The organism is Enterococcus sp. LJL99 (assembly GCF_054871725.1).
Genome location: NZ_JBTXLT010000009.1, coordinates 57,672 through 115,342, shown reverse-complemented (window position 1 = coordinate 115,342; position 57,671 = coordinate 57,672). Strand labels below are relative to the sequence as shown.

Genomic DNA, 57,671 nt, shown 5'->3' with positions numbered 1-57,671 from the left:
GACATTTATCATGAGGAACTAGAAGCTTATATTCATAAATTTTCTTTTGACGAGCCCATTGTTTTAGATATGTTTTAGGAACATAATGATTGTTAATTTTCAAACGAATTCCCCCTTTATAGCTATATTATAGTATTTTATTTTGGTAATCAACTAACCTCGAATAATCCGATAGTTCAAGTTAAGAAGTGCATCTTTATTGGAGGTAACATTAATTTTGTCTTGTTCCCGAAAATAAAGTGAGAATTATTAGCAGACTGGCTCTCACATAGAGATCAGTACATCAAGTGGAATATATGGAAAAAGATACTCATTTTTAAGATGAGTCAGTTAGTATTCGTCAGAAAAACAGAATGCCGTTATACCAGGGCTTCTGGTGCATCTTTTTTTGAATAGTACTGGTAGAATATAAAAATAATTGATGGTTGATTTAGACAGAATATATAAGTAATCATAACGAATGAATACTTAACCAATTGGCTATTACATAAAATTATATGTTAACATGAACATATAAAAAATAATTGATGAAAGGATAATTGTATGAAGACGATAATCAACATTAATAACATTCAAGACTATATTTCTAATATAGAAGCTTTAGATGGTAATTATTATTATAGGGGAGAATCGAGTACTAAGTTTCCAGAAATAACGGCTTCTGCTTTTAGAGAGTACAATATTCCTTTTTCTGAAATGAGACAAAGAATCGATTATAGAAAAACGTTAAAAGAATATTATAGTGAAGTTGGACATCAATTAAATGAAATCGAAAGAGAAAATTTTCTTCAATACTCACAACATCATGGGCTACCAACTTCGTTAATAGATATTACCTCTAGTCCTCTGGTGGCACTCTATTTTGCATGCTCTTCTAATTATCAGGAAAGTACATGTAAAGTTCATGTTTTTAATAAAGAAAGATTCATTGATATGTCTGATTTTGAAAATAAAGAAGAAATGACTTTAAATTCTTTCTTTTTAGATAATGACTTCACATATCAAGTTTTAGTAAAAATAAAAAATCAATCCATTGAAACTAAACGTGAACTATTATTTAAATGTATTGAAAATTTAGAATCAATTATGGTAAAAAATAGTGTTTTGTATGAAAGAAAATATATTGGAATTAAAGTTGATGCAACTTTTGCTCAAATATTACGAGAGTTTAAGTCACAAGAATACGAAAATCTAGAGACGTATGCCCAAAATTTTGAGGAAATTTTTTTGAAATATTTCGAAATAGATTTTAAGCATAATAAAGAGCGTAACAAATTTAGGACTGCAATTTCAATGATTGGAAAAGATCCTATATTTGAAGTTCATTATAAACAATATTTGTCAGATACACTTGCAGTGATTATCTTATTGGCTATTAATCAGCAAAGTAGGAATATGGCAGATAGTTTTTCAAATCAATTTTCTATATCTTATGAAGTTGGGTCGCATGTTGTATTTCCGTTAATTTCTATTCAACCATCTGTTAAGTTTGAGCGTATGAAATCACAAGAGGGAACGTTTCTTTATCAACTGCCTCATTATAGAGGAGCAGCTAATGAAACTAGTGATTATATAGGCTTTTCAAAAGTTGATAGTGATATAGAATTTGTTATAACAGATAAAGAAAAAGTGTTTAGGAGTTTAAATAGATTAGGTATTAATCAAAAAACTATTTTCCCGGATCATGACAATATTGCTGAGTATTTAAAGACAAAGGAACTATTGGAATAATTAAGAATATATTCTATTAAATTCTTTAGATATTTTTGAGGAGTATAATGGCAACAAAATACTCAAGATATCTCAGCAAGATTATCTTGAGTACAAGTTTATTCAGAATTCTTTTTGAGTATCTAACCTAGCTCGCAATTTTCTTACTAAAAATTATCCAAAATATCCATATTTATCTGGTTAAAACAGTTTAAAACTAAATCAAAACTAACTACAATTGACAAAAATTACTAGAATTTCGTAGTATTTACTGAAAAAGTAGAATGCAGTTATAGCAACAAGTAGAGCTTGGCAGAAGCTCTGAGAAAAGCTAGCCTTTTGCATGGAAGGCAGTGTTGGATAAACCTGTTATAGGAGCTAGAACCATTGATGTATAAGGATTCTAGCTTTTTTGTTTTGCCCTGATAGTAGAAATGACCAGCTTTGACCAGTTTTCTTAGGAGCGTTGTTTGTAATATGTGCATAGCTGTCTAATGTCACTTTACTGTTTTCATGCCCTAATCGTTGTTGAACCACCTTACCAGCTTCTTTATTAGGATATTTTGAAGCTAGAACTATCTTTGCTAAAACGAAAATAACTTCATTCACCATTAATTGAACTAGAACCATTAAACACAAGCCAATAGCGCTAATCATTCTTTTAGAAGACTTAGGTTGTATATCAAAAAATTTATTTATCTGGAAAAGGAAGTAAAGAGGAAAAAGGGGGACTTTTAGTTTATCTTAACAAACAAGAAAGCGATATAGGTAAGTAACAACTACGTAAAATACTTAGATTCAACATTTTTTGAAGGTATTGTTCGAAAAATTTTGAAAGAATTAAATAAAAAAAGATAAAGTTGATTCAATTAACAAAGTGCGTGATAGTTCACTGATATTTTTATAGTAAAGGATTTTTTGTGAGAAAGAAAAATTGTAAGCAGAAAATAAATTAATAGTAAATTTCTTGAAATATTACTTAGCAATTGATATTAAAGATGAAAAAATCATTAGCTAAAATAGCTCTATTTAGAAAAAAATTTTGTGTTCTCCGATGTCGATTCGGAAGAGATAGACAATATTAAAAGTTAATTTTGTGAGTTGGGTAACACATTACAGCAAATAGAATAGAAACGAATGTATTAGGAATAAAACTATATCTAAATTTATTTAAATAATGGATAGAACTTATTTTTATATGTGATAAAATTATATAGAACCTTTTGTCTGAAAGGATGATTAAATGAAAACTACTGGAAAAATATTGTACGTATTAAAGTTAGAAAAAAATAATTATTATATTGGATATACATCTAATTACAAAAAACAATGGAAAAACAATTTGATGGAAAAGGAGCTATATGGACAAAGAAATACAAACCACTATCTATTGTTGAATCAAAAGATATTTCAAACTTAGAAAGTGCTGAAATAGAAATCTTAGTTAACAGTTTAGTAATTAAATACATGCAACAATATGGATGGGAAAATGTAAGAGGTGGGAAATATGTGGTTTCTGATCAGAAGATTTTAAAAAGAACTTTGATTAAGCATAAAATACTAACCTATGAAGGTTCTATACAACTGCCTACTAAAAAAAACATTGAATTAATTTCGGAAAAAAAGTATCTATATTGTCTATCCTTAGAGGACGGGCGATATTATGTAGGAATTAGTAAAAATCCTGACAAAAGATTTTATCAACACACAAATAGTAAAGCACATTCAGCCCTATATACAAAGAAATATAAACCTAAATGTATTCTATTTGTTCAAGATTTAGGTGTTTCAAGTGAATTTTCATATTTAAAAATGGAGACACAAGCAACAATAAATTTAATGAAGTTAGTAGGCTGTTACAAAGTGCGGGGAGGGGACTTTTTGCATGTAGACGATTATCAAGAATTTGAACTATTCAAAAATACGATACGAAAAAATAAATCAAAGTTTACTTTTCCAACTGAATGGTTAGAGTATACATTTGAGGATTTTATGAAAGGAATTAATTATATTCCAAAGTCAATAAAAGAAATTTTATAAAAAAGATTAAACATTAGATAATTCTAGTATTAGACTGTAGAAAAAAATGAGTTGATAATCCTACATTGTGTCTTCTTAATTTGTTTTATAGTTGATTTTTATTTTGGGAAATATGTATTGTAAATAGAATTTAAAGTAAGACTGAAAGATTATTCAAAAATTGATTTTTTTATGAGTAATACGATTGCATTGTAATTGTTTTTATATGATAAAATATTGTTTAAAATTACTAAAAGGGAGAAAAAATTGAGAAATAATAAATTATCCTCAGAAAATGAGTTTATGAAACAACTTTTATTAGGTGAACTTCAAACTGAAGCTGGAAATTATAATGAGGCAGAAAAAAATCTTAATAAAGCTAAAGAAATGAATCCTAAAAGATATGAACCCTACTATGACCTAGGTAATTTGTATAAAAAGCAAAATCAATATTCTAAAGCTGAACGATATTATAAAAAAGCTATAAAAAAGAATTCAAATATTGCTTCTATACATAATAACTTAGGTAATTTATATAAGGATCAAAATAAGAACTTTGAGGCAGAAAAATCTTATAAAGAAGCACTTAATATAAACTCTAAATTGCCAGAAGCATTGTATAATTATGGGAAAATATGTTTTGAACGAGGTGACTATTCTGAAGCAGAAAGTATGTATATAAAATCTATTGAAAATAAACCTCAATATGTTCTTCCTTATGATGATCTTGCAAGTTTGTATGTAGAGCAAAAACGGTATAGTGATGCAGAGAAAATTTTAAAAAAAGCTATAGTTTTAGATAGTAGTAACGAAATAGCATGTAATAATCTAGGTAATTTGTATGTACTACTAAATAAATTTCAAGAAGCAGAGAAATACTACAAGAAAGCTATTAAAATAAATGCTGCTTCTGAATTAGCATACTATAATCTAGGTAATCTATATTTACTGCAAAACAAATATGAAAAGGCTCAAATGAACTATTTAAAGGCTATTGATGTAGATTCAAATGATACCTCTGCACATAATAACTTAGGATACACATACTATCTCCAACAGAAATATAAAGAAGCTGAAAATAGCTATAATAAGGCTATTGATATAGATCCAAATATTGGTAGCACTTATTACAATTTAGGCAAGTTGTATAGTGAGAAAAAAAAATTTGAACAAGCAATAAAATATTTTGAAAAAAGTATCTTTCTAGATTCAAATGTCGATATTCCTTATGCTGAGTTAGGTGAATTATATATAGATTTGAAGGACTTTGAAAAAGCTGAAAAAATGTATCAAAAAGCTATTTATATTGACCAAAAAAATGTTTTATATAAGAGAAGGTTATCATTTGTCTTAGAAAAAATGAGTGATTTTTGTGAAGCCTTAGTTCTTCTATTATCTAATCTAGGAAATTTTCAAATTGAACTTGAAGATGTTAAAAGATTATTGAAGAAAGTATCTATTGAGGAATTTAATATTGTTTTTCAAAAGTTATATTCTTATAATAGTAATTTATATGAATTAGTACTTAGCACTGAACAATTTTACAATGACAAAAGAAAATTATACTCTAATATAATAAAATTATTAGTAAATATAAATAATTTTAAAGATAGTTTATCTGTTAAACAAGATAAAAAATTAACACTATATCAATATACGTCGTTAAGTACTTTAGGCAGCATACTTAATTTAGGAAGGCAGGTTACTAAAAATAAAGAAGATAACAATATCAAAATTCGATTATATAATACTGACTACATGAATGATCCTGAGGAAGGAAAATATTTATTAAATATAATATCGAAGAGTCATAAAAGTCATAATTTGAATGAAATATTAGAACCTAATCATGTTGTTAGTCGTGCATTTATTGCATCTTTAACATCAAATAGTGATGCAATACCTATGTGGTCAATGTATGGTAAAGATAGCCAAGGCGTATCTTTAGGATTCAGTAATCTACCATTTGAGAAAAGTAAATATTATGAAGAAGAAAATATGAGTTTAAAAACATATAATTATCTAACTGGCAAAGGGAATGATTATACTCTAAATGAGAAAGCTTCTCTGTATAAAATTTATTATATAGAAGATTCTACTACTGTAGATAAATTTGATAATGTTTTTTTAAACAAAGTAGTCAATGACCTTCTAACTCTTAGTGATTTAGTTGAGAAAATAGATGAGCCTGAATTATTAAATTTTATAAGTCAGTTTGTTTCTTCTGAATTAGATAGAATCAAATTTTTAATTAAAAATTCAATATATGAATATGAGGACGAATATAGATTATTGGCTATAGTATCAAAATTTGAAGATGATATTTTTAATATTAAGTATGACTTAAACAGTCCTAAACTCTATTTAGAAATTGACACCGTAGTACTCGAAGAAGTTGTTTTTGGTGTTAATAGCGACGACTGTAGTTATTGGCGCCCAATTGTTGAACTCAAGTCCCCTAAAACAATTATTAAAAATTCTACTATTAAAATTAGATATTAATAAATACTTTACTTAAACAGTTACTTTTTGAAGAGTAATTTAAAAATTGTCTCTTATAGGTGTACACATAAACTCTATAATGTAAAAAATCAATTGAAAAAAATTAATAAGTTAGAATCGATTATGCTATATTTTCTTTATGAAATGGTTTTTTCTAAATGCAATGTTTAGCTTTAATAATTAATAATCTTGATTTTAATCCGTTTCAAAGACGAAAAAAATTTGTACCGATTTTAATTTTCTTAAAAATAATTGAATCCTTTGATACTTTTAATTTTTCAAATGCTTAAGTCAAATGGAAAGGTATTTAGTATAAAATCAATGCACATAAAAAGCTAAAATCATCAAGAGAACAAATTGATTTTAGCTTTTTTATAGATATATCTACTTAACTTTCCCTCTCTGCATTATCCTCGCTACAATCTCCTCACTCTCTTTCAATACCTCCTCAAAATCCCCAGAAAACACCTGATACAACTGCTGACAAGAATAATACCGCATCCGCATATCCTTCTTATTCCTCGTAACCTTCCCATCAAAAAACTCATCCAAATAAATCAACGACTTCTGCCAAGACCGAAGCTTGATCAACTCACTCCGTACATCCAAAATATCCTGATAAGGGACTGCTTTCAAATTCTGTTCTTTACTCATCATTACACATCCATTCCTTTTTTTGTAAAACCAACAGGAAAATAAAAAACGATCAGACCTATCTGTGCCTCATCGTGTGCAATAGTTCGTCAAAGAACGCATGAAATCGCCAGAAAAATGAAAGAATCCACTAATACCCCTAGTCAAATCATTCAAAATTAAGTACAATAAAACATGCGAGTACTTCGGTACGCGCTATCGGCAACTCGGATAAGCAGCGTGTGGCTGTTTATTCGGGGCCTTGCAACGTGATGCCAGTCAGGTTGTAAGGTGCCGTTTTTTATTTTTCTATTTTTTAACTTGTACATCGTTACGTTTCATTATCACCACCATTGCTAAAAATTAGACCTAGAATAGAAACAAAAAAGGCATTGACACAAAGTCCAATACCTGAATAAGTCAATAGTACCTTAAAGAAACCTAGCAATCCTTTCTAGTGGTAGCTCAAAAAGAGACACAACAAAAAAGCTAGTGATTCGTTTACTATCGGCAAACTGATGTGGACAGTTTTTGAAGTTTTCAAGACCATTTCTGTTCGGTGCCAGCCAAACAAAAAGGTGCCAAAGATTAAATTGTCATAAAGTTGAGTGAGGTTCTGAATCAGGACTTACTCAGCTTTTTTATTTCCATTCTATACACTAAGTATAAATAAATCGACAGCGAGAATCAAGGCGAACAGAGAAAAAAGCGAATAAAAATTCGATAGTAAATAGCTGGAGCTGATTTGAAGTATTTAACTAATGAAGAAAGTTTCCTTTTAATTTAAAATTCAGGAATAGACAATATTTTTCATTCAATCTATATTAATTCTTACCAATATGTTATATGATTTAATTGGAAATGAATAATCTAACAAGATGCTAATATTTTTTGATAGGATGAAAATAAAAAATGAAAAGAATTGTCAACTATTATAAAACGAGTTTAGAACAAGCTTCTTTATCAGAAGTAAAACCACTAAAAAATAAATCTCTTCAAATTTCTTTTGAAGATTATATTACAGGAGTTGTCAAAGATCTAAATGAAGAGGTATTAGAGCGTTTATTTGAAGAAAATGAGGAAGAAATTGAAGTTTTTCTGTTTCCAATCCAATTACAATCTGGATATGGTAAATCTGAAAAGCGATTGTATCCTTTAATTATCCCAGCAAGTCTAACCAATAATGGTGAGTTGAAACATATAGATTATGGCGTTCCGTGGATTCCAAGAATGTTGCTTGCGCCAGTGGAGAATTCAAAATTATCTGTTATTGGAGAAAATGAGGATTATCTTCAATTTATAGAAAGTCATTCTTTTCGGGAACTACCTTGGAACGAATATACTCAATTGACAAATAAGTTGTTTGAGTATGTATGTAAACAAAAGATAACTGATTTAACTGAAATTTCTTGGTTTAAGAAAGTAGATGAAAATGTTTTACTATTTAAAGGAGCATCCAATGGCGGAGCTGCTCAACGAATTGTAAAACTGTATGACTCGATAGTAAATCATAACGGAGAGTTACCATTATTAAACAATTTTTTAGGTAATGAGAATAGTTCAACAGCCCCCAATTTTTTATCAGAAACAAAGCAAATAGAAATGGATAAATTTCATTTAGGCCAAATGAAACCAACTTTCGGACTTTCTCCTAGCCAACGAGAAGTAGTTCGACATATGAATACACTGGATAACGGAGAGATCATGGGGGTAACTGGTCCTCCTGGGACAGGGAAAACTACATTATTGCAAAGTATCATCGCTTCAAACTGGATTAAAGCCGCTATTGATCAAAAACAGCCGCCAATTTGTGTTGTTTCCTCAACCAATAATCAAGCGGTAACAAATGTTATTGAAAGCTTTCAAATAGATAACAGCCAAGGAACTAATTTTGATTTAAATCACTTTCCTGATTTTTCAGAATTACATTCATTCAAGAAAAACTTCGACTTATTTGAAGAGCGGTGGATTCCTGAGCTAGACAGTTATGGCTTATATATTGTTAACAAAAAGAAATATTCTGAAGAATCTTTAGCAGCGATGAAAGCAAAAATTAGCAGTGAGAATAGTGATTATTTAGAAAGAATGGAATCAATTGAATTTTTAGAACAAGCAAAAGCGTATTTTTTATCAAATTTTGAACAAACTTTTAATAAAAACGATTGTACTATTACACTAGCTAAAAAAGAAATTCATCGTTGGTTAGTAACGTTATCTAAAGATCTAAATGACCTTATTGAAATGTCTTCAAAAAGGAAAAATTATAAAGAATTGACAGCTGAACTGGATAATCTGTTGAATGAAATTAATAATTCGATAGACGAAAACCAATTAAAAGTTATATCATTAAAAGAAACTTGTTTGGATTGGGAAACATTTAATTCCAAAGCAAGTAATATTTTAGATATAATTCCATATCTAAAACAAAAACGTGAACAAGAAAGAAAACAGAAATTCTGTCAACTTAATGAGCTATCCTCAATTGAGGAATTAGAAAAATTATTAGAAAATGAAAAAAAATTAGCCAATTCTCTATCAGCTAAAAAAGAACAATTAGCAACTAGTTATAAAAATATAAAGAATGAAGAACAACGCTACCAACTACTTTTAAAAAGGTATTATGTAGATCAAGCATTAAGTTACGATCACCTCAATGAACACTTAGATAAAACGATTCGGTATTTATTATTTTTATTTGCAACGCATTATTGGGAAGCTGAGTGGCTCATTTCTATCGATGAAATGAATGAAAAAGAGGAACTAACTAATTCTGTTAAAACAATCAAAGAATATCAACAAAGATGGACCAGAAGTGCTATGTTGACACCATGTATTGTTGGAACACTTTACCAAGTACCAGTGTTTTTCTCTTATGAAAATAAGCCGATGTTTAATTTTATTGATTTATTAATTACGGATGAATCAGGGCAAGTTAGTCCTGAGATAAGCACAGCTAGCCTGTCGCTTGCAAGAAAATATTTAGCAGTTGGTGATACAAAACAAATTGAGCCTATTTGGAGTATGACAACAGAGGTAGATAAAGGCAATATTCTTAAATTGCTTACAACGAATCAAGATGAAATGTCGCTATTCATGAATAATGGACTATCCGCATCTTGCGGTAACTTGATGAAAGTTGCTCAGATTAGAAGTAAATTCCATAAATATTCTCATTTAAGCGGAGGTTTATTTCTGAGTGAACATCGCAGATGCTTGCCGGAAATTATCTCTTATTGTAACACTTTGGCATATGATGGGAAACTAGAAGCAAAACGAAAAGAAGCAGAGAGTTATTATAAAGATAAGCTACCACCTATGGGCTACGGACATATTATCGGGAAAATGATGCGAAAAGATAATAGTTTGGCAAATGTAATAGAAGCTAGAACGATAGCAAATTGGATCAATGACCAAAAAGATATATTATTGAAAATGTATAATAAGAAAACAATTGGAGAGGTTATCGCAGTAGTTACACCTTTTAAAGCACAAAAAATTGTAATAAACAACGAATTGAAAAAATTAGGCTTTAAAGAAAATGACATTGTTGTTGGTACAGTCCATGCATTGCAAGGAGCTGAAAAATCTGTAGTGATTTTTTCAACAGTCTATGATTTTTCTTATAAAGGGATGTACTTTTTTGATAAAAGTGTTCACATGTTAAATGTTGCTGTATCTAGAGCCAAAGATAGTTTTTTAGTTTTTGGAGATACAAATATTTTCAGTTTAGATGAAAATTCGCCTTCAGCTCAGCTAGCAAAAATTATTTTTGCATCAGAATACAATGCCATTCATGGGTTAGAAAAATACAATAGAGTATCAGAGGGAAATGTCCAAAGAATAGAAGGTGTTCCAGATCATGATGACTATTTAAAAAAACTGATTAATCGAACCGAAAAATGTATTCATATTGTTTCACCTTACGTATCCTATTATACTTTACAAAACTATTGTTTGGAATTATTGGATTTGATACAACAAAAAGTGATAGAAGGAAAAGAGATTTTTATCTATACCTCTCCTTCAATCAATCAAAGTAGAAAAGCAAGTTATGAAGGTGGCAGAAAGTTGTTAGAGCAGACAGGGGCCAAGTTAATTGATCTAAATCATGTTCATAGCAAAATGATTCTTGTAGATAAGCTTGCTTTAGTAGATGGATCATTCAATTGGTTTTCAGCTAGTAGAGAAAAAGATTATGTATACTATAATTGGGATACTTCTATCGTTTTTTATGGTAAAGACGCTAGTGAAATGATTGATAGTCGATTGGAATTATTGAATGAAAGAATAATTAAGTAAATTTTTAGGAAAATATCTGTTTATTTATTGTGTTACTCCAAAATCATTTACTGAAAATTTAAAGAGCATGGATTGAAAGGAAATGATGAAGAATTTCGAGAATGTCATATTCCCATAGATTGGTTGTTGATCTATTAAATTGACCATAATAACGTGGTATTAGTTTTAATATGAACTTCCTCTCATAGGGAGCTATTTTAGGTTGTGTTTTAATTGAATAAACGGGAGTAAATTTTAAAATTTATTCTATTAAACATAAAGATACTGTGAACACTAAATGTTTACTATGAAGATGGTTTTAAAGATGAAAGAAATCTATTTTCCAGATTTTGAAATGAAAAGTCGGGTAATGATTTATCAATCAATTATTTTAAGGAAAGAGTAGAATTTATTGTCCCTGATAACTATAGAAATCAATCAGCCATAAAATTACAATAAGCATGAAAAAATATTGAAGAAGAATCAAGATGAACAAAGAAAAAAGCGAACAAAAATTCGCTAATTCCCTGAGGGAGTCAAATAAAGAACCAAACGTTCTTAGAAGGTATAGCATTTGGTTTATTCTTTATCATTTTATTCAAGAAGCTTTTGAAAAAACTTTTGTTTCATTTCTTTTTTTGTTAAGATAAACCAAACATAATTTATCGAAAAATCTAGAAAAGGAGCAAGTGAAATGACTACCTATTTAAAAAATCTTTACCATGTGGCTGTACCTACAGCCTTTTACGAAAATGAAGAATTGAATGTAAACGCAACGTTGGATCATATCGTGTATCTTCAAAATAGTGGACTGAACTCTGTTTTAGTTTGTGGTTCTACAGGAGAGCAGCATAGTCTTACACTTGAAGAAAAAGAACAATTACTAGTTGGAATAGAAAAGGAACCACGAATAAAACCTGAACTTGAAATCATCTTTGGAATCGCTAGTATACGCCAAAAAGAAGCGGTAACCTTAGCTAAGAGAACAAATAGCAGTACGAAAATTTCAAGTATTTTAGTCGGTTTTCCGCCATATATTTTACCGACACAAGAAGAAGTGATTCGATATGTTGAAGCTATTTCGCAAGTCTGTCAAAAACCAATTATTTTATATAATCATCCGAAACGAACAGGCTTTAATTTGGAGCTTTCCTCTTTGCTAACCTTAGTGAAAACATGTCCTATCATTGGTTTAAAAGAAGCGGGCGATGAAAAACGGATACCGGAATTTAAATCAAAACTACCAAACGATTTTTTATTTTATGTTGGTGGCGAGAAAAAGTTAAAAGAGAAATTAGACCTGGGATTTAACCGACTTTCTTCTATTGCTGGAAATTTGTATCCATTAGAAGTTGAAAAGTGGTTTGAAGACTTAAGAAAAGGGAATAATCCAGATCCACAATTAGAGGGTGAGATGGACAAACTTTATGAAAATAGTCCACTTGTCTATTTAAAAGAGCAACTAACAAAAAAAGAACAGATACAGATGGGTTTACCAAGAAGTCCATTAGGCAATAGTGAAGTTGAAACGTATGATTAATTTTTACCGATAATTTTAAGTTGAATACATTCTAGAGTGTTTATTTTTAGAATAAGATTTTGGACATAAATAAGTTGTATACTAATAACTAAACAAAAAAGGGTTCACTCAAATCAGCTCATGAGTGAACCCTTTTTTCCTGTTCATTTTTCATTTCCGGCATCTACTATTTGGCTTTATAAATATATCTATTCTTTTTAAACGAGATGGGAACGGCAATCGCAGCGTACAAAGTGGCTAAAGCAGCAGTAATCATCAGAGTGTGTTTCATAAAAGACCATTCCTTTCAAAAGTAAGTATTTATATAAAGTGCAAAAGCACGACGTGGACGGTAGGATTCGAACCTACACCTCGATGGATAGAGAACAAACATCTGTTTAGTCTCCTGAGAGTTAAACACCACGTTCATCCACAAAATAGAAAGTTGGTAAAAAAGTGATAAGTTTTAATAATTAAGGTAAGAGGCAAATGAGCCTCTTACACTCAAAAGTTTGGTACAGCCTGTCGGCTTTCTTTGAAAACCGAAAAAATGAATGAAATAAATCGAATGGTTTCAAAAGCTGTTATCATCTTCTTTCTTGTAACTGTCTCTATCATAAGCGTAGAAGCTTAAGCCAAACGTAAAAAAGTAAGAAGTTGTTGTGAAGATTGGTAAAGAAAAAATTAAGAGGAAAGTGAGGATAGTCAATGAAATAAAGGTCAATCACCTAATAAATGGTTGACTATTACAGAAAAAAAGAATCTCTAGTGTAAAATAAATAGTCATAAAACTTAAATAAATGGTACACTTATACTAGCAGTTTATTACATTGAAAACGAGAGGAATGTGTAATGATTCATTTAATCATACCGATCGCATTGAATATCATTGCGTTAAATATTAACTTGAGTAGTTATTTTAAAAATGAATGTTCGAGAAAAATGACGTGGCTTATTTTGGGAATGGATGTCATTATATGTATGATATATGTAGTCTTTTCATTTGTTCAAAGTGAAAATATGATGTTTTCTGAGAGCCATTATTTGACGATTATTTCCTTAGTTAATCTCACAATGTATTATATGATTGGCGGGAAAAAGAAAGATTATCTACCGATGACGCTCTTTTTTTTGGTTGAAAATATCTTTGTCATCCATTCTCTAAATTTACTAAGTTTAACTTTTATGAAAATGTTAGATTTAAGTATTGAAGTGGCAGTATTAAATATTCTTATTCAAATTTTCTTATCAAACATATTAGAGAAAAAGTTTCGAATAGATATGTCAAATTTTTTTTCAGAAAAAAGAAGAAGGGTTGTATCAGTCGTATTGTTATTGATTATCTTAGGTGGTCAAATTTTTTCATTGACGCCTAGAACGACAGTTTTTATTGGCAACAGCAATGACTCGTTGGAAAGACAGAGTCGTAATGGAGAAGTAGTGAACATAAAAAATGATGAGTTAATGCTAAATGTTATATTTGCAAGAAAAATCTTTTTTATATTTACTTTATTTATGGGGCTTATGTTATGGTATGTAAGTTATGAGGTCCGCAAATCAAAAAAAACAAAACGATTGATTAGTGATAAGGAAATGATGAGTCAATATATTGATACGTTAGAAATGTTACAATTAGATATACAAAAAGTACAGCATGATTATCGGAATTTATTGTTAGGAATAAACGGTTTTATTATGGAGGATCAAGTAGATGTTGTTGCACTCAAAAAATATCTAATGAAAAATGAGTTAATGGAAAAACAAGGTCAAATAGAGAGTGGAACCTTAGAACGTTTGAAGTATATTAATCGTGTAGAAATAAAAGGCTTGGTATCTACTAAAATAATTAAAGCCATACAAAAAGGAATTAGAGTAGCAGTTGAATGTTCAGAATTTATCGAGATTCAGAAAATAGATTCCATTGATTTAGCTCGAGTATTAGGCATTTTGTTAGATAATGCGATTGAGGAAGCTGGAAAATCGGATTACGGCGAATTGACAATTGCTTTCATCAATGACGTGAATAAACTTGTTTTATTAGTTATGAATAGTACAGAGCAGTCTTCAGCTGAAGTGATGGAACATCTCCAAGGATTTGTTTCTACTAAAGGAGAGAATCGTGGATTTGGTTTGAAAAATGTCAAGGAAATTATTGATAAGTATCCAAATGTTTTCCTTGAAACAATATGTGAAAATAATCGAGTAATTCAAAAAATAGTGATTTTGATATAAAGGAAGTGATTAGATGTATTCTATATTCATTTGCGATGACAATAACACACATTTAAAGCTAGTTGAAGATAGTGTTACAAAAGCAATCATGTTTTCAGAGTTAAAAACACAAATAAAGATTGCCACAACAAACCCAAAAGAATTAGTAGCAAACATAGAAGTTGGTGAAGGAAAAGAAAATATTTACTTTTTAGATATTGATTATGAAGGAACGGATACGAATGGCTTGCAACTAGGCATGAAAATTCGAGAAATTGATCCATTTGGGCTAATGATTTTTATTACGTCTCATGTTGAGTTCGGTTTTCTAACATTTGAATACAAATTAGGCGCTTTTGATTATATCATTAAACCAGTTGATTCTGAGTTACTGAAGGAAAAAATAATGTCCTCCTTTAGAGCAATTGAAAAGAGGATCGAGCTTAAGGAGCTAAATGCAACGAATGGTGTATCCGAAGGGAAAAGTATCCGATTTGTCTCGGACTATGAAGAGAAATTCGTGTTAATTGAGCAAATTTTACTGATTGAAACTATAGGAAATCATAAGTTGAAAGTTACAACAAAAGAGCAAATTTTTGAATGTAATGGTAGTTTAGGAAAACTAGAAAAAGAAGTACCAAATTACTTTTTTAGAAGTCATCGGAGCTATCTTGTCAATATGCGTGAAGTTAAAGGAAAAGACAAAGTGTCTGATCAATTTGTTTTATCGAATGGTGTGAAGATTGATTGTTCGAGAAAAAACAGAAAACAATTTTATGAATTAATGGTAAGTGGACGAAAAGGAAAGTAATAAGAAAAAATAATTTGACATGTTTATTAAAATGATTAAAATTTTTACGTAAAAATTCTCTTGAAATAGGCGATTACTCATTGAAAGTTGAAAAACATTTTTCATGAGTTGTCGCCTATTTTTTTATTCTTATCTGAATTATAAAAGATTAGCCCGTTCAGGTATTACCTGAACGGATTCGAAGTATATTATTAAGGAAAATAAAATCTATTTAAGTCATATTTTGTTATTAACTCATGACTAATATTATACTAGCATCATGATTAATTCAACAAAAAAGATTGAATGGGTAAGTGGCGCGTTCTTAGTTTTTTTCCACTCTCTTTTTTTGATTAGTCATCAAGAAATTAATTAGTAATAAGGAGGGGTGTAAAAATGAGAAAAATGAATAAAAGTGAAAGAAATGCTGTTAAAGCAGGTTGGATTACTATTTGTAACTACATTGGTAATGGCTGGTGGCGTTGTGTAACGTATTATTAATCAGAATACTATAGTTGTTTGTTCCATTACGAATCAATGGTTAACTATTGATTTGTAATGGAATATTTGACTATAACTATTGAAATAGAGCGGATAAATCATAGGTACACAGTATTATTGTACGTATGATTTTTAATATTCTTAGGAGGTTCATAATGAAATACAGAAAGATCATGATGATAGTAGGGACAATGGCATTATTCGTAACAGGATGTAGTAAGCCTAATGATAATGAGGAGGCGCAAAATACGAAACAAAGTATTAATCAAAATACATCAAGTCAGCCCACAGAAAAAGTTAATGAAAGTACTGCAATTGAAAATGATTCTGATAATGTTGATATAGTAGAAATTGATGTAGATGAGTTATTGAAGAAGATGGATACATCGAAAGAAACAGTTTTCTTTGTTGGTAATTCGCAGAGCAGTGAATACCAAGTGGCATTGAAAGAAGCGAAATCAATTTGTTCAGAACTATCCATTGATTTGTATCAAACAGATTTAGGACAAGATACTTCTAAAAAAATTGCAAAAAAATATCAGGCAAATTTTAGTGGGGAATTAGCAGAACCTTATGACATACTAGCTTGTAATCAGGAAGGGAAGTTAACCCCATTGGAACCATTTGATGAAAGAATGCCAGCAGAAATTAGACGTAACTTATTTAAAGTCATGGTACAAGGGAAACAAATCGTAGATTAATAGTTTAAATTAATAAGATAATTCTTAATGAGTAATAAAAATTAAGAGATTAATTTACTGTCTGAAAGGGAAGTGTAAAGATGTATGCGCATAATATGCAAAATTCAATGAATGATTGTGGAATAGCAGTGGCACTTAGTTTACTTGATCAGTTAAAAATCAATCGAAAGAATTTTTCTCAAGTATATAATCAAGCCAAAATGAAAACAGAACAAGGTTTATCGATTCAAAATATGATGGATATATTTATTCGTTATGGTATTGAAACCGATGCGTATATAGTGGACGATATTACAGAACTAAAAAAAAAACAGTTCCCAATTATTGCAGTAATAGAGCAAGATGGAATGCCACACTATATTGTCATTCATCATTTTGAAGATGACAATATAATTATTTCAAATCCAAGTGAAAATCAAATTCAACAATTACCACTTGATGAGTTTATTTGTAGTTTTTCTAATAAAGTTATTTGCATAGAAAAAATAGAGAAGAAAAAAACAGTCAATACTTTTGCCCGTAATTTATATCAAGAAGTAATAAAAAAAGTGAGTATTACAACTAGAATCAAAATAGTTTCTTTTACAATTTTGAAGATGATATTTCCAATTTTTTCAGTTCTGGGACTCGACTATATTATCATGAATAAAACTGCTGAATTGAGTTTTAATAAAGTATATGCCATCATTTTAGCTTATGTACCGATAATGATTTTTTTTAAATTAGTAAATAGTAAAGTAGCCTTTTATAAGGTGAAACTCACAAACGAGGCACAAAAAAAGGTTTTAAAACATTATTATTTATCTGAGTCATCTGATATATCTTTTAATAAAAATACACCTCAAAAAACGGCCTATTTCTGGAATTTAATGACGGCAATTGCTGGAATTATTCAAAAGTATTATTTGGCAATCGATTTATTATATGGTGGGATATTATTAATAATATTATCTATAATAAGCCCTTATTGTGTCGTAATAATTTTATTTTGGTTGATAATTTTATACATAATTTCAATTAAAAAATCAGTTGAAATAAAAAATTTATATAATACGACATTAATTAATGCAAATACATTGTCAGCAACCTTTGAAGAAAATATTAGTTCAGCTGGTGATATTCATTCATTTGGAAAAGAAAATGAAGCGAACCATTTTTTTTATAAAAAAATGAATAAGTTTTTTTGTAGTAATATTGCATTAACAGAAAAGGAAACAAATATGAGTACCATTTTGGAAGTATTCAATTTGGCAATTTTACTTACTTACTTTCTATTGTTCTTTTATTTTTTTAAAACAGGAAACTTAGTATACTTACAAAATTTAGGAAACGGGTTATTGTTACTTTATTTAGTTTCATCAAGTTTTAAACCAATCTATTCGGATTGGATAGGATACAAAAAAAGTGAAAATGCGATTAATTATATTGAAAATGAACAGGAAATAGATACAAAAAAAACAAAAATTGAGCAAATTATTACAACGCTAACAATTGATAAGATTGAAATTAAAAATTTGTCATTTTCTTATGAGAATAAGACTATCTTTAAAGATGCCCATTTCACTTTTGAAAAAGGAAAATTATATGGGATTCATGGTCCAAACGGGAGTGGTAAGTCAACTCTGTTAAACGTTATTCTTGGGTATACCAAAGCAGATAATATAACAATTAGAGTTAATGAAAAATCATTTCCTACATTTTATCAAACGAACATTATCGATTATATCGCCTATTATTCAACTGATATGCATCTTTATCAAAATTCGGTTAAAAATAATATTGATTTTTCAGTATTTGGTGAAAAGGTCACAGATACTCATACTATTAATCCTCTACCTTTAAATTTAGCAGATGATTACGTTATTGTAGATGGCGGAAGTAATATTTCAGTTGGTCAGAAACAAAAAATACTATTAATGAGAACTTTATTAAGAGAAAAAGAGATTTATCTATTTGATGAACCAACGGGTAATTTAGATAAAGAAGCAATTCGAGAATTTAAAAAACAAGTAACTGGATTAAGAGATAAAATTGTAATAATTGTGACACACCAAAATGATTTATTAGAATATTGCGATGTTACTTATGGAATTAGTACAGGAGTGGTTACGAATGAATAGACCTACTATAGTAGGAGCGATTTGTACGCTATTTATTGTAGCTGCAGTCATTTTATTTATAACAGATAAAAAAGTTGAAAAAAATGAGTTTAGAGAAATAGCTGTCAATGAAGTTTCTTCAATGGGGAAAAACCGATCAGAATTTATCTATATTTTTAGTGAAGAATGCGCGGCTTGTGGTATTTATAAACCTATTCTAAAAAATGCAATTGTGGAAACAGATGCGGTAGTCTATCAAATGGATTTTTTGAGTGAAAAAAATAAAGAATTTTTATCAGAAAAGAATGTGGATTCAGTCCCTATTCTATTTGAAATCAAAAATGGAAAGATTGTTAATCGCTATGAAGGAGCGAGAGAGATATCTGAAACGATAAATATTTTAAAGTAAAACGTTTGGGTAATACATCAATTATTTAAGAGCAGTTATTCCAGTAAATAATTGATTGTATAAGTAAACAACTCTGAAACCTTAGCAATTAAGATCTATACTTGATATAAATCAACTATAGAAAAGGAAGATATCAAAATTGAAAAAACACTATGTAAAAAAAACAATTATACTAACGACTTTTTTATTCTGTATCTATGCAACGACTGGTTGTAAGGATAATAAAAAAGTAGCACAAACAAAATACGATGATATTACTATTTCAGCTACAGAACCGTTGTCATTTTCTGGAGTAGCTTGTTCCCAAAGAAAACAAGCGATTACTTTTAACTCACAATTTGGAGAGACGATTCGTTTGGAAAAAAATAACAAAGACGAAGTACTGAAAGGCGATTTAGTAGCAGCCTATTATAGTTTAGAAGTAAACAATAGCTTATTAGAACAAGAAGTAAAATGGCAAAAAAATCAGAATGAGACAAAAGAAATGGAAAAAGATACAGCTTCTAATAAAGAGAAACTTGAAAAACTAAATGAGGAAAAAAAAGATATTGAAAACCAAGTGAAAACGTTAAAAACATATGCAGTAGCTAAAATTTATGCTGATTTTGATGGAACAGTGGTACATGATGCAACTGCTACTGCAGAAAATGGACAACCCATAGCAGAAATATTCTCAAAAGATCAGTTAATTGAGATGAAAGCCACAGAGTATGATGTGAATAAGTTACATATTGGACAAGTGTTGCAAGTAAAGAATGTTAGTAGTGCAAAAAAAATGAGTGGAGAAATTATTGAAATAGCTTCATTTCCGGAAGATACAACAAGTAAAGTTTCAAGTTACAAAATAAAGATTAAATGCAACGAGTTTATAAAAAATGGCAATCATCTACAATTATTTTTAGAAATGTCGGAATTTAAAATCCCATTATCTAGTGTTATGGAAGATGAAGGAAAGCTTTATGTATACAAAATTGATGGAAAAAAAGCCAAAAAATCAGAAATTAATGGAGAAAAATCAGATAATTATTTTATAGTGACAAGTGGTTTGGAAGAAAAAGACAGAATAATCAAAAATGTTTCTAAATTATCTGAAAAGGAAGTGAAACTAACTGATGATTAAACTGTCTGAAATCAATAAGACATACACGCTCAATAATGAAAGTCAATCGTTCTATGTATTAAATGATATCAATTTGCATATAAAAAAAAATGAATTTACTGCTATTATGGGACCTAGTGGTTCTGGAAAGTCATCGTTAGTAAATATTATTAGTTTTTTAGATAAACAATTTTCGGGAAATTATTACTTTGAAGGAAAAGATATTCGTTCTTTTTCAGATAAATCACTCTCTCAATTACGAAATAAGAATGTAGGATTTGTTTTCCAGTCTTTTAATCTGATTGAAAATAATACGATTTATGAAAATGTAGAATTGCCCTTACTTTATAACGGTTTTTCACATAAAAATGCAAAGCCGATTGTCCTAGAACAATTGGACAAAGTTGGGTTATTGAATAAACAGGACCAATATCCAAATCAATTATCTGGTGGTCAAAAACAACGAGTTGCAATTGCAAGAGCATTGGCAAATAGTCCAAGTTTTATTGTTGCAGATGAACCTACAGGTGCTTTGGATAGCCAAACGTCAAATGACATTATGAGTTTATTTCAAGAATTGCATGACCAACATCACGTGACTATTTTGATGGTTACTCATGATAGTGAGGCTGCAAAATATTGTAATCGAGTAATTCTTGTAAAAGATGGTAGTGTGGTGGGGTGATTAGATGAAAGTAATTATTTTGATTGAATCTGCGATAAAGGCAATCCTTAAGAATGGGCGCAGAAGTGCATTAACCATTATTGGAATCATCGTTGGAATTGCTGCTGTTATTGCGATTGTTTCTGTAGGTCGAGGATATGAAAAATATTCATTAAAAAAAATGATAGATAGTGAGGATACGGAAAACAATACGGCTGTAATATCATTCATGCCATCAGAATCTAGTTTTAATGATAGTAATTTATCTTATTATAATGAGCAAGATCTAGAAAATATTGCGACTATTTTAGGTGTTTCAAAAGTAACATTTGAAGAGGAAAAACCGGATGAGATTTTTCGAGAGAAAAAAATTGTCGTTGGAAATGAAGAAGAACGAAAAAAAATTCAATTAATTGAAAGTGATGGTAAAGATGTATTGAAAGGAACCAAATTATCATCGTCTGATATTGGTAATAAGGTTGTCACAATCTCAACTAAATTGGTTGAACAGATGTTTGATGGAGATAAGAATAAAGCAATAGGTAATATTATTGAAATAGATAGTGAAAATTTTATAGTCAAAGGTGTTTTTTCCTCGTCAATATCCAATAGTGTATTTCTGGAAATGAATACGGAAACGTATAATGATTATTTTGATACATCAGATAAAAAAAATATCGAAATTACAGTTCCTACGAGTTATAGTCTAAACGATGTTTCAGATAAGGTACTTAAGTTACTCGATGAAAAAGGGAGTATGAAAGAATTGGGAAAATATCATGATTCAAGTAATGCTGCAGCAGCTGATGCTATGAGTTCAATTTTAAAAACCTTGACGCTGATTATTTCACTTATTGGAGGTATTTCTCTTTTCATTTCTGGTATAGGAGTAATGAATATGGTGTACACATCTATTTCTGAAAGAAATAAAGAAATTGGTATTCGACGAACGTTAGGCGCAACTGAGCAATCGATTCAAATACAATTTTTATTAGAGGGATTATTATTAACAGTATTTGGTGGAATTATTGGTTACTTAATAGGTTTAGCACTTGCAAAAGCTATTAGTTGGGTAATGAATTTTGAATTTTTCTTTGATCCATTTGTTGCATTGTTAGCAATAGGAATATCAGTAATCGTTGGATTAGTATTTAGTTATGTTCCATCAAGGAATGCTTCCAAAAAAGATGTTGTTGAATTAGTCAGATAAGAAAGGAACATTTAAGATGAAAATGAATAAAAAGAAAAAAATAATTATTAGTATTTTGAGTATTGTTATTGTTATTTCGGGAATAATTGGAGGTGGATTATTCTATTTAAGACATAAATATGGTGTAGATGAAGTATCAGGTAGTAATGTTAAGGTTTTTACAAATGAAGATGACTTTGAAAAATTCAAAGAAGAACAGGAAGAAAATGGTAATAAGATTATTATGGATGATAATTAATAGAAGGAGCGTTCGTAATGAGAAAGAAGTTGAAAAGTGTAACTCTATTAGGTTGTTTCCTATTTTTCATTTCATTATCTTATCTTTGTTGGAAGAATCATAATGAAGTAGCATATTTAAAAAAGTTATTAGTAGAAGAACAAACAAAATATCCACCTATTTATAACGTAATTGACTCTATGACGCTCAAAAATTTTGAAGATAAAATTGAGAAAAAAGAAGATGTAATTGTCTATGTTGGTCGTCCAAGTTGCTCTGACTGTACTAAATTTGAGCCAAAGTTTATTCAAATGTTAGAAAACAAAAAATTAACAAGTGATATTGTTTATTTAAATGTTGCTGAATTAAGGAAAAATGAACAAAAATGGGATGAATTTAAAGAAAAATTTGGAATAGAGTATACACCTACAATTGCAAGATTCAGTTTGGGAAAAATAGTTGATAAAGTAAATTGGACGCCTGAAAATGGAACAGATATAGATGAGTTTGATTACTTTTTATCAAAAATTTAGTGACATATTATTTAGTGACATATTATATTGAAAGAAAAAATAATCAATTAAAAAAGCGTTAACTCGAAAGATACCAAGTAATAAAAATTAAAGCCAAGGCTTCGTTCAGACTTTAGGCAAAAAGGAGCTGGTTTTGTTTACCAGCTCCTTTTAACTATTTTAAATAATAGTTGTCGTAGAAACAGTTCTAGTATATTCATTTGTAGATGAATATACTTCCTCATGTCCCTTTAGAAGCAGAACAATTGAGAGTGTAAAATAAACTGTGTAAGTAGCAAATTCTAGATAAGCTGCTTATACAGTTTTTCTTTTCGTGTAAAGGAAATTCAGATAAAATAATAATGAAAGGATGCGAGAATATGGCAAGACAGAAAAGAGACCCTAAAACTGTTGAATTAGCGAAAACCATTCTAGAAAGCTACAATCCAGAAAATGTCGATGACATGCAAGATGCTTTAAAAGATATTTTTGGTCCCTTGTTTGAACAAATGCTTCAAGGCGAAATGACACATCATTTAGGCTACGATATCCATTCAAAACAGGAGAAAGAAACGAACAATCGAAGAAATGGATTCGGTTCTAAGAAAGTAAAAACAAGCTTTGGAGAAGTTCCTATTGATGTACCTAGAGACAGAGAAGCCACGTTTGAACCAGAACTTATCAAAAAACGAGAACGTGATGTTTCGGCTATAGAATCAAAGATTTTATCCATGTATGCCAGAGGCATGTCTCAAAGAGATATTGCTCATACCATTGATGATATTTATGGATTCTCCATTTCTCACGAAATGATTTCTACAATCACCGATTCTGTTCTTCCAGAACTGGAGGAATGGCAAAATCGTCCTTTGGCGAAGTGTTACGCCTTTGTTTTTGTGGATTGTATGTATGTGACGTTAAGAGAAAATTATGAAGTCAAAGAATACGCTGTTTATACAATTCTTGGCTATGATTTAAAAGGGAAAAAAGATATTTTAGGGTTGTGGTTGAATGAAACTGAGAGTAAAAATCGCTGGATGCAGATTTTTGATGAATTGAAATCTCGCGGTGTACAGGACATTTTCTTTATGTCTATGGATGGTGTTTCTGGTCTTGAAGATGGCGCAAAATCTATTTTTCCAAAGGTGATCGTCCAACGTTGTATCGTCCATTTAGTGCGTAATGCGCTTCGGTATGTTCCGTATAAAGACTACAAGGAATTTTCTCGGGAAATGAAAAAGTTTTATGGTGCTCCTTCATTAAAAGCTTGTCAAAGTGCTTTTGATGCCTTTCAAAAACGTTGGTCACACTACTCAGGTGCAGTAGAGGTTTGGAAACGAAATTTTTCTCATGTAGAACAACTTTATGATTATGGCAGCGCAGTACGTAAAATTATGTACACAACAAATGCCGTTGAAAGTATTCATTCCAGCTTTAGAAAAGTAACTAAAAAAGGCGCATTTCCAAATGAAACGGCTCCTTTGAAGCTTCTTTATCTACGAGTAATAGAATTGGAAAAGAAATGGACAGCTGGGTTTATTCCCAATTGGCCGATGGTCTTAAATCAATTAATGGCGAATGAGCAGTTTTCTGAGCGCATCAACACCTATAGCTTATATATTTCCTAGTCACTAAGGAACTAAAAAAGAACATCAAATTTTCCTTTTTTTGGTAAGGTTTCTTTTTTATACCCTTTTGACCAAAGGTTATTTAGGAATGGCTTAATGTTCTTTTTCATTCTTTTATTTGTCAGTTATACACTTTACTTGACAAACCCGAACAATTTGGACATTTGTACATATCTCCAGAATTAATACTTCTACAATAAGGGCATTGCCAATCTGGTTTTTCTCCTTTAGAATGCTTATTTTCTAAATCTTTTTTCAGTTTTTCTGTTTTCAATTTATTTTGTTTATATTCGATTTGTTTTTGTCTTGCTGTAGCATTCAACTGTTTCTGTTCAAGATTACTTTCTTTCACAATAAGAGCTTGTTCTTCTCTCATTTCTGCTCGAGATTTTTTTGATTCAGAAGAAAGAGAGAAGAGCCAAATTACTAATAGTAACCCGCATCCTATTGAAGTAGATACAGGATACGCTTTAAACAAATTGATCACTACTCCAATCAAAAAAAGGGCAATCCAACCCCCACAACTTGAAGACTTCTTCTATTTACTCAATTGAAATTCCCTACCTCCGTATATATTTTATTTTAGATTCAGTAAACTCCCAATATTGTAACATAATATTAACTTATAAAATATCTAAAAATTAACGTTGATTTTAAGGTTACCATATTTCTTATTACAAATAAATTTTCAGATTAAGTATCTTGATTTGTACAGGTATTTTGCTTTATTTTTGGCAAAGATTTGGTATTCTTTATTAAAACTATAGACGATATACTAAAGGCAGATAAGGATGATGAAAATGAATACACGAATGATTTTTATTGGTAAATCTCTAATAGAAATGTATCCGTTAACAGTTAAGGAGGTAGCCAAAAAGTTTAATGTATCTGAACGAACGGTAAGAAATGATATTTTTTTATTAAATGAAAAAGTCACTCAAGTAAATGGATGTAAAGGATTTATTCGTATCAGCAATGGCACAATGAAACCATTAACTTATGAAGAAATTGATTTGCTTAAATCACTTTATTTAACAACATTGAATCACCAATTTATTTCCCAAGAACAGAGAAAAGTACTTATTTTATTTCGTTTGTTGGTTCAAGGAGAACGTCTAAGTTTTCAAAATCTATCTGAGCAGTATTTTGTGTCAAAAAGTTCAATTGCAAATGATATACAAGAGATTAAATTTATTTTTGCGAAAGAAAATTTGAGGCTTACTTCTAATAAACAGGGAACGTATTTTAAAGGAACTGAAAGTGAGATTCAGCAACTAATCAAACGAATTTTGATTGATCATTGTTTTATTAATGGACAATTCATTTTTACTGGTAATTATGCTTGTTTTGGAAAATGGCTGAATGAAGAATTAGTCACTCAAGTTTGTTTCAGTTTGAAGGAAAGTTTAAAGAAAAGAGAGTTGCTTGTTTCGGAAAACTATTTAGCAATTATTTCGATAAGTATTGCGATTTTAGTTCGCAGGAGTTATGACTGTAATAAGATAGACTACGAGTGTAATCCATCGTTAGCCGATCAGCTGATAGAACTAGAACCGTATCCAATTACGTTTGAATTAGTGGAAGAGCTTGCGCAAATAATTAGTTACCAATTCAATGAGCAGGAAATACGATATATCAATCAATTATTTTTAGGTATGGGAATCCGAACCTTTGTCAGAAAAACACCTTATCCTAAAACATTTACTACACAAATTTCAATTTTGATAGAGAATGTAGGAAAGAGTATTGGGTTGTCGCTAATATCTGATATGAAATTGCAAAAAGATTTATGCAATCACATGTATCAATTAATTTATCGGCTACAATCAAGTACGAGAATCACGAATCCTTTACTGAGTGAAATAAAAAATCGCTATGCACTTCTATATTCAGTTGTCTGGTTTTCATTGAATGATTTTCGGGATTTTTTTAAGTTTGAACTTTCTGAAGAAGAGGTCTCTTTTATCGTAGTACATTTTCAAGCAGCTATTGAACGGAATAAAGAGTTAAAGAAAGTGCTATTTGTTTGTCCTAATGGAGTGGGAACCAGTTCGTTAATTCGTTCAAAAATTAAACGCATATTACCAATTATTTTGAGTTATGAGACGATATCGTTGAAGAAAATGAATACAGTTGATTTTTCACGAGTTGATTTTATTATTTCAACAACGCCAATCCCAAATGCACCGGTTCCTATTCTTAACGTATCTCCAATGATGACGAAACAAGATATGAAAAATCTTACTGCTTTCTATATTGATTTAGTATTTGAAGAAGATAATTTCAATAAATCAGTAAGTGTTAAAGATCAAGCGTTAGTTATGGATTCATTCATCAAAGAAAATGTGTTTTTTTCAGATATCAAAGGTAAAAATAATGCAATCGAATTTTTATTAAATCAAGCAGAGAAAAATGATTTAATTACTGATTCGTTTAAGGATTCAGTTTGGAACAGGGAAAAATTATCATCGACGTATCTAGTTGATCGAGTCGCACTTCCGCATGGGAATCCTGCTCATGTCAAAGAAAGTTTTGTTTCAATTTTAATCTTAAACAAAGAAATTAATTGGGATCAAGAAAAAGTAGATATGTTGATTTTACTAGGTATTAAAGAGAGTGATATTCACCATTCTGAAAAGATTATGGAGTTTTTACTAGCTAGTATTGAGAAGAAAAAAGAATTTATTCAATTTTTAAAAAGGAGATGAGTCAATGTCCGAAGTGAGAGAGTTGTTGATTGATTCACATATTATGACGGGAATTTCAATTAACGAGTGGGAAGAAGCCGTAAAAAGGGCTTGTTATCCATTAGAAAAAGAACGTAAAATTACTGAATTGTATACTGAGAATATCATTAAGAGTGTAAATGAAAATGGACCATATATGGTGTTGACGGACTACTTTGCTTTAATGCATGCGGCGCCAGGCGAAGGAGTAAATCAACTTTCCATGAGCTTGTTAGTTGCAGATCAAGTTGTAGATATGAAGGGCAAAGCAGTGAAAATCTTTTTAATTTTAGCTTCTCCGGATTCAACAAGTCATATTGAAAGTTTACAGAGCATTACCGAAATATTAATGGATGAAACAAAATTTGAAACGATTTTGAATGGGAATAAAGAAGAAATTATTAATATACTATAAAACTAGAAAAGAGGAAACAAAATGAAAATTTTAGCCGTTTGTGGATTTGGTGTTGGAAGTTCAATGGTTTTAAAAATGACGATTGAAAAAGTTGTCAAAGAATTAGGAATTACTGCAGAGGTTGAAAATACGGATCTTTCTACTGCAAAATCAATGCATGCGGATGTCTATTTCACAAGTGCAGAATTATTGAATGAACTTCAAGGAGCCGTGTCAGCACCCGTTTACCCTGTCAAAAAGTATATGGATAAAGTAGAAGTCAAAGAGCAAGTTGAAAAGTTTTTAGCAGAAAAATAGGGGGAATCCAAGATGGACTTTATTACTAATAATATTTTAAGAAATCCACCGATTTTGTTAGGTTTAATTGCGATGTTAGGGCTGATTATTCAAAAGAAATCTGTTTCCGATGTAATTAAAGGAACGCTAAGTGCAGCGTTTGGGATGATTATTTTAAATGCTGGAGTTGATATGTTAGTTGGTGTCATTGCACCAATTAATACGGCTTTTCAAGAAAGTATTGGTGCAAATGTTGCTGAAGGATTAAATGATGTGACATTTACCGCAGAGTATGGAGGGACTGTTGGATTGGCAATGTTCCTAGGACTCATTATTCATTTATTAATTGCTCGTTTTACGCCTGTCAAAACAGTCTTTTTAACGGGACATATGTTATGGTGGTTTCCCTTTGTTTTTATTGCAGGAGGAGTGGAAGCTGGACTTCAAGGAACTGTTTTGATCGTATTTGGAGCTATTTTATCAGCCCTTTACTGGTCTTTGATGCCGTGGATTATGCGTAAATATGTCTGGGCAGCAACAGGAGATGATTCTTTTCTAATTGGTCATCCAACAGGAATTTTAAGCTTAATTTCTGGATTTGTTGCAAAACGAGTGGGGAATAAAGAGAAGTCAACCGAAGATTTGAATGTTCCTGAAAAATTGTCTTTTTTTAGAGAAATATCTGTAACAGGAGCTATTGTAATGGTTCTTATGTATGTTGTCATTTCTTTTATAACACCAACGTTGGTTCCAGAAGGTGAAAGTATTCTTATGACTGCGTTCAATGCAGGACTAAAATTTGGAGCTGGCTTACTAGTGATGTTGTATGGGGTTCGTCTACTGATTAATCAAATTGTGCCTGCCTTCCAAGGGATTTCAGAAAAATTAATTCCAAACGCGAAACCTGCTTTCGATGCGCCAATCTTATTTAATTATCGTCCAAATGCTGTCATTATTGGGTTTATTACTGCAATGATTACCTCAACAATCTTCATCATTATCGCAAATACGTTTAATGTATTTGGTGTAATGCTGATCCCATTAGTGATTACTTGCTTTTTCGAGTGTGGTTGTGCCGCAGTGATTGGCGAAGGGCAAGGTGGGTTACGTGGGTCAATAATTGGGACAATTGTTGCTTCAGTTGTGATGGTTATTTTAGTAGGAATTTCAGCGGCAATGTTTAGCGGAACGATTCAAAGCTGGTTATTGATTTTTGGAGGAAATGATTTATCTTTATTCGGCATTCTTGCAAAACTATTAGGACAACTTTTTGCCTAGGAGGGAAATAAATGTTTCAATATTTTGATAAAATCAAAGAAAAGCTAGATATCGTTGAGATAGAGGAGAAAGAAACCATTACTCAAGCGAGTTCGATGCTTACCAAAGCGATACAAGAAAAAAATGCAATTTATATTTTTGGAGCTAGTCATGCAGGAATTTTAGTTCAAGAAATGTTTTATCGGGCTGGTGGTTTGATGCCAATCAATCCAATTTTTGGGCGAGAGATCATGTTAGATAATGAACCAATCACGCTGACAAGTCAGATGGAACGGCTAGACGGATATGGAACAGTACTTGCCAAAAAAGTATCTTTTAAGAAAGATGATGTATTAATCTTGCATTCAGTATCAGGTCGAAATCCTATTATTATCGATTTGGCATTAGAAGCAAAAAAACACCAAGTTAAACTAATTGGGTTAACGAATCTTGCTTACTCTAAAACAGTGGATTCTCGTCATTTTAGTAAAAAAAGGTTGTTTGAGCTATGTGATGTAGTAATCGATAATCATGGGGAAATTGGAGACGCAATGTGTACAATCGATGGTTTAGAGCAAAAAGTAGCCCCATCCTCAACAGTGATTGGTGCAACAATCTTGAATACGATAGTTACAGAAGTTTGTCAGCAATTAGTGAATCAAGGAATGACACAACCGCCAATTTTCTATAGTGCCAATATTGATGGTGGCGATCAATTAAATGAAGAGCTCTATCAAGAATATAAGAAAATCATTCATTATAAATTTTAGAGAAATTGTCAGCAGTATTGGGTTAGGAATATTTAGTAAAATGAATACAGAGATTTTCTAGAAATTACAGTACGTGTTTAGAATCGAAAGAAACGTATTCGAGTGACCAACTTGAAGAAAATGAGGTTGGGTCAAAAGCGGTTAGCTCCGAGAACCAAGTAGGTACGATGCATCATCGAATCACTACGTTCTTCGTGATTTATCGCAATAAGTATGAGCAAGAATAAGAGACAACGTCAAAATTCAATAAATAACAAAATAGAGAGTTATATCGTAAAAAAATTAATTCTTTTCAATTAAAAAAAGCTAGAATAACCAAAAATTGGAATTCTAGCTTTTTGAATATCATCAGTGAATTACATTTTCTCATAAGAAATAATATATGAACCCATCAAATTTTCAACTTTTTTTACTTTTACAACCAATTCATCCCCATTTTTAACTTTTGGATTTTCTGATGAAATAAAGTTTAGATGTTCACCTGCTTGAATGGTAAAACCCAAAGTACCATCTGGGACATATTCTAAAACTTTAATTTTTACCGTTTTTCCATCTACATCTTTTCCATCATTTAATGCCGTTTCAAATTCAGATTCTGTATAGTCTGATTTAACTGAATTGTTAGAACCACAAGCAACTAAGAAAATCATAATAAATACAGTCATTAACCCAAACATAGTTTTTTTCATAAAATTAAATCCCCCAACTTTTAATTTTTTACAGAGATATTCGTTGTTATTTTTTTAATATCTTTCTCTAATTATAACATGTTTTACGGTAGTTAATCATTATTGATTATCAAAATTCACTATTTATAAGTTTTGTAATTTAACCTATTTCAAATAATTTATTTATTAATTTCAGACAATAGGTTATAATTTTATTTAGATGGATTTTGAGAGATGGGAGAATAATAGGGAGGGGGAAGAAGTAGTGGATTGGAATGCTTTTTTTACAATGATAAAACCATTATTTGAAAGTAAAGTAATGTTGGCCTTACTGGCATTTATAGTGTTGAATTATATCTATAGGATTATTTGCTTTTTTATTGAAAGAAATAAAAATTATGAATTAAGTGAGATTGATGGAATGTCAGGTGAAAAGTTTGAATATTTTTTCGCCAATTTATTAAGAAAATCAAATTTTCAAAAGGTAAAAGTCACTCAGTATCAGGGAGATCAAGGGATTGATGTTTTGGCGCTTAACAATAATCAAAAAATCGGTTATCAATGTAAAAGATACAAAAAGAATGTTGGTAATAAAGCGATTCAAGAAGCGCATGCGGGGAAAAGTTTTTATGATTTAGACGAGGTTTATGTCGTTACCAATAGTTACTTCACAAAACCAGCTAAAGAACTAGCATTTAAAACCGGTGTCCATCTAATTGATCGTGACGAATTGTATAAAATGATAAAAAAACAACAGCGAGAAGGATAACAAAATCTTTAGCTGTTGTTTTTTACTTTTTAGTTCATCCGAAATAGTTGATTTAATTCAATCAATTGTTGAATCAACGAACTATAATTAGGATCGGCAATATCTTTTGTAACCGAATCATAAACTTTTTTTGAAAGACAAGGTAACTCTTGTTGAACAGCTAGACCAGCTTCAGTCAACTCAATCACTAATTGACGTTCATCTTGATTCGCACGTGTTCGCTGGATCAAGCCTTGTTTTTCTAATTTTTTTAATAATGGACTTAATGTACCTGAGTCTAAAAAAAGATATTCCCCTAGTTGTTTGACTGAAATGCCATCGTAGATAGCTCTTAAAGCGATAAAGCCAGTATAAGTTAAATGATAGTTATCTAAAAAAGGTTTGTAGGCACGAATGATTTCTTTTGAGGCAACATATAATTGAAAACATAATTCATTCTGCAGGGGATGTTCGTTGATTGTCATTTCTTATCATCCTTTCGATTACCTTTATTAAGTGTATCAAAATCAAATAAATTGTCAAACACAACTAAATTGTATACAATCTAATTGTGTTCAAATATAAATGCTGGAAAAGAAAGAAGGAATTGAAGTGAAAAAAATATTTTCAACGAAAATGATCAATACTGGTGGACGTAATGGAGAGGTTCATTCTCCCGATAATCAATTTAGACTGACTATTGTTCCACCAGGTCGTAAAGAAGAAAATGCAACGAATCCTGAACAACTTTTTGCGGCAGGGTACAGTGCTTGTTTCAATAGCGCATTAGATTATGTAAAACAACAGGCGAAAGTTGAGGGTGCTTCTACGATTGAAGTGATTGTATCTTTATATAATTTAAGTCAAACAGAATTACCAGATGTTCAGTTAGGAGTAGAAATCGAAGGACATATCGAAGGGATTTCTTTAGAGCAAAGTCAAGAACTACTAGAATTAGCGCATCAAACATGCCCGTATTCACGCGCAACGAAAGGAAACATTGATGTAAGTGTCAAAGCAATTTAGGAACGATTTGAAAGGAAGAAATGATTATGACAAAAACAAAAGCAGTAGTGATTAATCACTATGGTGGCAAAGAACAATTGGTTGAAGAACTAATTACCTTGCCTGAATTAAAAGCAAATCAAGTATTGGTTCGTGTGAAAGCAACTTCTGTAAATCCAATCGACTGGAAGTTACGTGAAGGTTATTTACAACAAATGATGCCATGGACATTTCCTATTGTTTTAGGGTGGGATGTAGCCGGGATTATCGAACAAGTAGGTTCAGAAGTAACAAATTGGCAAGTAGGCGATCGAATCGTTGCTAGACCTGACACAACAAAATTTGGAACCTATGCTGAATTTACAATTGTTGATGAGCACTTGCTAGCTCCTTTATCCGAAAAAATAAATTTTGATGAAGCGGCGGCTTTACCATTAGCTGGTTTAACAGCATACCAAGCATTATTTACGCATGGACAGTTGACTAAAGGGCAAAAAGTGTTGATTCATGCTGGAGCAGGTGGCGTTGGAACCTATGCGATTCAATTAGCAAAAAATGCTGGTGCAACTGTTTATACAACAGCTAGTGAAAAAAATCATGACTTATTAAAACGATTAGGTGCGGATGAAGTGATTGATTATCATACAACTGATTTTGCAACTGTTTTGCACGATATTGATCTTGTGATTGATACAATGGGTGGCGAAATTCAACGGAAAAGTTTTACAGTGTTAAAATCTGGCGGACGGTTGATCAGTATTTTATCGATTGAAGAAGATCCGATAATCAAAGAAAAAGGGATTCATGCTGAAGCGATTTGGCTACAACCAAATGGAGAAGAACTAACTACTTTGGTTCAGTTAATGGCTGAAGGTAAACTAGAAAGTGTAATTGGTGCGGAATTTCCGTTAACGCAAGCGGGTGTCTTTTCAGCTCATGAATTAAGTGAAACTCATCATGCTGTTGGAAAAATTGTTTTAGTTGCTGAATAAAAAAAGTACTAACATAAAAAAGAAACGCTTGGAAATTTTCTAGTTTTCATAGAATTTTCCAAGCTTTTTATGCTATAAAAAAACGGTATTTAAAGCTTCAAACCATCCTTTTTTTCTTTCAGCAGCAAGTCCATTAGCTGCGCCACTTGTAGAAATACAAGAAATAACAGTCATTTGTTCAAACAAGTGATTTTCTAGAATTTCATTCGCGCATTGTTTGCCATTTGCAATAACCAACTTTATCGTTGATTGTGCAAGAAGTGGACGAAAATCATTGATTGTATTCTCTTTGATTGAACGATCTAAACTACCTATTCGATTAAAAGAATGATAAATATCCCACAAGCCAATTTGGTTGTTTAAAAGTAGTTGAACTCTTTCTTCATAATCAGTAGAAAAAGGAACTTGAAAATAGTCGAAAATAATTTTCCAAAACTGATTGCCATTATTTCCATAGTACTGCTGTTTTTTTAACGAAATCTCGCTAGGAGCACTACCGAGTATTAAAATTTTTGTTTTTTTATTAATGATTGGGGCAAGCCCTTTTTTCATAAATGATTGACCTCCTTGGAAATGTTGCTTTTTTGATTTTGATCTTCAGAACAAACAAAAGAATACTTATTACTCAATTATTTCATTCGACAGTTTAAAATTTGCCATAATTTGAGCTTGAGCATCAATTCTGACTTTAATTTTGGCAACAAATGAATCTGGACTGAGGACTTTTAAAAAAGGACCAAATGAAAGAATTCGAATCAACAATTCTGTTTCATCGCCGTTATCATAGTGTATAGTAAGTTCATAGTGGCGATTGTCTAATCGGCGTGTTGCTTTATGATAATCGGCAAAATGCAACATACTACGAGTTAAAGCCTGCCGCTTATCTGTCAGAAGACAGGTCACTATCGCTTGTTGCTTGCGTGAAGTGATCGGTAATTTTAAATAGTCTCTTTCTTTTTCAACGGGTTGAATTGTTAACATTCGATTTAAGTTGAGTGTAACTTCAAATCGGCTTTGGCGTAAAATACGCCATGCCTTTAAACGAAATAAATTATTTTTGGCTGAATAATCCAATTTAATTGGTAAAAATAAACCGCGCTTGCTAGGTATATCTGCTCGCCGTTGATAATCGATTTTTACAGCTTGTTGCTTCTGAATCGCATGTAATAGTTGTTTGAAGTGAATTTGTTGTTGCTGTTGCTCAACGAAAGCATCTATTTGATTAAACTGATCGTAATAAGTTAATGTGGCTAAATCAAATAGTGGTTGAACGTTGGCTAATTGCTGATCTAAAGTAGCAATATCACAATCCTCTAAAAAGTAGAAAAGTCTAGGATCTGTTAGTAAAGTTTTTAGCCAACGCCGTTCAATATTCGTTTGAATCTGTGGCGGACGATGCTTTGTAATGGGGCGCCAATTATTTGTGTCCTCTTCAGTTAATAAATACCAAGGATTCTTTTTGTTTTGTATGGAGGGAAGAACTTGAAGCGTTGATTCAGCAAATCCGTGTCTTGTTATAATTTGATTTAATTCATTTGTTGTTAATGGCTGCTGATGCTTCAAAATTTCGCTAACGATAATAAAATAAGTACCATAAATTTCATGAAATAGGGGTTCCATCATTTTTTTCTTCCTCCTGTGGTTGGGCATAGAGTGCTATTAACTCGTTCATATCATTGATAAATAATCGTTCCCAATTTTTATCCGTACTTTCTATAGAAAGGATTCGTCCAATAAATGTGCGTAAAAATGGATTTAGTGCAAATAAATCGAGTAGTTCAATTTCAAAAACGACCGTATTCTCATCTAATCGATAACTTGTTCCCATTCGTTGTTCACGAGCGAGGCGGGTCATTAAATAGTCTTCTTTTCCTGCTTCAATTTGCAACTGGACACGCAATTTTTTCATAGGTTCTTGATTATAGCTACCATTCCAAGAAGTATTTTTTCGTTCTGAAAAAAGTTGGCTTAATTCTTGATAATTTTTGATTGTTTTTCCTAAAGCTACAGTTTTAATATTGTCGATGCGAATGGAGGTTAATAATTTTTTTCGGATAAATCCTACTAAATATTGCCGACCAGTTTCTGTACTATGATATAAAGAAAATGGCGCAATTTTTGTTTGGACATCGTTATATTGAACAATATGCATGTATCGCTGTTCTTTGATAGCGGTCAGACTAGACAAAGTGATTTCCTCATCCAAACTGTGGACGATAAAATGATGCTTAAACGTAAAAGGACTTTCAGCAGAATATTCGCTTTGATCAAGTAAATACTGACCAATCACACCACCAGGCAAAATTTCTTTGTAGAAATGTAAGACAGGCAACCACTTTTCATCTAGCGTGACTATTGGTGCCAATTGATAGTGAATTCGTTTTTCTTTTTCGATTGACTGAAAGATGCCTAACTGACAATATTCCTTTAATTTATTACGTATAGTAATTTCAGAAAATGTTGGTGCTTGTTCAAACTGAGACAAATACTGATCATAAACGCAATCAGTAAGTTCTGCCAGTGAAAGAGAGTCATAGCTTGTTAAGCAATCTAAAAGAATAAAATGTAAAAAAATATCATTTTTTGTAAAACTTTTTGTTTTCCATAGTTTAAAAAAAGGGTTGGTAGCTAAGGATTTATCCTTTAGATTGAGTCGTAACGTTTTTCCTTGAGGAATGTGTTCCCATTCAATATAGTCATTCAGGTAACTTTCAATCCGACGTCGTTCATTATCATAGCTACGTAAACTTTTTTCTTGAAATTCTTCTCGAGGCTTAAAACCATTGATATAAAAATCACGTGAATAAGTTCGAATTAGATTAAATTCTTTTATTAATTCATTAAATGCTCTACTCATTATTTTTCCTCACTCTTTATCTTCATCAATTTATTATAACAAATTGAATTGAAGCTGGTAGGATTGTTTTCTAATTTAAAGTAAAAAAGAATCTATAGAACAACTTTTTTTCCGCTCATATTATTTGATAATACCATCATCAACTTTAAGTTGGATTTTCTGAAATAATATGTGATTTTTTCTGAAAAAAGGTGTACAATAGTTTTTGCTAAAAGAAAGAAGGAAAAGTGAATGAGAAAAGGAAATTTGGTTTTACTAACAGGTTTTATGACAATTATGATTGCTGGGTGTTCAAGTAATACGACAAGTACGAAAGAATCCTCTAAAACCAGTGAAAGTAGTGAAAAAGTTGTGAAGAAAGACGATCATATTGATTATGATCATCAGAGTGATTGGGAATTTTCGGCAGGTAAAATGCAATCTCCAATCGATATTCCAACTTCAACTGCAGAAAAAATGACGTCTGATTCTGGAGCCATTGTATTGGACTACAGTAAAGAAATCACTAAAGCCGAAAATAATGGCCATAGTATTCAAATCTCTGATAGTGGAACGGCAGAGATCAATGGTCGGGTTTTTGATTTAACACAATTTCATTTTCACGCCCAAAGTGAGCATACAGTTGATGGCAAACATTATCCAATGGAGGCACACTTTGTTAATACAGCTCAAGATGGTCGAATTGCTGTAATTGGTGTTTTTTTTGAAGAAGGAGCTGAAAATAAAGGTTTTCAAGAAGTATTGGATGATGTGAATAATGAAGATACCAATCCCATAACAGATATTGAAACAATGTTGCCAACTAATAAAAGTTATTATCATTATTTAGGGTCATTGACAACACCGCCATTGAATGAGAATGTTGAATGGTACGTGATGAAAAATCCAGTAGAAGTTTCAGCTGAGCAGATTGAAACGTTTAAAAAATTATATTCTCATAATAATCGAGATACTCAACCTTTAAATGAGCGTGTGATTATAGAGTATACTGAATAAATCAATTATTTGAAAAAAAGATTAGTTAGTAGTTTAGTACTTTTGTTTACTAAATACTACCTAATCTTTTTTAGTATGCGTTTGTTAGGTCTGATTGCTCGTTATAGATAATTGATAGAGGAGGATTCGAGAAATCTAGGGAGAATCTGAAAAGAATTGCGATGAATATTTTTTTCCAGCTATTTTTTTTTAATTTTCAGCTAAAATGTACAAAAATTCGAATTCTTAAATTGTTTACAAACACTTCCTAATCAGTTCGCAACATTTTTTTAAGGCAAAAACGTCTAAATTATTTTAAACTGAAAACAGTTAAGAAGTAACAAAAAAGGAGTGGAGAAGATGTTTGTTTATTATGATAAAATGGAAAATCGTGCACCAATCAAAGTTTGGTTGTCTAAAGAGGAACTTGAAGAAAATGTGTTAGAACAAGCACTAAATTTAGCTGAATTGCCGTTCGTCTTCAAATGGGTCGCTTTGATGCCAGATTGTCATTATGGTTATGGCATGCCAATCGGTGGAGTTTTAGCTACGAAAAATGTGATTGTACCAAATGCAGTAGGAATGGATATTGGTTGTGGAATGTGCTATGTCCAAACGAATATTCAATATAAAGAGTTGCAAAAAATTGAACATGACCGTCAGCCTTTGTTGAAACTGATTATTAATCAAGTAATGCGCGATATACCAGTTGGTTTTGCTTTACATAAGGAAAAACAACCGTCTAAAGTGATTGATCAAGCATTAATTGATATGGCAAATGATGAAAGCTTGCCTGATGGTCATGAGATTTTAGAAAATGCCTATTATCAAATTGGTACGTTAGGTGGAGGGAATCACTTTATAGAATTTCAACAAGACGAAAATGGCTATATTGGAATTATGTTGCATTCAGGAAGTCGCAATTTAGGTGCTAAAATTTGTCATTACTTTAATGATGTGGCAAAAAATATGAATGATATTTGGTATAGTCGTGTACCAGAAAAAAATGAGTTGCCATTTTTACCCTTAAAGACAGACGAAGGAAAAGCTTATTTAAAATGGATGAATATCGCCTTAGATTATGCGTATGAAAATCGGGAAAGTATGCTTGAAAAAACGATGGCAATCTTTTCTCGTTTTGTTGACAAATATTTAGCTAAGGAAGTTACTTATAGTATGCGGGTAAACTGTCATCACAACTATGCTGCATTAGAACACCATTATGGAGAAAATGTCTGGGTTCATCGTAAAGGTGCAACGCGTGCTAGAGAAGGAGAATTGGGAATCATTCCAGGTGCAATGGGGTCATTCAGTTATATTGTATCAGGAAAGGGAGAGCCCGAAAGTTTTCATTCTTCATCTCATGGAGCAGGTCGTGTCTATTCTCGTAAAAAAGCAAAAGAAGCAATCTCTGTTGAATCAGTGATCGTGGATTTGAAAGAAAAAGATGTCATTTTAGGAAAAGTAAAAAAAGCAGATGTGGCAGAGGAAAGTCGTTTTGCATATAAAAATATCGATGAAGTAATGGCGAATCAACAAGATTTGGTTGTACCAATCAAGAAATTACAAACGATCGGTGTCATTAAAGGATAGAAAAAAGGAAAGTGAGGGATTGGCTTTGAAAAAAATCATACAAGAGAAATTAAAAGAAATTGAGAAACAAGAAGATGTAAAAATTATTTTAGCTGTTGAATCTGGGAGTCGAGCTTGGGGGTTTGAATCAAAAGATAGTGATTATGATGTTCGTTTTTTATATGTTAGAAAGCCCGAAAGTTATTTGAAACTGGAAGGAGTTCGGGATGTTATTGAGTGGCAGTTAGACGATGTCTTAGATATTAATGGTTGGGATATTCAAAAAGCATTACGTTTATTATATAAATCAAATCCCACCTTATTTGAATGGTGTGCCTCGCCTATAATCTATCAGCAAACAGTGGAAGTAGATGAATTGAAAAAATTGCTAAAAGATTATTTTTCTGAGAAAAAATCACTTTTTCATTATTGGCATATGGCGGATTCTAATTATCGGGAGTACTTAAAAACAGCGAGAGTAAAAGCTAAAAAATATTTTTATGTCTTGCGACCGATTTTAGCAAGTAAATGGATTATCAATTATCAGGAAGCACCACCAATCGAATTTACTAAATTAGTGGATGCGTTGATGGAAGAAGAATTAAAAACAATTGTCATTGAGTTGTTAGAAGAAAAAAAACAAACAAATGAACTCGATTGGATTAATAAAATAGATGTATTAAATGATTACATTGAAAAAGAACTACCTATATTAAGAAAAATAGCTGAAGAAACATTAGATAAAAAACATTCACAATGGGTTACTCTTAATGAATTTTTTCTCCAGCTAGTATTGTAAGTGAATAACGTTTTTAATAGGTGGTCAAGCCCAAATAAGCGACAACTCGGGAAATTGATAAGAAATATGAGCAGTTTTCATTCGATTACTATCGAATCACTTCTCACTAGTACTTGTCGATTTTCTTGAGTTGTCGCTTATTTTTTTGTTTTTAATTTTCGTTCTAACCTCTTAAAGAAAGAAACTATTTTGAATCAATATAGCTATAAAGTGTGTATTTAGAGATATTAAAGAAATTTGCTACTTTATCGCCAGATTTTGTAACTAAAAACGCACCTTTATTGTTTAAAAACTGAATACATTTTACTTTATCGTCTTTAGTCATCAATGGAACAGGTTTGCCAACAAGTTTGACAGATTCTTCAATTAGATCATCTAAAAGTTCATTGATATTTTGAGGAATATAATCAGGTTCTTTGTCATCATCCTTTTTATCATTCGTTGAGATGATAGAATTCAGCGTTGATTCAGCAGCTATTAAAGAGGTGATATCATAATTAATTGCAAAAATGCCGTCCAAGTTGCCAGTCTGATCTTTAAAATAAACGGTACTTGATTTTAGAATGCGACCATCATGCGTTCTTGTTAAGTAGTTAACATGGTCAACTAATTCCGCAGGATCTTTTTTCAATGCTTCAAGGACAACTTGAGAAGGGCCATCCCCCAAATGTCGAGAAGAAACATGACCATTTTCAATGGAAACAATGGTATTATTTACATTCTCTTTATTGATTTTATGAATCACTATTTCACAATTTTCACCAAATTGACCAGCTAAAGCCTTGGCAATTTGAGTAAGAAAAACTAATTTTTCATCTGAAAGCATAGAATTCTCCTTTCTATATGTTTAAAACTAAGTTGATTGTTCCATTGGTTTTATGTGCTCCTAATCGTACTTTGTTAGGAATAAAAAAGAGATATTTTTTATATAAGCTAGATTTGTACAGTTTCTGTTTGTAATAATAACATGTGTAAATTCAGAATACAAGACAGGACCTTTTCTAAAAAACTTAAAAAAATTTTTTAGGTACCATTGTTTTTTTTTAGGTTGAGTGGTATAATTTAATCGAGTTAGAGGAAATAGTTTACTGCAAGAAAGTATGCTAACGCTTTCAATTGTTTGGATTAGTAAAATGAATTTTTTTAGTAAATTTAAACTATTAGCTATTTATACTCTCGTGAATAAGTGAACTTTATAGTTTGTAAGCGTTTTCTGTAAGAGTTGGAAATTTAAATTTGAATTTATAGGAGGAGCAAGGATGTTACTAATAGGAAATGGACGATTGATTGCTAGAGATGCACAAGGATCTTTTTATGAGAATGGATGTGTAGCAATTGAAGGAAAAGTCATCAATAAAATAGGAACCACAACTGAATTACAAAAAGAATTTCCAGAAGCTGATTTTATCGATGCTAAAGGCGGTGTGATTATGCCGGGATTTGTTAATATGCATAATCATATATATAGTACCTTTGCTAGGGGATTGAGTATCAATGGTTACAATCCTAAAAATTTCATGGATATTTTAGATGGCTTATGGTGGCGTCTCGATCGAACGTTAAATTTAGAAGATACTTATCATAGTGGAAAAGTTGCCTATTTAGATAGTATCAAAAATGGTGTGACAACTGTTTTCGATCATCATGCTAGTTATGGTGCGATCGAAGGAAGTTTAACTCAATTATCAAATGCAGCAGACGAGTTAGGAATTCGAACTTGTTTATGCTATGAAGTTTCTGATCGTGATGGAGAAGATAAGATGAAGGCTGCTGTCAAAGAAAATTCCGATTTTATCAAAGCAAGTGCAGCTAGAAAAGATGATAAGCAAAAAGCAATGATGGGGATGCACGCTGCGTTTACCTTATCCGACAAATCATTAGAATATTGTGCGGCTTATACGCCAGAAGGGGTCGGTTATCATATCCATATTGCAGAGGATATTGCTGATGTTTACGATTCATTGAATAAATATGGAAAACCAATCGTTAATCGTTTATATGACCTTGGCATCTTAGGAAAGCAAACAATGGCGGGTCATTGTATTCATATTGGTCCACATGAAATGGAACTTCTCCGTGATACCAATACAATGGTCGTTACCAATCCAGAGTCAAATATGGGAAATGCCGTGGGATGTCCACCAGCAATGCGCATGTTCAATGAGTATGGCATTATGATGGGGCTTGGAACAGATGGTTATACAAACGATTTAACAGAGTCTTATAAGGTAGGAAATATTATTCATAAGCACCATTTAGCAGATCCAAATGCTGCTTGGGCTGAAATACCTGAAATGCTTTTCAATAATAATCCTAGGATGGCTAATCGTTATTTTGAAAAGAAATTAGGGGTTCTAGAAGTAGGAGCTGCAGCAGATATTATTGTTTTAGACTACAAAGGTCCAACACCAATGACAAAAGATAATTATAATTCCCATATTTTGTTTGGTATGAATGGTGGGGCAGTCACTGATACGATTATTGATGGGGAGATTCGCATGAGAAATCGTGAAGTACAAGGGATCGACGAAGAAAAAATTTGGTATGACGCTCAAGCACAAGCGCAATCGTTGTGGAATAGAATTAATGCTTGATACAAATGCTTAACAAAATAAAAATTCTTAAACTAACAAATGTAAAAAGGAGTGACATACATGAGTGATATCATGCATCCGATTTCGATCGATGGATTATTGAACTGGATTTTGAACGAATACAAAAATGAAGCGACTATTTTTGGTGTAAGAAAGTTTTATAAAGCAGACCCAACAAAGACGATTCCATTATTTGGTGAAAAAATGGAGACCCCTTGCGGACCAGCTGCTGGACCACATACGCAACTAGCGCAAAATATCATCGCCTCCTATTTAACTGGCTCTCGTTTTTTTGAAGTTAAAACAGTTCAAATCATTGATGGTGAGGAGTTACCTGTTAGTAAACCGTGTATTACGGCAGCAGACGAGTGCTATAACGTAGAATGGTCGACAGAATTACGTGTTCCTCAAGCCTATGATGAGTATGTAAAAGCTTGGTTCATTCTGAAACTATTAAGTAAAGAATTTGAGTTAGGTGATCCAGACGGTTTCATTTTTAATATGAGTGTGGGCTATGACTTAGCTGGCATCCAATCACCAAAAGTAGATAAGTATATTACGGATATGCAAAATGCTGAAGGAACACCGATTTGGCAAGAATGTCTCGAGGCTGTTAATAAATACTTACCACAATTTAAACAGATTGATCAAGACTATATCAATGGCATCAGTCCCAAAGTTTGTCGTTCGATTACTTTATCAACGTTACATGGATGTCCTTCAGATAATATTGAAAAAATTACGCAGTATTTACTAGAAACTAAAGGGCTAAACTCCTTTATTAAGTGTAATCCAACGATGTTAGGGTATGAATATACTAGAAAAACATTAGATGACTTAGGTTTTGATTATATGGTATTCGATGATCATCATTTCCGAGAAGATTTACAATTTGAAGAAGCAGTACCCATGTTACAACGCCTACAATCATTAGCTGATCGTAAAGGACTAAGTTTTGGTGTTAAGATTACGAATACTTTCCCAGTAGGGATTGCTGAAGAAGAATTGCCTGGAGAGGAAATGTACATGTCAGGGCGTTCGTTATTCCCATTAAGTATTTCACTTGCGAAAAAGCTTTCTGAAGCATTTGATGGAAAACTCCAAATTTCTTATTCTGGCGGTGCAGATATTTTCAATATCAAAGAAATTTTTGATACCGGAATTTGGCCAATCACAATGGCAACCACACTATTAAAACCTGGTGGGTATCAACGAATGAACCAAGTTGCTAACTTACTTAGTGAATCAAGTTATCCGACATCAGTTCAAGTTGATTTAGACAAATTAACAAAAGTCGTTGAAAAAGCTAAAACGCAAGCGCGATATCAAAAATCAATCAAATTACCAGAAAGTACCAAATTAAGAAAAACAGTTCCTTTGACTAATTGCTACACAGCACCTTGTCGAAGCGACGGTGGTTGTCCAATCAATCAAGATGTTCCTGCGTACCTTCGTTACGTAAGTGAAGGGAATTATTTGGAAGCTTTGAAAGTAATCGTAGATAGAAATCCTTTGCCGTTTATTACTGGTACGATTTGTGCGCATCCTTGTATGACAAAATGTACCCGTCAATTTTATGAAGGCTCAATCAAAATTCGTGAAGCGAAACTAGAAGCTGCTGAACATGCCTACGATGAATTGATGGCTTCAATGGAAAAACCAACACCAAAAGAAAATGCAGTTAAAACAGCAGTCGTTGGTGGTGGACCAGCTGGGATTTCTGCCGGATTCCTCCTTGCGCGAGAAGGAATGCCAGTGACCGTTTTTGAAAAAGCGGATACGATTGGCGGCGTTTGTAGTCAAATTGTACCTGAATTTAGAATCTCAATGAAGTCAGTTCAAAATGATGTTGAGATGGCGAAATTTATGGGAGCAGAATTTAAAACGGGTCAAGCAGCACCAAGTCTAGATGAGTTAAGAGCGCAAGGATATACAAACGTCATTTATGCAATTGGTGCCTGGAAACATGGCAAATTAAGATTAGAGGCTGGGGAAACAATCAACTCACTCGAATTCTTAAAAGCAAATCGTGAAAATACGCAAGTGAACCCATACGGAGAACAAATCGTTGTTGTTGGTGGTGGAAATACTGCGATGGATTGTGCTAGAGCGGCTACCACATTGCCAGGAGTGAAAAAAGTTTCGGTCGTTTATCGTCGAGATAAACGGAATATGCCAGCGGATGAAGAAGAATTGTATTTCGCTTTAGAGGATGGTGTAGAGTTCTTAGAATTGTTATCACCTATCAAATTAGAAAATGGTTTATTGACTTGTGAAATCATGCGTTTGGGAGAACGAGATGCTTCTGGTCGCCGCAGACCAATAGGAACTGGTGAGAGGACAGAGGTTCCCGCTGATACAGTAATTGCAGCTGTTGGTGAGAAAGTGGAAACGGATTTCTATCAATCGCTAGGGATTACGACTGATCAATATGGAAAAGTTGTTTCAAATCAAGAAACATTGGAAACAAATCTAAAAGATGTCTATGTAATCGGAGATGCTAATTTAGGTCCAGCAACAATCGTAGAAGCAATTGCGGACGCAACAAAAGCAGCAAATAATATTTGTCAAGTTCATAACAATCACTATGAAGAGACTAATCTAAATACTGACATCGCTTCTGTCCGCAACAAACGCGGTATTTTAGAAACAAATGAGGCCCTTTGTGGACAAGCAGCCAACTGTCTTGAATGTTCTACGATTTGTGAATCATGTATGGATGTTTGTCCTAATCGAGCTAACATTGTTGTGACGGTTAAAGGACAACCGCAAATCATTCATGTTGATCGGATGTGTAATGAATGTGGGAACTGTGAAACTTTCTGTCCATATGCTAGTGCGCCATACAAGGATAAATTTACATTGTTTAATACGGAAGATGATTTTAATGACAGTACAAATTCTGGGTTCTATGTGATCAGTCCAAGCGATAAAGCATGTCTTGTTCGTTTGTGGGGCAATGTATCAACGATTCAATTAACGGACCAAACAGTTGATATTCCAACAGATATTATCGAATTGATGACAACTGTGATTGAAAAACATGACTACTGCCTACAAATGTAAAATGTTTGAGTTGTATAAAACTACTTCTGAATAATGGAGGTTAAAATATGTCAATTCTTTTAAAAGGCGGGATCGTTGTTTCCGCAAAAGACCGTCGACAACTTGATGTTCGGTTGGATGGTGGAAAAATAGTTGAAACAGGGACTAATTTAGCAATCAATGATTCAGTCATTGAAGATGTTTCGGGCTGTTTTCTATTACCAGGATTTATTGATGCACATACGCATTTAGAATTAAATAATGGAAAAGGTTCATTAGGCACAGCAGATAATTTTGATACGGGTAGTAAAGCGGCAGTTGCCAAGGGTACGACGACAGTGATTGATATGGCAACACCGAATAAAGGTGGTTCGCTAAAAGAATGTTTAGCGGATTGGGATCATTTAGCTAAAGGAAATAGTTCTTGTGATTATACGTATCATATGTCGATTATTGAATGGAATCCAGAAATTAAAGCTGAAATCAAAGAAATGATTGCGTCTGGTATTACTTCTTTTAAGATGTATATGGCCTATGATAATTTGCGCACCAAAGATGCTGAAATCTTTGAAGCAATGCAAGAAATCGGTAAGTACAATGGGATGCTTGGTATGCATTGTGAAAATGGAGATATTGTTAATGAGATGATAGCGAAATTTGTTAGTGAAGGGAAATTAAGCCCTCATTATCATCCATTGACTAGACCTGATTCTGTAGAAGCTGAAGCGATTGAACGGTATTTAATGATTGCAAATTTAGCGAATTTACCTGTTAATATTGTTCATTTAAGCACTAAACGTTCATTAGAGGCTGTTAGTAGGGCGAGGGCAAGAGGGCAAAAAGTTTATGTAGAAACATGTCCTCAATACTTAGTTCTAGATGAGCATTTGTATGATGGTCCAGATTTTGAAGGAGCAAAATATGTTTGTTCACCACCGCTACGTTCAATGGAAGACCAAACAGCAATTTGGTCAAGTGTGATAAATGGAGAAGTCAACACAATTTCCACTGACCATTGTAGTTTCAATTTTGAAGGACAAAAAACGATTGGTAGAGCAGATTTTAGTAAAATTCCGAATGGGATGCCAGGTGTTGAAACTCGTCCTGAAATAATTTATACCTATGGCGTAGCGACTGGCAAAATCACATTAGAACGAATGGTTGGCTTACTATCAGAAGATATTGCCAAACAATTTGCTTTGTATCCGCAAAAAGGAGTCATTCAAAAAGAAAGTGATGCGGATATCGTCATTTGGGATCCTGAAAAAACTGGTGTTGTTTCAGCTACAACTCAGCTGCAAAATGTCGATTATACTCCTTATGACGGTTTTGAAACGAAAGGAGCTGCAAGAGCCGTTTATTTACGAGGACAAAAAGTGGCTGAAGATGGTCTTGTTACGAAAGAAAAACAAGGACAATTTGTATTCCGAAAAATTAATTAAGTGAGAAAAAGTAATTAATCAACGATTTATTCGTTGATTTAAATAAAAAATACGGAGGGGAACATTTTTGGAAAAAATAAAATGGACGGCAAATGAAATGCCAAAAACAGATGATCAGTATTTATCACTGATGTCGAAGAATGCGATTGAAAAAGCGTTAGCTTTTCATCAGAGTTTTCCACAATATAGCCAAACACCTTTGGCTGAATTAAAAAATATGGCATCCTATCTTGGACTAAAAGATTTCTTTGTGAAAGATGAGTCCTATCGATTTGGATTGAACGCTTTTAAAGTGCTGGGTGGCTCGTTTGCAATGGCGAACTATATTGCAGAAAAATTAGGGAAAGATGTTTCTGATTTAACGTATGATGTATTAACTTCTGATGCACTACGTGATGAATTTGGACAAGCAACTTTCTTTACTGCAACAGATGGGAATCATGGTCGAGGGGTTGCTTGGGCAGCAAATAAATTAGGCCAAAAATCAGTTGTTTTAATGCCAAAAGGTTCGACTCAAACGCGGAAAGAAAATATTGAAAAAGAAGGTGCTAAAGTAACTATAGAAGAAGTTAACTATGACGAATGTGTTCGTATGGCCAATAAAATGGCAGAAGAAACTGAAAATGGCGTAATGGTTCAAGATACAGCTTGGGATGGATATGAAAAAATCCCGACATGGATCATGCAAGGATACGGCACAATGGCTTTAGAAGCATCAAAACAGTTGGAGACTGCAGGTAATAAACGACCTACTCATGTGTTTGTACAAGCGGGTGTAGGAAGTTTGGCGGGAGCAGTTGTTGGTTACTTTGCTAACTTATATCCAGATAATCCACCAATGATGGTAGTTGTAGAAGCGCAAGCAGCTGACTGCTTATACAAATCTGCAATTGAAAAAGACGGGAAAATTCGATTTGTTGAAGGTGATTTACAGACAATTATGGCAGGATTAGCTTGTGGAGAACCAAACACGATTTCATTCGATATTTTAGAAAATCATACATCGGTTTTTGTTTCAGCACCTGATTGGGTATCTGAAAAAGGAATGAGAATGCTAGGCGCTCCATTCAAAGGAGATCCTCAAGTGATTTCAGGAGAATCTGGAGCCGTTGCGATGGGCTTAGTTGCGACAGCCATGCAAGATCCAGAATATAAAGAATTACGTGATTCATTAAAACTAGATGAAAATTCGACTGTTTTAATGTTCTCAACAGAAGGCGACACAGATCCAGATAACTATAAAAAAATCTTATGGAGGTAATGATAAATGGATTTTAAAGCAATCAATACAGCAGCAGAAGGATATAGGGAGGATATGATCAAATTTTTACGCGATCTGGTAAAAATTCCTGGAGAAAGTGCAGGAGAAGGCGCAAAAATGGATCGTGCGAAAGCCGAAATGAATAAATTAGGCTTTGACAAAGTTGAAGTTGATCCACAAGGAAATTTATTAGGTTACATGGGTACTGGTAAAAAATTAATTGCTTTTGATGGACATATGGATACAGTTGGGATCGGCGAAATGGCTAACTGGGAATTTGATCCGTACGAAGGCTATGAAACAGAGACTGAAATCGGTGGACGTGGAACTTCTGACCAAGAAGGTGGAATTGTTTCAGCGATTTATGGTGCGAAAATCATGAAAGATTTAGGTTTGTTATCAGAAAAATATACAGCATTAGTAACAGTAACTGTTCAAGAAGAAGACTGTGATGGATTATGCTGGCAATATATTATTAAAGAAGACAATATTCGTCCAGAATTTGTTGTATCAACTGAACCAACAGATGGCGGGATTTATCGTGGTCAACGTGGTCGAATGGAAATCAAAGTGGATGTTAAAGGGGTTTCTTGCCATGGTTCGGCACCAGAACGTGGCGATAATGCAATTTATAAAATGGCGGATATCTTACAAGATGTTCGTGCCCTAAATAATAATGGCGATACAGAAAGTACAGCAATCAGAGGTTTAGTTCGAATGCTTGATCCTAAATACAATCCAGAATGGAAAGAAGCGCGTTTCTTAGGTCGTGGAACAGTCACAGCTTCACAAATTTTCCATTCATCACCAAGCCGTTGTGCGGTAGCAGATGGTTGTACAGTTTCATTAGACCGCCGTATGACTGCAGGAGAAACTTGGGAAAGTTGTTTAGAAGAAATTCGTCAATTACCAGCAGTTAAAAAATATGGAGAAGACGTTGTTGTCTCAATGTATGATTACGATCGTCCTTCATATACAGAGTTGGTTTATCCAATCGAATGTTACTTCCCAACTTGGGTGATTCCAGAAGAACACAGTGTGACAAAAGCCTTGATGGAAACACATAAAAACTTGTACGGAGATGAACGTAAAGGCTCAAAAGAAACGATTGATATGCGTAAAGAACGTCCGTTGCTTGATAAGTGGACATTCTCAACAAATGGTGTTTCAATCATGGGTCGTAATGGCATTCCATGTATCGGTTTTGGTCCAGGAGCTGAAGCACAAGCCCATGCACCAAATGAAAAAACTTGGAAAGATGATTTAGTTCGTTGTGCCGCTGTTTATGCCGCATTACCAACTGTTTATTGCGAAAATAACTAGTTTTAAATTAAAAAATAAAGAGAAGTATCAAGCGGTTATCTCAGTAAGTAAAGGTTGCTGGGTGTGCCGTTTGGTATTACTAATCAAAAAGGAGATTTAACATGGGAACTTTTAAAGAATATATTGCAAAATTGGACCAATTAGAATTTGATAAAATGTACGAAAATGATTTTTTCTTAACTTGGGAAAAAACAAGAGATGAATTAGAGGCTGTCTTTACAGTTGCAGATACATTACGCTATTTAAGAGAAAATAATATCTCAACTAAAATTTTCCAAAGTGGATTAGGCGTATCATTATTCCGTGATAATTCAACAAGAACTCGTTTTAGTTTCGCCTCTGCTTGTAATTTTTTAGGTTTACAAGTGCAAGATTTAGATGAAGGAAAAAGTCAAATTTCTCATGGTGAAACTGTTCGTGAAACAGCAAACATGATTTCATTTATGGCCGATATTATCGGTATTCGCGATGATATGTATATCGGTAAAGGAAATGCTTATATGCATGAAGTTTCAGAATCGGTACAAGAAGGACACAAAGATGGCGTTTTAGAACAACGTCCAACATTGGTAAATTTACAATGTGATATTGACCACCCAACACAAGCAATGGCTGATGCCTTACATCTAATTCATGAATTTGGCGGAATCGAAAATCTTAAAGGGAAAAAAATTGCCATGACATGGGCGTATTCTCCTTCATATGGGAAACCATTATCAGTTCCTCAAGGAATCATTGGCTTAATGACTCGTTTAGGAATGGATGTTGTTTTAGCACATCCAGAAGGTTATGAAATCATGCCTGAAGTAGAAGAAGTTGCGAAAAAGAATGCAGCTGAAGCTGGTGGTTCATTTGTTAAAACAAATAGTATGGCAGAAGCATTCAAAGATGCAGATGTTGTTTATCCTAAGAGTTGGGCACCATTTGCTGCAATGGAAGAACGTACGGACCTTTATGGTAAAGGAGATCAAGCAGGAATTGATGCGTTAGAAAAAGAATTGCTTGAACAAAATAAAAAACATAAAGATTGGGAATGTACCGAAGAATTAATGAAAACAACCAAAGATGGTAAAGCATTGTATATGCACTGTCTGCCAGCTGATATTACTGGCGTTAGTTGTGAAGAAGGAGAAGTGGAAGCTTCTGTATTTGATCGTTACCGTGTTCCTTTGTATAAAGAAGCAAGCTATAAACCATATATTATTGCAGCGATGATTTTCTTGAGCAAAGTGAAAAATCCGCAAAAAACATTAACAGATCTTGAACAAAAAGCAACACCTAGAGAAGTAAAGTAACAGTATTTTGAACATTGGCATGAAGTAAGCTGTTTTTTAACAATAATTTTAGCTGTTGGTAAAGGGTTTCCTATTTAAAATAACATTAAAATGATAAAATCATTTTAACTCCATTGATTGTATTTTACTGACAATGAAAAACTGATCTGAGCAGAATCTGCCGTCCACAGAATCTGCTCGCTTCATGCATGATTCAGTTTTTTTATATTATTGATAGAATTTATTGAAAGAAAAACATCTTACTTTTACTAAAATATCTATAAAATAAGGTGGATAATCGAATGGTAAAAAGAGTAGTAGTCGCTCTTGGGGGAAATGCCCTTGGCGATAATTTAACAGAACAAATGACAGCGGTTAAAGAAACATCAAAAGCAATCGCTGATTTGATTGAAGCAGGATATGAAGTGATTTTGTCTCACGGAAATGGTCCTCAAGTTGGAATGATTCAATTAGCGATGGAAGAACTTTCTTTAAGTAATCCAGAAAAATACCCAACAGTTCCTTTGTCTGTTTGTGTAGCAATGAGTCAAAGTTATATTGGGTATGATTTACAAAATGCGTTGCGTGAAGAATTATTAAGCCGTTCACTTAAACAGCCGGTCGCAACAGTAATTACTCAAGTTGGCGTAAATCCAAAAGATCCGGCCTTTGATCGTCCAGCTAAACCGATTGGACGTTTTATGTCTAAAGAAGAAGCTGATCAACTAGTTAAAGAAAAACAAATAACAGTTGTTGAGGATTCTGGTCGTGGCTATCGTCAAGTTGTCGCTTCACCGAAACCAAAAGAAATTATTGAAATCGATACAATTAAATCGTTGATTGATTCAGGTCAGTCAGTTATTGCTTGTGGCGGTGGTGGGATTCCTGTTATCAAAGAAGGCAATCATTTAAGTGGTGCAGCAGCAGTGATTGATAAAGATTTTTGTAGTGAATTATTGGCAGAATTAGTAGATGCCGATTTATTGATTATTTTGACTGCGGTCGAAAAAGTATGTATTGATTTTGGTAAACCGACACAAAAAGAGTTAAGTAATGTGACTATCGAAGAAATGAAACAGTATGCACAAGATGGTCAATTTGCTCCAGGTTCAATGTTACCAAAAGTTGAGGCAGCGATTCAATTTGCTGAATCAAAACCAGGGCGTAAAACATTGATTACTTTGTTAGAAAAAGCAAAAGATGGGATTCTTGGAAAAACTGGAACCACGATTCAACAATAGTACGAAGAGTAATTAATTAGGAGGAGTGAAGTAGATGACAAGTCAAATGATTAATTCAAGCAAGGCACCAGCCGCAGTAGGTCCGTATTCTCATTCTGTTTTAGCTGGACAAACACAATATATTTCTGGCCAACTTGGATTAGATCCTGTAAGTGGTGAAATGAAAGAAACGGTTGAGCAACAAGCAGAACAAGCTTTAATAAATTTAGGAGCGATTTTAAAAGAAACGGGTATGTCTTATGAAAATGTTGTAAAGACAACTGTTTTTTTGCAAAATATGTCTGATTTCGGTAAAATAAATGATATTTATGGGAAATACTTCGTAAAAACTCTTCCTGCTCGGTCTTGTGTAGAAGTGAGCGAATTACCAAAAAATGGACTATTTGAAATAGAAGCAATCGCAGTCAAAAATTGATTTTTGAAAAGATTTTAGGTCAAAAAAGGGTTGCTGAAATTTAAGACTCGATAAGTGCAGTCCTTTTTAAAATAAAAAGAAAAGAAGGAAACTTGCCTATGAGTGTCAAAGAAGAAAAGGCATTGTTTGACTATGATGCCAAATTATCGATCAAAGAAGCTGTTCCAATGGGGTTACAACATGTTGTAGCAGCAGTTGTTGGGATTGTTACTCCTGGGATCATGATTGCGAAAGTTTGTAATTTAGATTCTGGAGACACAACAATCATGATTCAAACGTCACTTATTTTTTCAGCTATTGCAACATTGATTCAGCTTTTCCCGATTTTTGGAAAAATTGGTTCACGTTTACCAGTCATGATGGGTGCTAGTTTTGCGTATGTTCCAATTCTAATGGCAATTGGTGCTGATTTCGGTATAGCAGCAATATTTGGTTCCCAATTGGTCGGCAGTATTTTAGTTATTTTAGTTGGTTTATCAATCAAAAAAATTCGTGTATTATTTCCGCCGTTAGTTACAGGTACAGTAATATTGAGTATTGGTTTGTCTTTGTTTCCGGTTGCCATCAAATATATGGCGGGTGGTGCAGGCAGTTCTGATTTTGGTTCAGCTCAAAATTGGCTAGTAGCTATGCTGACATTTGCAGTGGTTTTCTATTTTAATTATTTTTCAAAAGGATTTCTAAAACTATCCTCGATTTTAAATGGAATGATTATTGGTTATGTAGTTTCCTTAGTTTTAGGGATGGTTAATTTCGGTCCAGTTCAAGAAGCCGCTGTTTTTCAGGTAATTAAGCCACTTTATTTTGGGTTAGATTTTCAAATCGTTCCGATTTTGACATTGGTGGTCATGTTTATTGTTGATGCTGTTCAAGCAATCGGTCAATTTACAGCCACTACAGTTGGGGCAATGGATCGAGAACCAACAGATAAAGAACTTTCAGGTGGTATTATGGGAAGCGGTTTCTCTAATTTCGTAGGTAGCTTTTTCGGCTCAGTTCCAGTCGCAACATTTGGTCAAAACGTTGGTCTAGTAACAGTGACTAGAGTCATCAATAAATATGTGATGGTTTTTGCGGCAGCTATTTTGCTGATTGCTGGTTTTGTTCCAAAAGTAGCTTCAATCTTGACAACAATTCCTTTTGCAGTGATTGGCGGGGCAACGATTTCTGTTTTTGCATCGATTTCAATGACAGGTATTCGAATGATCTCTTCTCAAGAGTTAACGCCAAGAAATACAGGTGTTGTAGGAATTGCTCTAGCTTTTGGGATTGGAGTGACCTTGTCAACGGGTAGCTTAAGTGGTTTTCCTCCTTGGGTAACGACGATTTTTGGGAATTCTGAAGTGATTTTAACAACGATTGTAGCCGTGATTTTGAATGTATTACTAAGAGAAAAAAATGAAGTGAAAATGGAATAAATAAAAAATTGGTTTAGGATGAGGCAAAAGTAAAAAATTTTTGTTTCATCCTAAACCAAACAAGTTTAAAAAATTTAATTTTTTTAACGCGTAATTGATATTTTATTTTTGACGTGTTGATTTCGAACTTATTATTCTATAGGTAGAACGCGGAAGTAGAGGAGTGGCTAATGAAAAATTTTTTTTTAGAAGGAGATAAGTTTGTTGGAAAATCCTTATTAATTCAACAACTGTTAAAAGAAATGAAAATACCTGTTAGCGGATTCTATGTTCAGCGAATCATGGATCAACAGAAAAAAACTGTTACCTTTGAATTGAGAGCGGCTTCAGAATTATCTCTAGTAAAAAATAAAATTTCAACTAAAAAGGAACATTGTTTTATTGCAAATAAAGAAGGCGAACAAAAAAGAAATCTAAGTGTTTTTACTGGATTTGGTTGTACGTTACTACAAGAAGCTAGTGCTTCTGAAAAGATGATTCTTTTAGATGAGATTGGCGGCATAGAGTTGTTATCAGATTCTTTCGCAGAAAATTTATACGCGATTTTTAAACAACCAAAAAAAATCGTTGGCGTGTTTAAATCAGAAAAAAATTATCAAAATCAAAGGATTAATTCTTTGGAAAAAATTAAAATTAGTCAGCAACGACAACGTTTAAAAGATGCGATTGTGGCATCAGATGGAGATATTATCACAATGAATCAGTTTAATCATCAAGAGATTGCAGATAAGATACGCCATTTTTTAAGCCATTGATTTTTTTAACCACCGTTATCTTTTAAAAGTATAACGGAAAAATGATGTAGTTTATCAAGGGGGAAACTATGATGAATCAAGAACAATTTAACTATACACTTAATTTGAAACTACGAACCAACCGTGTTTTTTTTGGTTCCGGAGTTGTGGAATTGCTTCAAAGAATTTCGCAAACAGGTTCGTTGAATACAGCAGCAAAACAAATGAAGATGTCTTACAACAAAGCTTGGCGGATTATTCAAAAAGCTGAGCAAGAATTAGGCTTTGCACTAATTCATAAAAGTGTAGGGGGAAGTAACGGTGGCGGTTCGAAAGTGACAGAAGATGGAAAACAATTGACAGCTAAATTTTTACTTTTTCAAAAAAAGACCTATTATATTACGAATCAATTGTTTAATGAGATTTTCAGTGAGGACTTAAAATCATTGGAGGAAAAAGAATGAAAGAAATTTTTGAACAGTTAAAAAAATCTATTCAAGAGCAGCAAAATACGGTTTTGGTTACAGTGATTTCAAGCGCTGGGTCAACCCCTCGTAGTGAAGGGGCTCGTATGTTAATTTCTGAAAATGGACGAATTGCAGGGACGATTGGTGGCGGAGCAGTTGAATTTCGTTCTGAACAATTAGCGAAAGAAGTACTGAAAACGAAGCAACCAAGGTTAGAAAAGTTTATTCTAGCACCTAATGACATTGCTGATTTAGGCATGATATGTGGGGGGAATGTTGAAGTGCTTTTTCAATATCTTTCTTACGAAGATAAGGCAATAGCTGAGGTTTGTAAAAAAATTTTAGAATACAATTCAGCGAATCAGCAATGTTGGTTGATTTCAGAAATCGGTGAGCAGTTAACTAATATTCTGTGTATTTACACTCGAGAAGAGGGTTTTTACGGAGCTGATTTAATTTTTTTACAAGACGCTAATTTTACTGAGGGGATTTCTAGTGCTTCAGTTAATGGACGACAATTTGTTATTGAAGCTCTTTTGAAAATTGGGAAAGTTTATATTTTTGGTGGTGGACATGTAGCACAAGCATTAGTTCCTGTTTTGAAACGATTAGACTTTTATTGTGTCGTAGTCGATGATCGAACTGAGTTATTGACCACTAAGTATTTTCCAGATGCGGATCAGTTTATCGTCGCTGATTTGAAAAGCATTGATGAGGTGATTCAGCTAACAGAAAATGATTATGCGGTGATTATGACAAGAGGACATCAATTTGATTTTGAATTAGCCAGACAAATATTAGCGACGCAATTTTATTATATTGGTGTGATGGGGAGTAAACGAAAAGTAGCGGTACAGATTGAACGGTTAAAAGAATGTGGTTTTAAAATGACGGAAATCGAGCGGATTAATATGCCAATTGGATTGAAAATTAGGGCTGAAACCCCAGCAGAGCTTGCAATTAGTGTTGCAGGAGAATTGATTATCAAACGTGCAGAAAAATAAATTCAGTATTAGGAGCGGATACCATGAAAAAGCAAGCAATGAGTAAACAGAAAAATATAATTTTTTTAGGAACAATCAGTCTATTTTTGCTTGTTTTCATTCTTTCTTTTTTCTTGGGCAAATACCCTATCCCAATTAGTGATTTTTTTCGTGCGGTGTTGAATAAATTTATCCCAATAGAACAGACTTGGAGCACTCAAATTGAAACGATTTTATTTAAAATTCGTTTTCCAAGAATCATTATGGCAGTTGTTATTGGTAGTGGTATTTCAGTTGCCGGTGCGACCTACCAAGCATTATTTCAAAATCCGATGGTTTCACAAGATATTTTAGGAGCCTCACAAGGAGCTGCCTTTGGAGCAGCGATTGGTTTATTCTTTGCTTTGAAATATGAGCAAGTCATTTTGTTTTCCTTTGTTTTTGGGTTGCTAGCTGTAGGGACTGTTTTATTGATCAATAAGTTTTTACGGAATTCTTCTATTTTAACGTTAGTACTGATTGGGATGATGATTGGTTCGCTATTTTCTTCAGCTGTTTCATTTTTGAAATTAGTTGGTGACCCAACGAATACATTACCTGCAATTACTTATTGGTTAATGGGAAGTTTATCATCAATAAAAATGCAAGATCTTCGTTTTTCTGTACCGTTGATTTTAGTAGGCATGATTCCGATTTTTCTTTTAAGATGGCGTTTAAATGTTCTTTCTTTGGGAGAAGAAGCAGCGTTAAGTTTGGGAATTAATAGTCAACGATTGCGCGTGGCTTTGATTGCAGCAGCAACGTTGATTACCGCAACCGCAGTATCGATTACTGGATTGATTGGTTGGGTCGGTTTGATTGTTCCACATTTTTCACGCTTATTGATTGGGAATGACCATCGTTATAGTATCCCGATAACAGCGATTTTGGGTGGAACTTTTTTATTGTTTGTCGATGATCTTTCACGGTTGATTACGACTAGTGAAATTCCTATTGGTATTTTGACCTCTTTTATTGGAGCACCGATTTTTGTGGTTTTGATTGCTAAAAATAATCGTTCTATTAAGAATAAATAGGAGGAAGTAAGCATGTTGCAAGTGACGAATTTAGCTTTTTCGTATAAAAAAGAAATGATTTTAAAGGATCTTTCTTTTGAGTTACACGCAGGACAATCAGTTTGTTTGTTAGGAAAAAATGGTGTAGGGAAAAGTACCTTGTTTAAATGTTTATTACAACTTTTAAAACCAACTGCTGGCAAAATTATGATTGATGGCCAAGAGCTCCAAACTTATTCGCGAAAGCAACTATCTCAGCTGATTGCTTATATTCCGCAAAAACAAACAGGACATCTTCAATTTACTGTTTTTGAAATGGTTTTAATGGGAACAACTTCTCGTTTGAAAACTTATCAGCAACCTGGACCAGCAGAATATGAGCTTGTAGAAGCAGCTCTAGAGCAATTAAATATTACCAATTTAAGAGATAAACTTTTTTCTGAAATTAGTGGTGGAGAACAACAATTGGTGATTATTGCTCGTTCGATTGCGCAACAAAGTCAAATTATTATCATGGATGAGCCATGTGCCAATTTAGATTATGGAAACCAAATCATGATTTTGGAAATGATTCAAAAATTATGTGAGCAAGGTTATTTGATTATTCAAGCAACACACGATCCCAATCACGCGTTACAATATGCTGATCAAGTATTG

At 32.5% G+C, this 57,671-nt stretch carries 51 protein-coding genes and 1 pseudogene (2 of these 52 cut by a window edge); 42 read left to right on the top strand and 10 right to left on the bottom strand.

All coding sequences use genetic code 11. The annotated features are described in order from the left end of the window. Positions 1-103, bottom strand: partial view of a DUF4238 domain-containing protein gene (locus ACYSNW_RS13580; protein WP_461745344.1) — the 5' portion only. The gene continues 917 nt to the left of window position 1, outside the view; only the first 103 of its 1,020 coding nucleotides appear in the window; the start codon lies at positions 101-103; its stop codon lies beyond the left edge, outside the window. Between the two features lie 440 nt (positions 104-543). Between ACYSNW_RS13580 and ACYSNW_RS13575 the strand changes: the two genes are divergently transcribed. Further along, positions 544-1,731 (top strand): FRG domain-containing protein, encoded by a 1,188-nt coding sequence (locus ACYSNW_RS13575; protein ID WP_461745342.1) that lies wholly within the window; start codon positions 544-546, stop codon positions 1,729-1,731. A gap of 357 nt (positions 1,732-2,088) precedes the next feature. On the opposite strand, the gene ACYSNW_RS13570 is transcribed toward ACYSNW_RS13575, so the two are convergent. Next, positions 2,089-2,340, bottom strand: a complete 252-nt coding sequence (locus ACYSNW_RS13570) for a hypothetical protein (RefSeq protein ID WP_461745409.1) — start codon at positions 2,338-2,340, stop codon at positions 2,089-2,091. A 699-nt stretch (positions 2,341-3,039) separates the two neighbouring features. Between ACYSNW_RS13570 and ACYSNW_RS13565 the strand changes: the two genes are divergently transcribed. Both ACYSNW_RS13565 and ACYSNW_RS13560 read left to right on the top strand, forming a co-directional pair. Beyond that, positions 3,040-3,750, top strand: coding sequence for a GIY-YIG nuclease family protein (locus tag ACYSNW_RS13565; protein WP_461745340.1), 711 nt, complete (start codon positions 3,040-3,042; stop codon positions 3,748-3,750). A gap of 246 nt (positions 3,751-3,996) precedes the next feature. After that, complete coding sequence (locus tag ACYSNW_RS13560) at positions 3,997-6,231, top strand: tetratricopeptide repeat protein (protein WP_461745338.1); 2,235 nt, start codon at positions 3,997-3,999, stop codon at positions 6,229-6,231. A 384-nt stretch (positions 6,232-6,615) separates the two neighbouring features. On the opposite strand, the gene ACYSNW_RS13555 is transcribed toward ACYSNW_RS13560, so the two are convergent. Then, positions 6,616-6,885 carry a hypothetical protein gene (locus ACYSNW_RS13555; protein WP_461745336.1) on the bottom strand — a complete coding sequence of 90 codons (270 nt, stop codon included), beginning with the start codon at positions 6,883-6,885 and terminating at the stop codon, positions 6,616-6,618. A gap of 891 nt (positions 6,886-7,776) precedes the next feature. On the opposite strand from ACYSNW_RS13555, the gene ACYSNW_RS13550 reads away from it, so the two are divergent. The 14 genes and pseudogenes from ACYSNW_RS13550 (at position 7,777) to ACYSNW_RS13485 (ending at position 24,702) form a co-directional block, all read left to right on the top strand. After that, positions 7,777-11,163: an AAA domain-containing protein gene (locus ACYSNW_RS13550; RefSeq protein ID WP_461745334.1), complete on the top strand. Its 3,387-nt coding sequence runs from the start codon at positions 7,777-7,779 to the stop codon at positions 11,161-11,163. 66 nt (positions 11,164-11,229) lie between these two features. Then, positions 11,230-11,301 (top strand): annotated as a pseudogene (locus ACYSNW_RS13545) (type II toxin-antitoxin system YafQ family toxin); the annotation flags it as partial. Positions 11,302-11,836: 535 nt separating this feature from the next. Beyond that, positions 11,837-12,682 (top strand): dihydrodipicolinate synthase family protein, encoded by an 846-nt coding sequence (locus ACYSNW_RS13540; RefSeq protein WP_461745333.1) that lies wholly within the window; start codon positions 11,837-11,839, stop codon positions 12,680-12,682. 831 nt (positions 12,683-13,513) lie between these two features. Continuing rightward, a complete protein-coding gene (locus tag ACYSNW_RS13535; RefSeq protein ID WP_461745331.1) occupies positions 13,514-14,893 on the top strand; it encodes a sensor histidine kinase in 1,380 nt (459 codons plus the stop codon). 13 nt (positions 14,894-14,906) lie between these two features. Further along, entirely contained in the window at positions 14,907-15,683 is a 777-nt protein-coding gene (locus ACYSNW_RS13530; RefSeq protein WP_461745329.1) for a LytR/AlgR family response regulator transcription factor, read from the top strand. A gap of 635 nt (positions 15,684-16,318) precedes the next feature. Next, on the top strand, positions 16,319-16,864 hold the full coding sequence (locus tag ACYSNW_RS13525) for a hypothetical protein (protein WP_461745327.1): 546 nt from the start codon (positions 16,319-16,321) through the stop codon (positions 16,862-16,864). A 95-nt stretch (positions 16,865-16,959) separates the two neighbouring features. Next, complete coding sequence (locus ACYSNW_RS13520) at positions 16,960-18,984, top strand: ATP-binding cassette domain-containing protein (RefSeq protein ID WP_461745325.1); 2,025 nt, start codon at positions 16,960-16,962, stop codon at positions 18,982-18,984. Next, positions 18,977-19,372 carry a thioredoxin family protein gene (locus ACYSNW_RS13515; protein WP_461745323.1) on the top strand — a complete coding sequence of 132 codons (396 nt, stop codon included), beginning with the start codon at positions 18,977-18,979 and terminating at the stop codon, positions 19,370-19,372. Before ACYSNW_RS13520 ends, ACYSNW_RS13515 begins: the two co-directional genes overlap by 8 nt. A gap of 139 nt (positions 19,373-19,511) precedes the next feature. Next, positions 19,512-20,492, top strand: coding sequence for an efflux RND transporter periplasmic adaptor subunit (locus ACYSNW_RS13510; protein WP_461745321.1), 981 nt, complete (start codon positions 19,512-19,514; stop codon positions 20,490-20,492). Then, a complete protein-coding gene (locus ACYSNW_RS13505; RefSeq protein ID WP_461745319.1) occupies positions 20,485-21,156 on the top strand; it encodes an ABC transporter ATP-binding protein in 672 nt (223 codons plus the stop codon). The genes ACYSNW_RS13510 and ACYSNW_RS13505 overlap by 8 nt, the downstream gene beginning before the upstream one ends. A gap of 4 nt (positions 21,157-21,160) precedes the next feature. Beyond that, on the top strand, positions 21,161-22,345 hold the full coding sequence (locus ACYSNW_RS13500; RefSeq protein ID WP_461745317.1) for an ABC transporter permease: 1,185 nt from the start codon (positions 21,161-21,163) through the stop codon (positions 22,343-22,345). Positions 22,346-22,361: 16 nt separating this feature from the next. Beyond that, the gene (locus tag ACYSNW_RS13495) at positions 22,362-22,583 is read left to right on the top strand and encodes a hypothetical protein (RefSeq protein WP_461745316.1); all 222 of its coding nucleotides are present in this window, start codon (positions 22,362-22,364) and stop codon (positions 22,581-22,583) included. A 17-nt stretch (positions 22,584-22,600) separates the two neighbouring features. Beyond that, positions 22,601-23,095, top strand: a complete 495-nt coding sequence (locus tag ACYSNW_RS13490) for a thioredoxin family protein (RefSeq protein WP_461745314.1) — start codon at positions 22,601-22,603, stop codon at positions 23,093-23,095. A 359-nt stretch (positions 23,096-23,454) separates the two neighbouring features. Continuing rightward, the gene (locus ACYSNW_RS13485) at positions 23,455-24,702 is read left to right on the top strand and encodes an IS256 family transposase (RefSeq protein WP_461745312.1); all 1,248 of its coding nucleotides are present in this window, start codon (positions 23,455-23,457) and stop codon (positions 24,700-24,702) included. A 121-nt stretch (positions 24,703-24,823) separates the two neighbouring features. Here the strand turns inward: ACYSNW_RS13485 and ACYSNW_RS13480 are convergent, their stop codons facing one another. Continuing rightward, entirely contained in the window at positions 24,824-25,201 is a 378-nt protein-coding gene (locus tag ACYSNW_RS13480; protein WP_461745310.1) for a hypothetical protein, read from the bottom strand. Between the two features lie 301 nt (positions 25,202-25,502). Here ACYSNW_RS13480 and ACYSNW_RS13475 point away from each other — a divergent pair, with 301 nt between their 5' ends. From ACYSNW_RS13475 to ACYSNW_RS13455, 5 genes are read left to right on the top strand one after another with little or no spacing between them, the layout of a single operon-like run. Next, entirely contained in the window at positions 25,503-27,410 is a 1,908-nt protein-coding gene (locus tag ACYSNW_RS13475) for a BglG family transcription antiterminator (protein ID WP_461745309.1), read from the top strand. A 4-nt stretch (positions 27,411-27,414) separates the two neighbouring features. Next, positions 27,415-27,843 carry a PTS sugar transporter subunit IIA gene (locus ACYSNW_RS13470; protein ID WP_461745307.1) on the top strand — a complete coding sequence of 143 codons (429 nt, stop codon included), beginning with the start codon at positions 27,415-27,417 and terminating at the stop codon, positions 27,841-27,843. Between the two features lie 21 nt (positions 27,844-27,864). Further along, positions 27,865-28,140 (top strand): PTS sugar transporter subunit IIB, encoded by a 276-nt coding sequence (locus tag ACYSNW_RS13465; RefSeq protein ID WP_461745305.1) that lies wholly within the window; start codon positions 27,865-27,867, stop codon positions 28,138-28,140. A gap of 12 nt (positions 28,141-28,152) precedes the next feature. After that, complete coding sequence (locus ACYSNW_RS13460; RefSeq protein ID WP_461745304.1) at positions 28,153-29,397, top strand: PTS ascorbate transporter subunit IIC; 1,245 nt, start codon at positions 28,153-28,155, stop codon at positions 29,395-29,397. 11 nt (positions 29,398-29,408) lie between these two features. Then, entirely contained in the window at positions 29,409-30,146 is a 738-nt protein-coding gene (locus tag ACYSNW_RS13455) for a sugar isomerase domain-containing protein (RefSeq protein ID WP_461745303.1), read from the top strand. Between the two features lie 356 nt (positions 30,147-30,502). On the opposite strand, the gene ACYSNW_RS13450 is transcribed toward ACYSNW_RS13455, so the two are convergent. Then, a complete protein-coding gene (locus ACYSNW_RS13450) occupies positions 30,503-30,835 on the bottom strand; it encodes a hypothetical protein (protein ID WP_461745301.1) in 333 nt (110 codons plus the stop codon). Positions 30,836-31,079: 244 nt separating this feature from the next. On the opposite strand from ACYSNW_RS13450, the gene ACYSNW_RS13445 reads away from it, so the two are divergent. After that, the gene (locus tag ACYSNW_RS13445) at positions 31,080-31,583 is read left to right on the top strand and encodes a restriction endonuclease (RefSeq protein ID WP_461745299.1); all 504 of its coding nucleotides are present in this window, start codon (positions 31,080-31,082) and stop codon (positions 31,581-31,583) included. 29 nt (positions 31,584-31,612) lie between these two features. On the opposite strand, the gene ACYSNW_RS13440 is transcribed toward ACYSNW_RS13445, so the two are convergent. Then, positions 31,613-32,041, bottom strand: coding sequence for a MarR family winged helix-turn-helix transcriptional regulator (locus ACYSNW_RS13440; protein WP_461745405.1), 429 nt, complete (start codon positions 32,039-32,041; stop codon positions 31,613-31,615). 133 nt (positions 32,042-32,174) lie between these two features. Between ACYSNW_RS13440 and ACYSNW_RS13435 the strand changes: the two genes are divergently transcribed. Both ACYSNW_RS13435 and ACYSNW_RS13430 read left to right on the top strand, forming a co-directional pair. Further along, positions 32,175-32,588 carry an Ohr family peroxiredoxin gene (locus ACYSNW_RS13435; protein ID WP_461745297.1) on the top strand — a complete coding sequence of 138 codons (414 nt, stop codon included), beginning with the start codon at positions 32,175-32,177 and terminating at the stop codon, positions 32,586-32,588. 26 nt (positions 32,589-32,614) lie between these two features. Beyond that, the gene (locus ACYSNW_RS13430; RefSeq protein WP_461745296.1) at positions 32,615-33,559 is read left to right on the top strand and encodes an NADP-dependent oxidoreductase; all 945 of its coding nucleotides are present in this window, start codon (positions 32,615-32,617) and stop codon (positions 33,557-33,559) included. 72 nt (positions 33,560-33,631) lie between these two features. On the opposite strand, the gene ACYSNW_RS13425 is transcribed toward ACYSNW_RS13430, so the two are convergent. From ACYSNW_RS13425 to ACYSNW_RS13415, 3 genes are all read right to left on the bottom strand, one after another. After that, positions 33,632-34,111: a DNA-deoxyinosine glycosylase gene (locus ACYSNW_RS13425; protein ID WP_461745294.1), complete on the bottom strand. Its 480-nt coding sequence runs from the start codon at positions 34,109-34,111 to the stop codon at positions 33,632-33,634. 69 nt (positions 34,112-34,180) lie between these two features. Further along, on the bottom strand, positions 34,181-35,182 hold the full coding sequence (locus ACYSNW_RS13420) for a WYL domain-containing protein (protein ID WP_461745292.1): 1,002 nt from the start codon (positions 35,180-35,182) through the stop codon (positions 34,181-34,183). Next, complete coding sequence (locus tag ACYSNW_RS13415; protein WP_461745291.1) at positions 35,160-36,416, bottom strand: hypothetical protein; 1,257 nt, start codon at positions 36,414-36,416, stop codon at positions 35,160-35,162. Before ACYSNW_RS13415 ends, ACYSNW_RS13420 begins: the two co-directional genes overlap by 23 nt. A 231-nt stretch (positions 36,417-36,647) precedes the next feature. Here ACYSNW_RS13415 and ACYSNW_RS13410 point away from each other — a divergent pair, with 231 nt between their 5' ends. The 3 genes from ACYSNW_RS13410 (at position 36,648) to ACYSNW_RS13400 (ending at position 39,762) form a co-directional block, all read left to right on the top strand. Further along, positions 36,648-37,412: a carbonic anhydrase gene (locus tag ACYSNW_RS13410; RefSeq protein ID WP_461745289.1), complete on the top strand. Its 765-nt coding sequence runs from the start codon at positions 36,648-36,650 to the stop codon at positions 37,410-37,412. A 339-nt stretch (positions 37,413-37,751) separates the two neighbouring features. Continuing rightward, positions 37,752-38,984 carry an RtcB family protein gene (locus tag ACYSNW_RS13405; RefSeq protein ID WP_461745288.1) on the top strand — a complete coding sequence of 411 codons (1,233 nt, stop codon included), beginning with the start codon at positions 37,752-37,754 and terminating at the stop codon, positions 38,982-38,984. A 25-nt stretch (positions 38,985-39,009) separates the two neighbouring features. Further along, the gene (locus ACYSNW_RS13400; RefSeq protein ID WP_461745286.1) at positions 39,010-39,762 is read left to right on the top strand and encodes a nucleotidyltransferase domain-containing protein; all 753 of its coding nucleotides are present in this window, start codon (positions 39,010-39,012) and stop codon (positions 39,760-39,762) included. A gap of 184 nt (positions 39,763-39,946) precedes the next feature. Here the strand turns inward: ACYSNW_RS13400 and ACYSNW_RS13395 are convergent, their stop codons facing one another. Then, positions 39,947-40,588 (bottom strand): helix-turn-helix transcriptional regulator, encoded by a 642-nt coding sequence (locus tag ACYSNW_RS13395; RefSeq protein WP_461745284.1) that lies wholly within the window; start codon positions 40,586-40,588, stop codon positions 39,947-39,949. A gap of 433 nt (positions 40,589-41,021) precedes the next feature. Here ACYSNW_RS13395 and ssnA point away from each other — a divergent pair, with 433 nt between their 5' ends. The 14 genes from ssnA to ACYSNW_RS13325 all read left to right on the top strand — a co-directional run. Further along, positions 41,022-42,356: a putative aminohydrolase SsnA gene (ssnA, locus tag ACYSNW_RS13390; RefSeq protein WP_461745282.1), complete on the top strand. Its 1,335-nt coding sequence runs from the start codon at positions 41,022-41,024 to the stop codon at positions 42,354-42,356. Positions 42,357-42,416: 60 nt separating this feature from the next. After that, positions 42,417-45,422, top strand: a complete 3,006-nt coding sequence (ygfK, locus tag ACYSNW_RS13385) for a putative selenate reductase subunit YgfK (protein ID WP_461745280.1) — start codon at positions 42,417-42,419, stop codon at positions 45,420-45,422. Positions 45,423-45,469: 47 nt separating this feature from the next. Next, entirely contained in the window at positions 45,470-46,843 is a 1,374-nt protein-coding gene (hydA, locus tag ACYSNW_RS13380; RefSeq protein ID WP_461745278.1) for a dihydropyrimidinase, read from the top strand. A 67-nt stretch (positions 46,844-46,910) separates the two neighbouring features. Beyond that, positions 46,911-48,104, top strand: coding sequence for a diaminopropionate ammonia-lyase (gene dpaL, locus ACYSNW_RS13375; protein ID WP_461745276.1), 1,194 nt, complete (start codon positions 46,911-46,913; stop codon positions 48,102-48,104). 6 nt (positions 48,105-48,110) lie between these two features. Continuing rightward, positions 48,111-49,427 (top strand): YgeY family selenium metabolism-linked hydrolase, encoded by a 1,317-nt coding sequence (locus ACYSNW_RS13370; RefSeq protein ID WP_461745274.1) that lies wholly within the window; start codon positions 48,111-48,113, stop codon positions 49,425-49,427. Between the two features lie 101 nt (positions 49,428-49,528). After that, positions 49,529-50,722: a knotted carbamoyltransferase YgeW gene (gene ygeW, locus ACYSNW_RS13365; protein WP_461745273.1), complete on the top strand. Its 1,194-nt coding sequence runs from the start codon at positions 49,529-49,531 to the stop codon at positions 50,720-50,722. Between the two features lie 281 nt (positions 50,723-51,003). Next, positions 51,004-51,942, top strand: coding sequence for a carbamate kinase (arcC, locus tag ACYSNW_RS13360; RefSeq protein ID WP_461745271.1), 939 nt, complete (start codon positions 51,004-51,006; stop codon positions 51,940-51,942). Positions 51,943-51,976: 34 nt separating this feature from the next. Next, positions 51,977-52,357: a RidA family protein gene (locus ACYSNW_RS13355; protein ID WP_461745268.1), complete on the top strand. Its 381-nt coding sequence runs from the start codon at positions 51,977-51,979 to the stop codon at positions 52,355-52,357. A gap of 98 nt (positions 52,358-52,455) precedes the next feature. Continuing rightward, a complete protein-coding gene (locus ACYSNW_RS13350) occupies positions 52,456-53,775 on the top strand; it encodes a nucleobase:cation symporter-2 family protein (protein WP_461745266.1) in 1,320 nt (439 codons plus the stop codon). Positions 53,776-53,945: 170 nt separating this feature from the next. Beyond that, on the top strand, positions 53,946-54,530 hold the full coding sequence (locus ACYSNW_RS13345) for a nucleoside-triphosphatase (protein ID WP_461745264.1): 585 nt from the start codon (positions 53,946-53,948) through the stop codon (positions 54,528-54,530). 68 nt (positions 54,531-54,598) lie between these two features. Then, complete coding sequence (locus tag ACYSNW_RS13340) at positions 54,599-54,973, top strand: winged helix-turn-helix domain-containing protein (RefSeq protein ID WP_461745262.1); 375 nt, start codon at positions 54,599-54,601, stop codon at positions 54,971-54,973. Then, positions 54,970-55,980, top strand: a complete 1,011-nt coding sequence (gene xdhC, locus ACYSNW_RS13335; RefSeq protein WP_461745260.1) for a xanthine dehydrogenase accessory protein XdhC — start codon at positions 54,970-54,972, stop codon at positions 55,978-55,980. Before ACYSNW_RS13340 ends, xdhC begins: the two co-directional genes overlap by 4 nt. Positions 55,981-56,003: 23 nt before the next feature. After that, positions 56,004-57,035, top strand: coding sequence for a FecCD family ABC transporter permease (locus ACYSNW_RS13330; RefSeq protein ID WP_461745258.1), 1,032 nt, complete (start codon positions 56,004-56,006; stop codon positions 57,033-57,035). Positions 57,036-57,047: 12 nt separating this feature from the next. Next, positions 57,048-57,671 carry the 5' portion of an ABC transporter ATP-binding protein gene (locus tag ACYSNW_RS13325; protein WP_461745257.1) on the top strand. It continues 156 nt past the right edge of the window, so the window shows 624 of its 780 coding nt (coding positions 1-624); the start codon lies at positions 57,048-57,050; its stop codon lies beyond the right edge, outside the window.

Bases quoted from the DNA above. Each gene is read 5' to 3' on its own strand.
- ACYSNW_RS13415 (WP_461745291.1), bottom strand. From the start codon at position 36,416: ATGAGTAGAGCATTTAATGAATTAATAAAAGAATTTAATCTAATTCGA.
- ACYSNW_RS13405 (WP_461745288.1), top strand. From the start codon at position 37,752: ATGTTTGTTTATTATGATAAAATGGAAAATCGTGCACCAATCAAAGTT.
- ACYSNW_RS13455 (WP_461745303.1), top strand. From the start codon at position 29,409: ATGTTTCAATATTTTGATAAAATCAAAGAAAAGCTAGATATCGTTGAG.
- ACYSNW_RS13565 (WP_461745340.1), top strand. From the start codon at position 3,040: ATGGAAAAACAATTTGATGGAAAAGGAGCTATATGGACAAAGAAATAC.
- ACYSNW_RS13430 (WP_461745296.1), top strand. From the start codon at position 32,615: ATGACAAAAACAAAAGCAGTAGTGATTAATCACTATGGTGGCAAAGAA.
- ACYSNW_RS13340 (WP_461745262.1), top strand. From the start codon at position 54,599: ATGATGAATCAAGAACAATTTAACTATACACTTAATTTGAAACTACGA.
- arcC (WP_461745271.1), top strand. From the start codon at position 51,004: ATGGTAAAAAGAGTAGTAGTCGCTCTTGGGGGAAATGCCCTTGGCGAT.
- ACYSNW_RS13355 (WP_461745268.1), top strand. From the start codon at position 51,977: ATGACAAGTCAAATGATTAATTCAAGCAAGGCACCAGCCGCAGTAGGT.
- ACYSNW_RS13530 (WP_461745329.1), top strand. From the start codon at position 14,907: ATGTATTCTATATTCATTTGCGATGACAATAACACACATTTAAAGCTA.
- ACYSNW_RS13465 (WP_461745305.1), top strand. From the start codon at position 27,865: ATGAAAATTTTAGCCGTTTGTGGATTTGGTGTTGGAAGTTCAATGGTT.
- ACYSNW_RS13575 (WP_461745342.1), top strand. From the start codon at position 544: ATGAAGACGATAATCAACATTAATAACATTCAAGACTATATTTCTAAT.
- ACYSNW_RS13540 (WP_461745333.1), top strand. From the start codon at position 11,837: ATGACTACCTATTTAAAAAATCTTTACCATGTGGCTGTACCTACAGCC.
- ACYSNW_RS13505 (WP_461745319.1), top strand. From the start codon at position 20,485: ATGATTAAACTGTCTGAAATCAATAAGACATACACGCTCAATAATGAA.
- ACYSNW_RS13490 (WP_461745314.1), top strand. From the start codon at position 22,601: ATGAGAAAGAAGTTGAAAAGTGTAACTCTATTAGGTTGTTTCCTATTT.
- ssnA (WP_461745282.1), top strand. From the start codon at position 41,022: ATGTTACTAATAGGAAATGGACGATTGATTGCTAGAGATGCACAAGGA.
- ACYSNW_RS13535 (WP_461745331.1), top strand. From the start codon at position 13,514: ATGATTCATTTAATCATACCGATCGCATTGAATATCATTGCGTTAAAT.
- ACYSNW_RS13475 (WP_461745309.1), top strand. From the start codon at position 25,503: ATGAATACACGAATGATTTTTATTGGTAAATCTCTAATAGAAATGTAT.
- hydA (WP_461745278.1), top strand. From the start codon at position 45,470: ATGTCAATTCTTTTAAAAGGCGGGATCGTTGTTTCCGCAAAAGACCGT.
- ACYSNW_RS13515 (WP_461745323.1), top strand. From the start codon at position 18,977: ATGAATAGACCTACTATAGTAGGAGCGATTTGTACGCTATTTATTGTA.
- ACYSNW_RS13450 (WP_461745301.1), bottom strand. From the start codon at position 30,835: ATGAAAAAAACTATGTTTGGGTTAATGACTGTATTTATTATGATTTTC.
- ACYSNW_RS13420 (WP_461745292.1), bottom strand. From the start codon at position 35,182: ATGATGGAACCCCTATTTCATGAAATTTATGGTACTTATTTTATTATC.
- ACYSNW_RS13460 (WP_461745304.1), top strand. From the start codon at position 28,153: ATGGACTTTATTACTAATAATATTTTAAGAAATCCACCGATTTTGTTA.
- ACYSNW_RS13370 (WP_461745274.1), top strand. From the start codon at position 48,111: ATGGATTTTAAAGCAATCAATACAGCAGCAGAAGGATATAGGGAGGAT.
- ACYSNW_RS13350 (WP_461745266.1), top strand. From the start codon at position 52,456: ATGAGTGTCAAAGAAGAAAAGGCATTGTTTGACTATGATGCCAAATTA.
- ygfK (WP_461745280.1), top strand. From the start codon at position 42,417: ATGAGTGATATCATGCATCCGATTTCGATCGATGGATTATTGAACTGG.
- ACYSNW_RS13410 (WP_461745289.1), top strand. From the start codon at position 36,648: ATGAGAAAAGGAAATTTGGTTTTACTAACAGGTTTTATGACAATTATG.
- ygeW (WP_461745273.1), top strand. From the start codon at position 49,529: ATGGGAACTTTTAAAGAATATATTGCAAAATTGGACCAATTAGAATTT.
- ACYSNW_RS13425 (WP_461745294.1), bottom strand. From the start codon at position 34,111: ATGAAAAAAGGGCTTGCCCCAATCATTAATAAAAAAACAAAAATTTTA.
- ACYSNW_RS13520 (WP_461745325.1), top strand. From the start codon at position 16,960: ATGCAAAATTCAATGAATGATTGTGGAATAGCAGTGGCACTTAGTTTA.
- ACYSNW_RS13570 (WP_461745409.1), bottom strand. From the start codon at position 2,340: ATGGTTCTAGTTCAATTAATGGTGAATGAAGTTATTTTCGTTTTAGCA.
- ACYSNW_RS13500 (WP_461745317.1), top strand. From the start codon at position 21,161: ATGAAAGTAATTATTTTGATTGAATCTGCGATAAAGGCAATCCTTAAG.
- ACYSNW_RS13330 (WP_461745258.1), top strand. From the start codon at position 56,004: ATGAAAAAGCAAGCAATGAGTAAACAGAAAAATATAATTTTTTTAGGA.
- ACYSNW_RS13395 (WP_461745284.1), bottom strand. From the start codon at position 40,588: ATGCTTTCAGATGAAAAATTAGTTTTTCTTACTCAAATTGCCAAGGCT.
- ACYSNW_RS13345 (WP_461745264.1), top strand. From the start codon at position 53,946: ATGAAAAATTTTTTTTTAGAAGGAGATAAGTTTGTTGGAAAATCCTTA.
- ACYSNW_RS13470 (WP_461745307.1), top strand. From the start codon at position 27,415: ATGTCCGAAGTGAGAGAGTTGTTGATTGATTCACATATTATGACGGGA.
- xdhC (WP_461745260.1), top strand. From the start codon at position 54,970: ATGAAAGAAATTTTTGAACAGTTAAAAAAATCTATTCAAGAGCAGCAA.
- ACYSNW_RS13525 (WP_461745327.1), top strand. From the start codon at position 16,319: ATGAAATACAGAAAGATCATGATGATAGTAGGGACAATGGCATTATTC.
- ACYSNW_RS13555 (WP_461745336.1), bottom strand. From the start codon at position 6,885: ATGAGTAAAGAACAGAATTTGAAAGCAGTCCCTTATCAGGATATTTTG.
- ACYSNW_RS13485 (WP_461745312.1), top strand. From the start codon at position 23,455: ATGGCAAGACAGAAAAGAGACCCTAAAACTGTTGAATTAGCGAAAACC.
- ACYSNW_RS13495 (WP_461745316.1), top strand. From the start codon at position 22,362: ATGAAAATGAATAAAAAGAAAAAAATAATTATTAGTATTTTGAGTATT.
- ACYSNW_RS13550 (WP_461745334.1), top strand. From the start codon at position 7,777: ATGAAAAGAATTGTCAACTATTATAAAACGAGTTTAGAACAAGCTTCT.